General features: G+C 74.9%; 43 protein-coding genes (1 of these 43 running past the window's edge). 32 read left to right on the top strand and 11 right to left on the bottom strand.

Annotated features, from left to right (window positions below):
* Positions 1–960: the 5' portion of an ABC transporter substrate-binding protein gene (locus CKY47_RS34070; RefSeq protein ID WP_371320783.1), read on the bottom strand. The gene continues 813 nt to the left of window position 1, outside the view; only the first 960 of its 1,773 coding nucleotides appear in the window; the start codon lies at positions 958–960; its stop codon lies beyond the left edge, outside the window.
* 116 nt (positions 961–1,076) lie between these two features.
* Between CKY47_RS34070 and CKY47_RS34065 the strand changes: the two genes are divergently transcribed.
* The 3 genes from CKY47_RS34065 to CKY47_RS34055 all read left to right on the top strand — a co-directional run bounded on the left by CKY47_RS34065 (position 1,077) and on the right by CKY47_RS34055 (position 3,748).
* Positions 1,077–1,904 carry a M55 family metallopeptidase gene (locus tag CKY47_RS34065; RefSeq protein WP_306750483.1) on the top strand — a complete coding sequence of 276 codons (828 nt, stop codon included), beginning with the start codon at positions 1,077–1,079 and terminating at the stop codon, positions 1,902–1,904.
* The gene (locus CKY47_RS34060) at positions 1,897–3,183 is read left to right on the top strand and encodes a M20/M25/M40 family metallo-hydrolase (RefSeq protein WP_306750482.1); all 1,287 of its coding nucleotides are present in this window, start codon (positions 1,897–1,899) and stop codon (positions 3,181–3,183) included. The genes CKY47_RS34065 and CKY47_RS34060 overlap by 8 nt, the downstream gene beginning before the upstream one ends.
* Before the next feature lie 67 nt (positions 3,184–3,250).
* On the top strand, positions 3,251–3,748 hold the full coding sequence (locus CKY47_RS34055) for a hypothetical protein (protein ID WP_306750481.1): 498 nt from the start codon (positions 3,251–3,253) through the stop codon (positions 3,746–3,748).
* Here CKY47_RS34055 and CKY47_RS34050 read toward each other — a convergent pair.
* On the bottom strand, positions 3,745–4,068 hold the full coding sequence (locus CKY47_RS34050; RefSeq protein WP_306750480.1) for a nuclear transport factor 2 family protein: 324 nt from the start codon (positions 4,066–4,068) through the stop codon (positions 3,745–3,747). The two genes, CKY47_RS34055 and CKY47_RS34050, sit on opposite strands and share 4 nt — an antisense overlap.
* A gap of 37 nt (positions 4,069–4,105) precedes the next feature.
* Positions 4,106–4,864 carry an SDR family oxidoreductase gene (locus CKY47_RS34045; RefSeq protein ID WP_306750479.1) on the bottom strand — a complete coding sequence of 253 codons (759 nt, stop codon included), beginning with the start codon at positions 4,862–4,864 and terminating at the stop codon, positions 4,106–4,108.
* Positions 4,865–4,940: 76 nt separating this feature from the next.
* Here CKY47_RS34045 and CKY47_RS34040 point away from each other — a divergent pair, with 76 nt between their 5' ends.
* Positions 4,941–5,417, top strand: coding sequence for a winged helix-turn-helix transcriptional regulator (locus CKY47_RS34040; RefSeq protein ID WP_306750478.1), 477 nt, complete (start codon positions 4,941–4,943; stop codon positions 5,415–5,417).
* Here the strand turns inward: CKY47_RS34040 and CKY47_RS34035 are convergent.
* The gene (locus CKY47_RS34035; RefSeq protein WP_306750477.1) at positions 5,408–5,836 is read right to left on the bottom strand and encodes a MarR family winged helix-turn-helix transcriptional regulator; all 429 of its coding nucleotides are present in this window, start codon (positions 5,834–5,836) and stop codon (positions 5,408–5,410) included. The genes CKY47_RS34040 and CKY47_RS34035 overlap by 10 nt on opposite strands.
* A gap of 107 nt (positions 5,837–5,943) precedes the next feature.
* Positions 5,944–6,798 carry a helix-turn-helix domain-containing protein gene (locus CKY47_RS34030; RefSeq protein WP_306750476.1) on the bottom strand — a complete coding sequence of 285 codons (855 nt, stop codon included), beginning with the start codon at positions 6,796–6,798 and terminating at the stop codon, positions 5,944–5,946.
* A 74-nt stretch (positions 6,799–6,872) separates the two neighbouring features.
* Here CKY47_RS34030 and CKY47_RS34025 point away from each other — a divergent pair, with 74 nt between their 5' ends.
* The 3 genes from CKY47_RS34025 to CKY47_RS34015 all read left to right on the top strand — a co-directional run bounded on the left by CKY47_RS34025 (position 6,873) and on the right by CKY47_RS34015 (position 10,051).
* Positions 6,873–8,186, top strand: coding sequence for a serine hydroxymethyltransferase (locus tag CKY47_RS34025; protein WP_306750475.1), 1,314 nt, complete (start codon positions 6,873–6,875; stop codon positions 8,184–8,186).
* A 189-nt stretch (positions 8,187–8,375) separates the two neighbouring features.
* Positions 8,376–8,900 carry a TetR/AcrR family transcriptional regulator gene (locus tag CKY47_RS34020; RefSeq protein ID WP_306750474.1) on the top strand — a complete coding sequence of 175 codons (525 nt, stop codon included), beginning with the start codon at positions 8,376–8,378 and terminating at the stop codon, positions 8,898–8,900.
* A complete protein-coding gene (locus tag CKY47_RS34015) occupies positions 8,897–10,051 on the top strand; it encodes an FAD-dependent oxidoreductase (RefSeq protein ID WP_306750473.1) in 1,155 nt (384 codons plus the stop codon). The genes CKY47_RS34020 and CKY47_RS34015 overlap by 4 nt, the downstream gene beginning before the upstream one ends.
* Here the strand turns inward: CKY47_RS34015 and CKY47_RS34010 are convergent.
* The gene (locus CKY47_RS34010) at positions 10,030–10,407 is read right to left on the bottom strand and encodes a winged helix-turn-helix transcriptional regulator (RefSeq protein WP_306750472.1); all 378 of its coding nucleotides are present in this window, start codon (positions 10,405–10,407) and stop codon (positions 10,030–10,032) included. The genes CKY47_RS34015 and CKY47_RS34010 overlap by 22 nt on opposite strands.
* 130 nt (positions 10,408–10,537) lie before the next feature.
* On the opposite strand from CKY47_RS34010, the gene CKY47_RS34005 reads away from it, so the two are divergent.
* Positions 10,538–11,392, top strand: a complete 855-nt coding sequence (locus tag CKY47_RS34005) for an NAD(P)H-binding protein (protein ID WP_306750471.1) — start codon at positions 10,538–10,540, stop codon at positions 11,390–11,392.
* A 104-nt stretch (positions 11,393–11,496) separates the two neighbouring features.
* Here CKY47_RS34005 and CKY47_RS34000 read toward each other — a convergent pair whose 3' ends face one another.
* Entirely contained in the window at positions 11,497–11,760 is a 264-nt protein-coding gene (locus CKY47_RS34000) for a hypothetical protein (protein ID WP_306750470.1), read from the bottom strand.
* A 352-nt stretch (positions 11,761–12,112) separates the two neighbouring features.
* Here CKY47_RS34000 and CKY47_RS33995 point away from each other — a divergent pair, with 352 nt between their 5' ends.
* Entirely contained in the window at positions 12,113–13,240 is a 1,128-nt protein-coding gene (locus CKY47_RS33995; RefSeq protein ID WP_306750469.1) for a coiled-coil domain-containing protein, read from the top strand.
* A gap of 539 nt (positions 13,241–13,779) precedes the next feature.
* On the opposite strand, the gene CKY47_RS33990 is transcribed toward CKY47_RS33995, so the two are convergent.
* Positions 13,780–14,133, bottom strand: coding sequence for a hypothetical protein (locus tag CKY47_RS33990; protein WP_306750468.1), 354 nt, complete (start codon positions 14,131–14,133; stop codon positions 13,780–13,782).
* Positions 14,134–14,560: 427 nt separating this feature from the next.
* Here CKY47_RS33990 and CKY47_RS33985 point away from each other — a divergent pair, with 427 nt between their 5' ends.
* The 11 genes from CKY47_RS33985 to CKY47_RS33935 all read left to right on the top strand — a co-directional run bounded on the left by CKY47_RS33985 (position 14,561) and on the right by CKY47_RS33935 (position 38,764).
* Entirely contained in the window at positions 14,561–19,174 is a 4,614-nt protein-coding gene (locus CKY47_RS33985) for a hypothetical protein (RefSeq protein ID WP_306750467.1), read from the top strand.
* Positions 19,171–22,749, top strand: a complete 3,579-nt coding sequence (locus CKY47_RS33980; protein WP_306750466.1) for a DUF6603 domain-containing protein — start codon at positions 19,171–19,173, stop codon at positions 22,747–22,749. The genes CKY47_RS33985 and CKY47_RS33980 overlap by 4 nt, the downstream gene beginning before the upstream one ends.
* On the top strand, positions 22,746–26,615 hold the full coding sequence (locus CKY47_RS33975) for a hypothetical protein (RefSeq protein WP_306750464.1): 3,870 nt from the start codon (positions 22,746–22,748) through the stop codon (positions 26,613–26,615). The genes CKY47_RS33980 and CKY47_RS33975 overlap by 4 nt, the downstream gene beginning before the upstream one ends.
* On the top strand, positions 26,612–30,970 hold the full coding sequence (locus tag CKY47_RS33970; protein ID WP_306750463.1) for a hypothetical protein: 4,359 nt from the start codon (positions 26,612–26,614) through the stop codon (positions 30,968–30,970). The genes CKY47_RS33975 and CKY47_RS33970 overlap by 4 nt, the downstream gene beginning before the upstream one ends.
* Positions 30,967–32,613, top strand: coding sequence for a hypothetical protein (locus tag CKY47_RS33965; RefSeq protein WP_306750462.1), 1,647 nt, complete (start codon positions 30,967–30,969; stop codon positions 32,611–32,613). Before CKY47_RS33970 ends, CKY47_RS33965 begins: the two co-directional genes overlap by 4 nt.
* 63 nt (positions 32,614–32,676) lie before the next feature.
* Entirely contained in the window at positions 32,677–34,194 is a 1,518-nt protein-coding gene (locus CKY47_RS33960) for a tyrosine-type recombinase/integrase (RefSeq protein WP_306750461.1), read from the top strand.
* A 581-nt stretch (positions 34,195–34,775) separates the two neighbouring features.
* Positions 34,776–35,669 (top strand): IS982 family transposase, encoded by an 894-nt coding sequence (locus tag CKY47_RS33955; RefSeq protein WP_306750460.1) that lies wholly within the window; start codon positions 34,776–34,778, stop codon positions 35,667–35,669.
* 474 nt (positions 35,670–36,143) lie between these two features.
* Positions 36,144–36,593, top strand: coding sequence for a GNAT family N-acetyltransferase (locus CKY47_RS33950; protein ID WP_306750459.1), 450 nt, complete (start codon positions 36,144–36,146; stop codon positions 36,591–36,593).
* Positions 36,594–36,645: 52 nt separating this feature from the next.
* On the top strand, positions 36,646–37,143 hold the full coding sequence (locus CKY47_RS33945) for a MarR family winged helix-turn-helix transcriptional regulator (protein ID WP_306750458.1): 498 nt from the start codon (positions 36,646–36,648) through the stop codon (positions 37,141–37,143).
* 32 nt (positions 37,144–37,175) lie between these two features.
* Entirely contained in the window at positions 37,176–37,523 is a 348-nt protein-coding gene (locus CKY47_RS33940) for a YciI family protein (RefSeq protein WP_306750457.1), read from the top strand.
* Positions 37,524–37,525: 2 nt separating this feature from the next.
* Positions 37,526–38,764 carry an RNA polymerase sigma factor gene (locus tag CKY47_RS33935; protein ID WP_306750456.1) on the top strand — a complete coding sequence of 413 codons (1,239 nt, stop codon included), beginning with the start codon at positions 37,526–37,528 and terminating at the stop codon, positions 38,762–38,764.
* 19 nt (positions 38,765–38,783) lie between these two features.
* Here the strand turns inward: CKY47_RS33935 and CKY47_RS33930 are convergent, their stop codons facing one another.
* Positions 38,784–39,830, bottom strand: a complete 1,047-nt coding sequence (locus tag CKY47_RS33930) for a threonine aldolase family protein (protein ID WP_306750455.1) — start codon at positions 39,828–39,830, stop codon at positions 38,784–38,786.
* 225 nt (positions 39,831–40,055) lie between these two features.
* On the opposite strand from CKY47_RS33930, the gene CKY47_RS33925 reads away from it, so the two are divergent.
* From CKY47_RS33925 to CKY47_RS33915, 3 genes are all read left to right on the top strand, one after another.
* A complete protein-coding gene (locus CKY47_RS33925; protein ID WP_306750454.1) occupies positions 40,056–40,631 on the top strand; it encodes a pyridoxamine 5'-phosphate oxidase family protein in 576 nt (191 codons plus the stop codon).
* Positions 40,632–40,862: 231 nt separating this feature from the next.
* Positions 40,863–42,296 (top strand): rifampin monooxygenase, encoded by a 1,434-nt coding sequence (rox, locus tag CKY47_RS33920; protein WP_306750453.1) that lies wholly within the window; start codon positions 40,863–40,865, stop codon positions 42,294–42,296.
* Between the two features lie 61 nt (positions 42,297–42,357).
* A complete protein-coding gene (locus CKY47_RS33915) occupies positions 42,358–42,861 on the top strand; it encodes a riboflavin biosynthesis intermediates N-glycosidase (protein ID WP_306750452.1) in 504 nt (167 codons plus the stop codon).
* 44 nt (positions 42,862–42,905) lie between these two features.
* Here the strand turns inward: CKY47_RS33915 and CKY47_RS33910 are convergent, their stop codons facing one another.
* Complete coding sequence (locus CKY47_RS33910) at positions 42,906–43,841, bottom strand: NADP-dependent oxidoreductase (protein ID WP_306750451.1); 936 nt, start codon at positions 43,839–43,841, stop codon at positions 42,906–42,908.
* Positions 43,842–44,172: 331 nt separating this feature from the next.
* Between CKY47_RS33910 and CKY47_RS33905 the strand changes: the two genes are divergently transcribed.
* The 9 genes from CKY47_RS33905 (at position 44,173) to CKY47_RS33865 (ending at position 53,442) form a co-directional block, all read left to right on the top strand.
* Entirely contained in the window at positions 44,173–45,489 is a 1,317-nt protein-coding gene (locus tag CKY47_RS33905) for a GlnX family signal transduction membrane protein (RefSeq protein ID WP_306750450.1), read from the top strand.
* Positions 45,486–46,445, top strand: a complete 960-nt coding sequence (locus CKY47_RS33900) for a glutamate ABC transporter substrate-binding protein (protein ID WP_306750449.1) — start codon at positions 45,486–45,488, stop codon at positions 46,443–46,445. The genes CKY47_RS33905 and CKY47_RS33900 overlap by 4 nt, the downstream gene beginning before the upstream one ends.
* A 1-nt stretch (position 46,446) precedes the next feature.
* Positions 46,447–48,753, top strand: coding sequence for a tetratricopeptide repeat protein (locus CKY47_RS33895; protein ID WP_306750448.1), 2,307 nt, complete (start codon positions 46,447–46,449; stop codon positions 48,751–48,753).
* Positions 48,753–49,757, top strand: coding sequence for a protein phosphatase 2C domain-containing protein (locus CKY47_RS33890; protein WP_306750447.1), 1,005 nt, complete (start codon positions 48,753–48,755; stop codon positions 49,755–49,757). The genes CKY47_RS33895 and CKY47_RS33890 overlap by 1 nt, the downstream gene beginning before the upstream one ends.
* Positions 49,747–51,075 carry a vWA domain-containing protein gene (locus CKY47_RS33885; RefSeq protein ID WP_306750446.1) on the top strand — a complete coding sequence of 443 codons (1,329 nt, stop codon included), beginning with the start codon at positions 49,747–49,749 and terminating at the stop codon, positions 51,073–51,075. Before CKY47_RS33890 ends, CKY47_RS33885 begins: the two co-directional genes overlap by 11 nt.
* Positions 51,075–51,752 (top strand): FHA domain-containing protein, encoded by a 678-nt coding sequence (locus tag CKY47_RS33880; RefSeq protein ID WP_306750445.1) that lies wholly within the window; start codon positions 51,075–51,077, stop codon positions 51,750–51,752. The genes CKY47_RS33885 and CKY47_RS33880 overlap by 1 nt, the downstream gene beginning before the upstream one ends.
* Before the next feature lie 137 nt (positions 51,753–51,889).
* Entirely contained in the window at positions 51,890–52,708 is an 819-nt protein-coding gene (locus CKY47_RS33875) for a CPBP family intramembrane glutamic endopeptidase (RefSeq protein WP_306750444.1), read from the top strand.
* A 39-nt stretch (positions 52,709–52,747) separates the two neighbouring features.
* A complete protein-coding gene (locus CKY47_RS33870) occupies positions 52,748–52,939 on the top strand; it encodes a hypothetical protein (RefSeq protein WP_306750443.1) in 192 nt (63 codons plus the stop codon).
* Complete coding sequence (locus tag CKY47_RS33865; RefSeq protein WP_306750442.1) at positions 52,921–53,442, top strand: hypothetical protein; 522 nt, start codon at positions 52,921–52,923, stop codon at positions 53,440–53,442. Before CKY47_RS33870 ends, CKY47_RS33865 begins: the two co-directional genes overlap by 19 nt.
* Before the next feature lie 42 nt (positions 53,443–53,484).
* Here CKY47_RS33865 and hrpA read toward each other — a convergent pair whose 3' ends face one another.
* Positions 53,485–57,390: an ATP-dependent RNA helicase HrpA gene (gene hrpA, locus CKY47_RS33860; protein ID WP_306750441.1), complete on the bottom strand. Its 3,906-nt coding sequence runs from the start codon at positions 57,388–57,390 to the stop codon at positions 53,485–53,487.
* Positions 57,391–57,671 lie beyond the last annotated feature (281 nt).

Raw genomic sequence — 57,671 nt, 5'->3', positions numbered from 1 at the left:
CTGGGCGTAGCCGCCGTTGACGCGCTCGATGATCGAGTCGAGGTCGATGGCCTTGGCGATCGCGCGGCGCACCACGACGTCCTTGAGCGCGGGGTGCCCGTCGCCGATGGGGGTGCCGTCGCGGGTCGCGGCGCCGGAGTTGATCACGATCTCGTTGAAGCGGCGGCCCTGCGCCTTGTTGAGGGTGATGCCCTCCTTGCCCTCGAGGGAGTCGAACTGGGCCGGCCCCATCCGGTTGACCAGGTCGACCTCGCCCTTGGCCAGGGCCTGGGCGGCGGCGTCGACGGTCTTGTAGTAGCTGAACGTCAGCTCGTCGTACTTGGGCGCGCCGCGCCAGTAGTCCTTGTTCGCCGCGAACCGGATGAACTCGTTGGCCCGGTACTCGGTGAGGACGAACGGGCCGCTGCCCACCACCGGCGTCCGGTCGTTGCGGTACTCGCCGATGTCGGCGACCTGCGACCACACGTGCTCGGGCACGATCGGCACGTCCAGCGCGAGCATCGTGGCCTGCGGCTGCTTCGTCCTGATCACCAGGGTCTCGTCGTCGGTCGCGGTGACCGACTCGAAGTCGGCGGTGAAGCTGCCGTTGGCGGTGGCGGCGGCCTCGTCGTCCATCATCAGGTTGTAGGTGAACGCCGCGTCGCGGGCGGTGATGGGCTTGCCGTCGGACCACTTCTTGCCCGCGGGGATGGTGAAGGTCCAGGTCAGGCGGTCCTCGGAGGACGACCACTCCTTGGCCAGACCCTCCACGGGGTGCTGGTCGACGACGTCGTAGGCGGTCAGGTAGTCGTACATGAGCCGGCCGACCTCGGTGCCCGCCTGGAAGATCGACAGGAACGGGTTGAGGGAATCCACCTGCTGGGTGATGGCCACCCGCAGCGTCACGCCCTGCTGGGCTTGTGCCTGGTCGACGGGCACCGGTATGGGTGACAGGACCAGCACGCCCGCCATCGCCGCCATCGCCCCGAGCCGTCGCACGCGCACCGTGACCGCCTCCGCCCCTAGTGGAAGTCAAGAAGTAACCATTGGGACAAGGTCTGCGTCAAGAACCGACGACCACCGGTTACCGTGGTGACATGCGGATCATGATCTCGGCGGACATGGAGGGCGCGACGGGGGTCACCTGGACCGCCGACGTCGTCCCGCAGACCGAGCAGTGGCAGCGCTTCCGGCGCCTGTTCACCGGCGACGTCAACGCCTGCGTCGCCGGCGCGTTCACCGGCGGCGCGACCGACGTGCTGGTCAACGAGGCGCACTCGTCGCAACGCAACCTCCTGCTGGAGGACCTCGACCCCCGCGCCCGGATGCTCACCGGGCGCCACAAACCCCTGTCGATGATGCAGGGCGTCGACTCAGGGGTCGACGGGGTCGTCTTCCTGGGCTACCACGCGGGGGCGGGCCGGGAGGGCGTGCTGGCCCACACCTACCTGGAGAACTCGATCACCGGCGTGTGGCTCGACGGCGTCCCGGCGAGCGAAGGGCTGCTCAACGCCGCGCTCGCCGCCGAGCACGGCGTGCCCGTGCTGCTGGTCACCGGCGACGACCGGGCCTGCGAGGACGCCCGCGCCTACGCCCCCGACGCCGAACTGGTCGCGGTGAAGGAGTGCGTGAGCCGCTACGCCGCCGTGTGCCTGCCGCCCGCGGTGACCGCCGAGCGCATCGCCGCGGCCGCCGCGACCGCCCTGCGCCGCGCCGGCCGGACCGACCCCCGGCCCGGCCCGCACCGCGTCGAGGTGGAGTTCGACGCCACCCACCTGGCCGCCGCGGCGGCGGTGGTGCCTACGGTGGAGCTGATCGACGCCCGCCGGGTAGCGTTCGACGCCGCCTCCATGACCCTGGCGATGCAGGCGTTCAAGGTCGTCACGGCGATCGCTGCGGGGGCGGTGGAAGGGATATATGGCTGAGGACGTCGTGGACCTGTGCGCGGCCCTGCTGCGCATCGACACCACCAACCACGGCCGGGGCGAGTCGGCCGGCGAGCGCGAGGCCGCCGAGTTCGTCGCCGCGCACCTGGAGGCCGCGGGCGTGCCCGCGACCCTGCTCGAACCCGCCCCGCGCCGCACCAACGTGCTGGCCCGCGTGCCCGGCACCGAGCCCGACCTGCCCGCGGTGCTCGTGCAGGCCCACCTCGACGTGGTGCCCGCCGACCCCGCCGAGTGGAGCGTGCCGCCGTTCGCCGGGATCGAGCGCGACGGCTACCTGTGGGGGCGCGGCGCCGTCGACATGAAGGACATGGTCGCCATGGTCCTCTCGGTCGTCGGCACCTGGGCCCGCGAGGGCCGCGCGCCCCGCCGCGACGTCGTGCTGGCGTTCGTCGCCGACGAGGAGGACACCGGCGCGTGCGGCGCGCACTGGCTCGTCGACCACCACGCCGGGCACTTCGCCGGGTGCGCCGCCGCGATCAGCGAGTCCGGCGGCTTCTCGCACCGCACCTTCGACAAGCGCATCTACCCCATCGGCACCGCCGAGCGCGGCACCTCGCACCTCCGGCTGACCGCCACCGGCCGCGCCGGGCACGGCTCGCGCCGCAACGAGGACAACGCCGTGCTCAAGCTCGTCAACGCCCTGGGCCGCCTCGCCGCGCTGCGCCACCCCGTGCGGCTCACCCCGGCCGTGCGGGCGTTCATCGAGCAGGTCGGCGCCGCGCTCGGGGTGCCGGTGGACCTCGACGACGTCGACGCCACCATCGCCCGCTTCGGGCCCGCCGCGAAGCTGGTGGAGAACACCGTCCGCAACAGCACCACCCCGACCGTCCTCGACGCCGGCTACAAGGTCAACGTCATCCCCGGCAGCGCCTCCGCCGAGGTCGACGTGCGCACCCTGCCCGGCACCGTGGACGAGCTGCTCGCCGCCGTGGACGACGCGCTGGGGCCCGACGTGCGGCGCGAGTTCCTCCAGCACCAGCCGCCCGTGCAGGCCCCGATCGACTCGCCGTGGTTCGACGCGATGGCCGACGCGCTGCGCGCCGAGGACCCCGAGGCCGTCGTGGTGCCCTACTGCCTGGGCGGCGGCACCGACGCCAAGGCGTTCAGCAGGCTCGGCATCGACTGCTACGGGTTCGCGCCGCTCTACCTGCCCGAGGGCTTCGACTACCGGTCGCTGACCCACGGCGTGGACGAGCGCGTGCCCGTGGAGGGGCTGCGGTTCGGCGCGCGGGTGCTGGACCGGTTCCTGTCGTCGTGACCGTCCGGTCGCCGTCGGTGCCGTGTGATCCACTGTGCGCGGACCGACCGGACCCGGAGGAGACGCCGTGGGTGTGCCGACCGACTACTTCCACGCGCCCGACGCGGCGACGGTGGCGCGCGCCGTGGACGCCGCCGACGGTTATCCGGTCGTGGGCGGCGTGTGCCCCGCGTTCGTCGGGGTCGAGGCCAAGGGCGTCGACCCCGACGTCCTCCTCGGGCAGCTCGTCGCCGCGATCGCGGGCGGGCCGTGGCGGCCGGGGCTCGTCGCGCAGTCGATCGTGTGGCCGACCACCCGACCGCCCGGGCCGCAGGGCCCCGAGGACGACGACGACCCGTGGGCGACCGGGCCCTGGGTGGTGGAACTCGACACCGCCACGCGCGACGCCCTGGCCGGCGCGGACCCGGCCGACGCCCCCCGGCTCGCCGCCGAGTGGGCGTGCGCCGAGGAGTTCGGCGACGGCACGCGCGGCGAGGACCTGGCGCCGCTGGTCGCCGAACTGCTCGACCTGGCCCGGCGCGCCCGGGACCGGGGAGAACGGCTCTACTGCTGGTCGAGCCTCTAGGGCGCGATGCGCAGCCGGCGGATCGCGCCGTCGTCGAAGTCCTCGAACCGGAACCGCAGGCCCGCCACGGGGCTGCCCGGGAAGTCGCCGCTGATCGTGGCGGTGACGACCAGGCCCTCGGCGGTCCGCTCGACGCCGGTGACCTCGTAGCGCACCAGCGGCACCTCGTCGCGCCACGCGCGGATCGCGGCGGGCCCGCGGTGGACCCGACCCTCGTCGTGGACCTCGGCGTCGGGGGCGAACAGGGCGGAGTGCCCGTCGGGGTCGGGTCGGGCCGCCGGCTCGAAGTAGCGGCGGACGATGTCGGGGAGGGCGTGCACGTGGGTTCCTCTCGATGGTGCCGGCCGGGTGGTGCGGTCAGATGGTGCGGACGGTGCCGCCGTCGACGCGGTGCTCGGCGCCGGTGATGGCCGAGGCCCGGTCCGAGACGAGGAACGCCACGAGTTCGGCGACCTCCTCGGGCCGGGCCGGGCGGCCCATCGGGATGCCGCCCAGCGAGGCCATGACCTCGCCCAGCGCCTCGTCCTCGGTGATCCCGCGGCCGCGGGCGATGCGGGAGACCATCGCGTCGGCCGCCGTCGTGCGGATGAAGCCCGGCGCGACCGCGTTGACCCGCACGCCGTGCGGCGCGACCTGGGTGGCCAGGCCCTTGCTGTAGGTGGTCAGCGCCGCCTTGGCCGCGGCGTAGCCGAGCGTCGCCTCGGGCAGCGGCATCTGGCGCTGGATGGACGTCACGTGCACCACCGCGCCGCGGCCGCGGGCGACCATGCCCGGCACCAGGGCGCGGTCCAGGCGCACCGCGCCGAGCAGGTTGAGGTCCAGCTCGGCCGCCCAGTGCTCGTCGGTGAGCGCGGCGAACCCGCCCGACGGCGCGCCGGAGCCGCCCACGACGTGCACCAGGACGTCGACCTCGCCGACCGCCTCGGCGACCCGCGCCACGCCGTCGGCCGTGGCGGTGTCGGCTTGGACGAACCGCGTGCCCGACGCCGGCGCGGCGGGTGCGTGTCGGGCGGTGGCGGTCACCCGGGCGCCGAGTTCGACCAGACGTGCCGCGACCGCCGCGCCCGTACCCTTCGTGCCGCCCGTGACCAGGGCGTGCCTGCCTGCCAGTTCCACCGCGCTCCCCTGTTACTGCTAGAATAGAAGTAAGTAACTTCGACATTAGCACCCATTGGGGTGCGGAGGTGACGCGGTGGGGAGCAAGGTGCGCTTGGAGGACCGGGAGTGCCCGCTGTCGACGGCCCTGGGCTACGTCGGCGAGTGGTGGACCCTGCTGCTCCTGCACGACGCGTTCGACGGCTACACGCGCTTCGACCAGTTCCAGCACAACCTCGGCATCTCCACCAGCATGCTCACCGCCCGGCTGCGCGACCTGGTCGACAAGGGACTGCTGGAGAAGCGCCCCTACCAGCAGCGACCCGTGCGGCACGAGTACGTGCTCACCGAACTGGGCCGGTCGCTGCGGCCCGTCCTGGTCGCGCTGGCCGCCTGGGGCAACTCCCGGCTCGCGCCGGAGGAGCGCAGCATGGTGCTCGTCGACGCCGAGACCCGCCGCGAGGTCGAACCCGTGCTGGTCGACGAGGCCACCGGGCGGCGCGTGGACGGCGACGGGTTCGTCTTCACCGCGGGCCCCGCCGCCGGACCCGCGTTCCGCGAGCGCTACGCGTAGGGGTCGGTGATCTCGCGCAGCCGGGTCAGCGCGTCGTGCAGCGCCGCCATCCGCCGCTGCCCCAGGTGCGCGGTCCACTCGCGCTCGACCTGGGCGACCGCCGCCCGACCCACCGGCACCGCCCGCGCGCCGCGCTCGGCCACCCGGATCAACCGCGCCCGGGCGTCGGTCGGGTCGGGCGTGCGCTCCACGTAACCCGCCCGCTCCAGCTGGTCCACCAGGAACCCGGCCGTCTGCTTCGTGACGTGCGCGGCCACGGCCAGCTCGGTCAACCGCGACCCGTTGCGGCGGATCAGCTGGAACACCCGCGCCTGCGCGGGTGTCACGTCGTCGAACCCGGCCTCCGCCAACGCGGCGAACACCCGGTTCTCCAGCTCCCGGTGCGGTGAGTACAACAGGGAGACGAGGTCGTCGTGCACATCACTCCTCGCGTCGAAGTGATCACCGTATCGTGTGCGGGCGGCGCGGTCGGCCCCCGTCCGCCACCACCCCGTCCGCCACCACCCCGGCGCGATCCCGCGGCGCGTCACGCGCGGCGGGCCAGCCGCACCAGCTTCAACGCCAGGTGCAGCTCCAGCCGGACCCGCCCGTCGGCCAGGTCGCGGCCGGTCAGCTCGGCGATGCGGCCCAGCCGGTAGTACAGGCTCGTGCGGTGCAGGTGCAGCGCCGCCGCCGTGGCCCGCGCGTCGCACCCCGAGTCCAGGTACGCCTCCAGGGTGCGGGTGAACTCCTCCGACAGACCGGCCAGCGCGCCCTGCGGCGCGTCGCCCAGCAGCAGCCGGTAGGCGCCCAGGTCCGACCAGCGGGCACGCGTCGGCAGCGCCGGGTCCAGCCGCGCCAGCTCCGCCGCCGCCACCGCCTGCTGGTAGGCCGCCGCCGCCCGGTCGGGCGGGTGGGGGTCGCTCACCCCGACGTGACCGGGCAGCTCCGGCAGCGGGTCGGCGGCGGGCACCGTGCGCACCACCCGCGGGTCCAGGGCGACCACCACCCGCACCGGGGCGCGGTCGCCCGCCGGGACCTGCGCGGCCAACGCGGGCAGCCGCTCCGCCAAGTCCGCCGCCACGTCCGCGCCGGGCAGGTCGCCGAGCACCCACAGGTGGCCCACCAGCACCCCGCCGTGGCGCAGCGGGAACCCCACCCGCCGTGCGAAGCCCAACCCCGGGTTCTCCGGCACCACCACCGGGCCGGTCGCCGCCGCGACGCCGTGCCGCTCCTGCCACGCCACCACGTCCGCGGGCACCCGCCGCGCCAGGATCGCCCGCACCCGCGCCGGGTCCACGTCGTCGGTCTGCGCGCTGTGCGCCACCACGCGCCCGGTCACGTCGTCCACCGACACACCGCGACCCAGCTCGCGGGACAACTCGTCCAGCAGCTCCTGCATTCCGACAACTGTAGGAACAACTCCCGACCGCGGGTGGTCGCCCCGCGCCCCGCGCACGCCCTAGCGTTCCGGGCGTGACGAACAGCCGGATCGCCCCCTGGGCCTCCCCGCGGGCGCAGCGCAGGCTCGCCGAGGTCGAAGCCGCCGTGTCCGCCGACCTGAGCGCCGCCGGGGTCGCCGACACCGTGCGCAAGGCCCTCGACGCCCACACCGCCCAGGTCGACGACGACGGGATCGTCCTGTACGCGGGCACCAACGTGCTCAGCCCCACCGCCGCCCGGATGGGCGGCGCGACGGTCTCCGGCCGGCCCAGCATGGGGTGGCCCGGCGAGAAGTACCAGGTCGGCCTCGAGCACCTCGACACGCTCGAGGTGCTCGCCCCGATGCTCGTCGCCCGACTGATGGAGGGCGAGCACGCCGAGGTGCGGCTGCAGAGCGCCACCCTGGCCAACCTCGCCGTCTACACCGCGTTCGCCCGCGCCGGCGACAAGATCGCCGTGCTGCCCGAGGCCGCCGGCGGCCACGCCAGCCACCACGCCCAGGGCGTGCCCGCGATCCGCGGCCTCACCGTCGTGGACCTGCCCTACCTGCCCGACGAACTGGACATCGACTACGACAGGCTGCCGGGGTTCCTGCGCGTGCACCGGCCCCGGATCGTGGTGATCGGCGCGAGCCTCATGCTGTTCCCGCACGACGTGGCCGCCGTCCGCGCCGCCGCCGACGAGGTCGGCGCGATCCTCCTCTACGACGCCTCGCACGTGGCCGGCCTCGTCGCGGGCCGGGTGTTCCAGCGGCCCCTGCACGAGGGCGCGCACCTGATGACGTTCTCCACCTACAAGTCCTTCGGCGGCCCCTCCGGCGGCTGCGTCGTCACCCGCGACGCCGACCTGGCCGAACGCGTGTCGAACGTCGCCTACCCCGGCATGCTGGCCAACTACGACGCGGGCCGGCTGGGCGCGCTCGCGGTCACCGCCGCCGAACTGGCCGAGACCGGCCCCGACTACGCCCGTGCCTGCGTCGCCAACGCCCAGGCCCTCGGTGCGGCCCTGTCCGAGCGGGGCTTCGACGTCGCCCGCCACGACGGCGTGCACACCCGCTCCCACCACCTCGCGATCGACGCCCTGCCCCTGGGCGGCGGCGACGCGGCGGCGCAACTGCTGGGCGAGGCCGGCGTCTACCTGTCGGGCATCGGTCTGCCGTGGCAGCGCATCGACGAGGGACTGCGAGGGCTGCGCCTGGGCACCCAGGAGATCACCCGGCGCGGCTTCACCCCCGACGACCAGCCCGCCGTGGCCGACCTGATGCGCCGGGCGCTGGTCGACCGCGAAGCCCCCGACCGGGTCCGCGCCGACGCCGTGGCCCTGCGCCGCGCGGTCAACGCCCGGTAGAAGGCCCGAGCGCACGAATCGCGGACGGTTCCCGCGCCGCCGCTTCGCCTCCTCGTCGTTCGGGTCGGTGCTCGACGGCCTCGACGTGGACGCGTTCACCGCCGAGGTCGCCGCCCTGCCGGGGTCCGCGGGCGTGCGGGGACGAGGTGCGACTGCGGATTTGGACGATCGTCCAGTACGATCGTCCAAATGACGGTCAAGGAACGGCTGCTGCACGCGGCCCGGGAACTCATCGCCGAGAAGGGGTGGGGCGCGGTCAGCACCCGCGTGCTCGCCGAACGCGCCGGAGTCGGCCCCGGCGTCGTGCACTACCACTTCGACTCGCTGCACGACCTGCTCGTGCGGGCCTCCGTGCAGGCCCTGCGCACCGCCGTCGACGGGCTGACGCAGGTCCTGGACGAGGTCGACGACCCGCAGCAGGCCCTCGCCACGCTGCTGGCCGCCCTGGACGAGCACGACGAGCCGCAGGAGCTGTTCACCGAGACGCTGCTCGCCGCCACCCGCGACGACGGGCTGCGCCGGGCCGTCGCCGACGTGCTCGCGGACTTCCGGCGCACCCTCGCCGCGTGGCTGGCCGCGCACGACGTGCCCACCCCCGAGGCCACCGCCGCGGTGCTCGCCGCCGCCGTCGACGGCGTGCTGCTGCACCGCACCCTCACCCCCGACCTCACGCGCGGGACCGTCGTGCCCGTCCTGGCGCGGGTGCTGCGGTGAGGGTCGTCGTCGCCGGCGCGGGCATCGCCGGCCTCACCCTCGCGCACCGGCTCGCCACCGCGGGACACGACGTCGTCGTGCTCGAACGCGCCCCGGGACCCCGCACCACCGGCTACATGATCGACTTCTTCGGGCCCGGCTACGACGTCGCCGAGCACATGGGACTGCTGCCCCGCCTGCGCGGACTGGGCTACTCCATCACCGAGGCGAGCTACGTCGACCCGCACGGCCGGCGCGTCGCCGGCCTCGCGTTCGACCGCTTCGCCCGCTCCCTCGGCGGCCGGCTGGTCAGCATCATGCGCCCCGACCTCGAACGCGCCCTGCGCGAGGACCTGCCCGCCGGGGTCGAGCTGCGCTTCGGCGCGACCGTGACCGGCGTGCGGGACGACGCGGGCGGTGCCACCGCGACCCTGGCCGACGGGACCCGGGTGGCCGGCGACCTGCTCGTCGGCGCGGACGGCGTGCACTCCGCGGTGCGCCGGCTGGTGTTCGGCGAGGGGCACGTGCGCCACCTCGGCTTCCACACCGCCGCGTTCACCTTCACCGACCCCGAGGTGCACGCGCTGGTCGAGGGCCGGTTCTGCGTCACCGACACCACCGGCCGCCAGGTCGGCCTCTACGGGCTGCGCGACGGCCGCGTCGCCGCCTTCACCGTCCACCGCGACCCCTCGCCGCGGCTGCCGGACGACGCGCGCGCCGCCGTGCGCGAGGTCTACGGGTCACTGGGCTGGGTCGTGCCGCGGGCGCTGGAGCGCTGCCCGGTGGAGGTCTACTACGACCAGGTCGCGCAGGTGGAGCTGCCGCACTGGACGACCGGGCGGGTGGCGCTCGTCGGCGACGCGTGCGGCGCGGTGTCCCTGCTGGCCGGCCAGGGCGCGTCCCTGGGCATGGGCGGCGCGAACCTGCTGGCCTCCCGACCGGACGACCCCGCCGGCTACGAGCGCGAGTGGCGCCCGGTGGTGGCGGACAAGCAGCGCGTGGCCCGGTCCGCCGCCCGCTGGTTCCTGCCCGACTCCGTGCTGCGGCTGCGGGCGCGACGGGTGGTGATGCGACTGGCCGGCCTGCCCGGCGTGGACCGACTCGTGGCCGGCGGCCTGGTCGGCAAACCCGTCACGGCGCCGCGCACCGGTCAACGCGACGCGGCGTCGTAGGAGTCGCGGGCGCGCTCCACCTCGTCCAGGTGCGCCGACGCCCACTCGGCGAGGTGGGCGAACAGCGGCGCGAGGCTGCGCCCCAGCTCGCTGATCTCGTACTCCACCCGCGGCGGCACCTCCGGGTGGTAGGTGCGCACGACCAGCCCGTCGCGTTCCAGTTGACGCAGCCGCTGGGTCAACACCTTCGGCGTCACGGCGGGAATCCGGCGGTGCAGCTGCACGAAGCGCTGCCGCCCGTACTCGTGCAGCGCCCACAGCACCGGCGTGGTCCACCGGCTGAACACGATGTCCACGACGGGCGCGATCGGACACGCCAGGACCGGGTCGGTCGCGTCCGGCACCCTTGCGCTCATCGCTTCCCCCTGGATAGCCACTATCTCCTAGGTACCTACTATACCCGGGCTGTTAGCGTTCCGGTCACGCCCTCCTGCCGGCGAAACCGCTGGTGAGGGGATCGCAGGACCAACAACGAGGAGTGGGCTCGTGATCGTGGTGACCGGGGCTACCGGCAACGTGGGCCGTCCGCTGGTGCGGGCGCTGACCGAGACCGGGCAGCGGGTGACGGCCGTGTCGCGCGCCACGGCGGCCGTGCCGGAGGGTGTGCGGCACGTCGTGGCCGACCTGGAACGGCCGGAGACGCTGCGGGACGCGGTGGAGGGCGCGGACGCCCTGTTCCTGCTGGTGTCGGGAGCCGGGGCGCACCTGGACGTCGGGCGGGTCCTCGACGTCGCCCGGGCCGGCGGGGTCGGGAAGGTCGTCCTGCTGTCCTCGCAGGCCGCCGGCACGCGCCCCGACTCGGTCTCGCACGCGCCGCTTCGCGCGATCGAGGACACCGTGCGCGCCTCGGGCCTGGCGTGGACGGTGCTGCGGCCCGGCGGGTTCGCGTCCAACGCCGCCGCCTGGGCCGGGTCGATCCGCGCGGGGCGCACGGTCGCCGCGCCGTTCGGGGAGGTCGCCCTGCCGGTGGTCGACCCGGCGGACATCGCCGAGGTCGCCGCCGAGGCCCTGCGCCACGACCACCACGGCCGCGTCCACGAGCTGACCGGCCCGGAACCGGTCACGCCGAGGCAGCGCGCCGAGGCCATCGGCGACGCGCTGGGCGTGCCGGTCCGGTTCGTGGAGCAGACCCGCGAGCAGGCACGGCAGCAGATGCTGGCGTTCATGCCCGAACCGGTGGTCGAGGGCACCCTGGCCATCATCGGTGAACCGACGCCCGCCGAGCGGCGCGTGAGCCCGCACGTGCGGGAGGTCCTCGGCCGTGACCCGCGGTCCTTCGCCGACTGGGTCCGGCGCCACGTCGACCTGTTCCGCGAGGACACGATCCGCCCGTCCGGTTGATCGCGTCGGGCCCCGGCGTGTCCGTGTCCGCGGAGCCCGCCGGACCTTCCCGCCTACTGTCGGCAGCGTTCTCGAGCGAGCCCCCTTCCCATGCAGGTCTTTCGTCACGGTGACGAACTCCTGGTCGCCCTCAAAGTGCTCGATGGAAGTGGTCGCCCCTCTGAGTGCTCTGCGACACGGCTACCCCGCAGCGGCAGCTCGGCGGCCAGGTCGAACCCTGACCGCGTGCCCCGCAGGGTCGCGCCCAGCGCGTCCCGGTCCAGCTCGCTCCGCAACCGCAGTACGACCTGGACGTTGTGGATCGCCCCGGCGTCCTCGAACCGGTCGAGGAACCACAGCCGCTGCTGCGCGAGAGATGGTCGGAGCATGCGCGTTCCCTCCTGAGGTGCGTCGCATCCACCGGTCCGGTGAGCCATCCACTCGCACCGACTGCACGTGCGTGACCGTCGCCGTGCCGTCTGAACGCACCGTCAAGAACTTCCCCCGCCCGCAACGACCACGCAGGGACACCCCCCACCGCCATCGCCACCTTTCGTCACGGTGACGACCTCTCACTCCTCTGATGACACATCCGGAGCCGCAGTACCTCCCTTGCTTGCGTTAGCACATGTTACCGACATAATGTCACTTATCTCGGTAACCTTGTTGGCTGCGTTTCTGTTTCCAAAAACATGCGCGTGTTGTCGTTCTTGGAAATGGAAACGCGGCTAGCATGATCGGGTGACAGTTGCCGAGGAACCGCAGGTCGACGCCACTCCCGCCCCCCGGACCCGCCCGTGCGCGCACTGCGGACGGCCGGTGACCGCCCGCAAACCCACCGGACGCCCACCCCGCTACTGCCCGCCCGACCAGCGTGACTGCGCCGCCCGCGCCCGCGCCGAGCGGATCACCGCCCGGGCCGCCGGCACCACCGGCGGCACCGCCGCCGCACTACGCCAGAACGCGACGGAACTGGCCGGACACCTCGACGAGGTCTGGGACCCCCTCCAAGACCTCGTCGAATCCACACAGGCGTCCCGCGAACTGCTCGCGACGGTGCGGGACGACCTCATCGCCCGGGCCGAACAGGCCGACCACGCCGCCGAGCAGGCCACGAACGCACAACAGCAGGCCGAACAACGCGCCCAAGCCGCCGAAGCCGCCCGCGACGAAGCCCTCACCCAAGTCCGGGAAGCCCGCACCCAGCGCACCGAGGCCCTGCGCGCCCGCGACGCCGCCGAGCAGGCCAAGCACGACGCCCTGCGCGCCCAGGAACGCCTGCGCGCCGAACGCGACGCCGCCCGCGAGGCCGCCGAACACGCCGCCACCACCGCCGCGGCCACCGTCGACGCCGTCACCGCCACCGCCGACCAACGCGTCCGGGCCGCCACCGACGACGCGGCCGACGCCCGCGAACGAGCAGCCGGACTGCACGCCCAACTCGAAGGCCTGCGCGAACAACTCGCCGACCGGGACCGACGCCTGGCCGACGCCGAGCAGAGCACCCAGCGGCTGCGCGCCGATACCGAGCAGCGCCTAGCCCGGGCCGCCGACGACGCCGACCGCCGCCTCGAGCACACCCGCGCCCGGACCGCGGCGGAGATCGCGGCCCTGCGCGACCGGCACGAGCAGCGCGTCCTGGACCTCGGACGGCAACTGGGCGTCCAGACCGCGCGGGCCGACCGACTCCAACAGAGCCACGACCACCACCGCGCACTGCTCGACCGCATCGTCGCCACCGCCCGCACCGCCGCGGACGGCGTCGTCGGCGATGCGGATACCGAGTGCCGGGCGCACGACGCGCTGAACGCCGTCCTCGCCCTGGCCGACTCCGCGCCCGAGGAGCAGGGGGCGGCATCGGCACCGTGACCCCGTTGCTCCGTTCCGGCCTCGCGGTGGCGCACGCCGGGTGCCCTGTTGGATCTCGTGGCACCGCTGTGCGGTGGAGCCTGGCTCGGGTATCTCCGACCAGCCATGGGCCGGCTTGGTCCGGTAGTCGACCAGGGCGTCCCGCGCCGCGGGTCGTCATGGTCGGAGAGGGTGTCGGGGTGGAGTCCGGCACGAGGCCCACTGCGCCGTGGTCGGTGCCGTAGCCGTGGTTGCGCGGCTCGCCCAGGCCTCTCTGTGGTGACGGTGGCGATCGCGCCGAGGAAAGGGGCAGGCCGGCTTCGAAGGACCCGAGACCGCGACGGCGGACACGGCGAGCGCCGACGCGGCGGAACCAGCCGGCGCGGGGCGCGGAACGCGCTGGACGCCGTCATCGCCCAGCGGGAACCGGCACGGATCGCCCCCGACGTCCCGGCGACCACGTCGGAGCGCTCACCGTGATCGACCGCGCCGGGACGCGTCCCGACCAGGGGAACGGGGCTACTCGGCCGCGCCCCCCTGCTTGACGTGCACGTCGGCCTTCACGACGTTCTCCTGGACCGCCTCGGCCACCGCGCGCTCGATCTTCGCGGCGTCGGGTCCCGTTCCTGCGCGTACGCCTGGGCGAGCCGGTCGAACGCCGCGCGCAGCCCCACCAGCTCCACGGCGACGGCCTCGCGCGCCCGGTCCCGCAGCTCGTCGCGAGTCTGGATCACGCCGTCCAGCACGTCGAGGCCGTTGGTGAAGACGTCCCAGGAAACCCGTTCCCGACGTCCCGGCGGTCCCCCGCCTTGTAGGCGCGGTCGCCGGTCCGGTGGTCGCGGATCTTCGGCGGTGTGGCCGACGACGAGCCTGACCTCAGCGCCGTTGCGGCTGTTGCCGCCGTAGGTGACCACGGGTCACCGCCACCCGCCGGACCGCGTTGCCGAACCGTGCGGGACTTCGACCTGCATCGTGCGCTCCACGAGGGATCTCGGCTCCGCACCCGTCCGGGGCGGGGCACAGGGGAACCGATTGCCCCATGCCTGCCGGGCGCACCGGCACATGTCGAGCCCTTGGCGGAGCGTTACGCCCCACGGTCCCATCGGAACCCGATGGATGTGGATTTGCGCCGAATGGACGATCGTCTCCGAGGTTTCCGTTGTGGGACAAGGAAATTCACTTGACGACAGGTCAGTTGATCTTGCTGGAGCGCTCCGTGTCGACATGATCACCGCAAGTGAAAAACCTGTTCGAGGTGTAACGCGGGACCTTTTCACGGCGACCTTTGCGAGCGGGACTCATGATCAGTTGACTCCCGGGACCTAGCGACAGGCATGGTGGATGAACGATCCGGAGATCGTCTGCGGACCGGTGCTGCGGCGTGTGAGCCGCGACACCGTGACCGTGTTCGTGGCTCTGCGGAGCCCGCGCAAGGTCACGCTCCGCGTCTACTCGGGGGAGACCCCGGGAGGTGCGGGCACGGCGGCGGTGCAGTTGGGCACCGCCGAGACGACACGGCTGGGTGAGCGGCTGCACGTGGTCGCCGTCACCTCCACGGTCGTCGAAGGCGGCACCCCGGCGGACCCGGGCGCCGACCTGCGGTACCAGTTGTTCCTCGGCCCGCCCGACGGCACCGCCGCTCCGGTGCCGGACGGCGCGGCGGCCACGACGCTCTTCTCCCCCGGTGTGCTGCTGGCCGGCGGGGAGCTGAGCCCCGACCCGATGGGCGTGGTCGGGTACCCGGCGGCCGGCCGGCGGCTACCGGGATTCCAGGTGCCGCCGGACGACCCGGCCGGGCTGCGCGTGCTGCACGGCGGCGACCGCGGTCCCGACGCCGAGGGCACCGACGCCCTGGCCACCGCGGACCAGCTCGTCCGGGACGCGTTGACCGACCCCGCGACCGGCGCGCGCCCGCACCTGCTGGTGCTCACCGGCGACCAGGTGCGCACCGACGACGTCTCCGCGCTGCTGCTGGCCCTGGTGCGGGCGACCGCGGCCAAGTGGGGCCTCGCGCACGACCAGCTTCCCGGCCTCGCCGACGACGAGCAGCCGACGGTGCTCGGCACGCACCGCCGGGCCGCGCTCGCGCGCAGGATCGGGCTGCGCGCCACCGACAACCACCTGCTGTCCTTCGCCGAGCACGTCGCGCTGCACCTGCTGGTGCTGTCCGACGCCGCGTGGCCGACGATGCCGACGATCGAGCAGGTGCACCCCGACCTGGACTGGACGCGGCTGCCCGCCGAGCTGCGGGCGAAGATCGTCGCCGGCTCGCCGTACACCGCCCCCGCGGTGATCGAGGGCGAGGTCGAGCTGTTCACGGCGTACCTCCAGGCCAGGGAACGGCTGGTGGCGTTCCGCTCGTCGCTCCACCGGGCGCGTCGCGCGATGGCCAACGTGGCGGTGCTCAGCACGATGGGCGCGCACGACGCCGCACCCGGCTGGAACGCCTCGCGCGCCTCGGCGACGAAGCTGCTCGGCGATCCCGCGGGCAAGCGGGTGCTGGTCAACGCGCTGTCCGCGAACGCCGTGTTCCACGCCTGGGGCAACACCCCCGAGCAGTTCACCGGGACCGCCCCCGGAGCGCAGCTGCTCACCCGGTTGCAGACCTGGCTGACGCCCGCCGTACCCGCCGCGGCCGGCGCGGACGTGGACGGCCTGGTCGGTGCGCCGTCGGCCGCCCTGGCGCGCCCGGCGACCGCGCTGACCTACAGCTGGGCGCTCGCCCGCGACCGCTGGCAACTGCTGTTCCTGGACACCCAGACCAACCGGGGCTACCCCGTCGCCGCGGGCGACCCGCCCGCCCCGCTGCGCGACGAGGGCGTGGTGGCCGCGCTGCGGCTGCTGCCCGAACCGACCGCCACCACGGTGACGCTCGTGGTCTCGGCCGTGCCGCTGGTGCTGCCCCAGCGGCAGGAGCTGGCCCACCCGACCGCGCGACCGTACTCGTGGTCGTCCCACGCGGCCTCGCTGCACCGCACCATGACCAAGCTCACCACCGAGAAGGTCCCCGGCGGCACGGCGAAGAAGCGCACCCGCCGCGTGCTGGTGCTCACCGGTGGGCAGGGGCACGCGTCCGCCGTGCGGATGCGGTTCTCCGCCAAGGCCCCGGCCTACGACAGCGGCACCGACGCGGTCGAGGCCGTGGTCGGGCAGTTCACCGCCGCGCCGCTGCGCAACACGACCGCACTGGGCCGTCGGCTGCACGTGGCGGGCTACGACCAGCACGCCGTGCTCGCGCCCTGGCGCGACTTCGTGGGCTGGGACCAGGCCCACACCTCCGCCGCCACGACGCAGGAGCCGCTGCCGGTGGGTGTGCGGCTCACCGGCGCGGACCGCACCCCGGCGGTGTGGACGATCGCGAACAGGCCGCAGGTCGCCGAGGTCACCCCGGACCTCCGCGTCACGGTGAGCCCGCACTGGGCGTGGCGCGCCGACTACCTGCGCAGCTCCCTGCTCGCCACACCGCGGCCGGAGGACCTGCTGGAGGTGGCGGAGCAGGCCGGGCCGTGGGACGACCCCGACGAGCCGCCGCCCACCCCCGCCACCGCGCCGAAGGTGTGGAACCTCGCGCGCTACCGGTACGCCTCGCACAACCACGACCACCACCGCAACTGGTGGGCCGCCGGGTCCGAACTCGTCGGTGAGAGCGCTCTCGGCGACATCACCTTCACCGCGGTCCCGGCCCCCGCGCCCGACGCGCCGGCCACCACCCCACCGGTCGTGCCCGGCGCGGTCGCCACCGCGCACGCCGCCCAGTGGTGGTGGGCCGACGACGGTCGCGACACCGCGCGCCGCACCCGCTTCGACATCGGGTTCGAGCCCGGCTGGGGCTGGTACGACGACGACCGCTACGACGGCAGGGCGCTGCGGCGCGGCGACTTCGACGCCAGGACCGGCGTGCAGGCGTCGTACTGGGGCGTGCGGCAGAACGCCGGCACGCACGTGGCCGACCTGCGCGCGGACCTCGTCGAACTCGGCTTCCTGATCGCCGGTCGCGACCCCGCGGGCAAGTTCGACGAGCACACCCAGTGGGCCGTGCGCGAGTTCCAGATCTACGCCCGGCAGGGGAAGGGCGCGCGGGAGAAGGAGTACCCCGGCACCAAGCCGTCCCGCTACCTCGACCGCCTGGAGCCGGTGGACATCCCGACGGACTTCCGCTTCGACCGGCCGGAGGACAAGGTCACCGGCGTCGTGGACCGCAACACCCGCAGGCTGATCGGCTACTGGCTGGCCAACCGCCTGCGCTGCCCCGTGGTCATCGAGGCCATGGTGGTCAGCGCCGGCAAGCCCACCGGCGTCGCGCCGGGCGAGGGCAAGGGGAACCTGTGGCACCACACCGAACCGGGCTACGCCCCGAGCGGGGTCTGGCGCGAGTACGCCACGGACTTCACCGGCCGCTTCACCGTGCCGGAGGCCGACTCGGTGGCCCAGCCGCCATCGACGGACCCGGCGGCCGGTGAGGACAAGCGGCCCCGTCTGGTGATCCTCAGCGGCTGGTCCGACGACCTCAAGCCCCGGCCGCTGGCGCAGAGCGTCGTCCCGGAGGACCCCGACGCGGGGCCCATCACGGTGCCCGAGATCCGGGTGCAGGTCGACGGTGGGCAGTGGAGCCGCCCCGAGACCATGTGGAAGCGGCTGGAGATGAAGCCGGAGACCATGCTCACCGGCAACCCGACGGTGGCCGACCTCGTCTCGGCGATCGCCACCCCGACGGGCACGACACCCGAGGAACGGGAGGCCGCCCGCCTGGTGGGCCGCCGCAGGCTCTCGACCTACAAGGTGGTGCGCGCGGTCGCCGAGGTCGAGGCGATCGGGTTCTTCGACGGGATCAACGGCTACGACAACGCGTTCCTGTCGATGGGGCCGTGCCACTGGACGATGGGCAAGTTCAAACCGCAGCCCCCGACCCCGGCGCTGGGCGTCCCCGGTCCGCACGTCATCCGGGTCAACAAGAAGTGGGTGGTCGAGGCCGGTGAGTTCTGGGCGTTCCTGGCCCTGCTGGAGCACCTCTACCCCGAGACGTTCGAGTCGCACTTCGGCGCGGACGGGGTCCGCGCCTCCAAGAAGTGGGGGCAAAGGGGTGTCTGGGACGCCGGCGGCCGCAAGTACGTCGCCTACGCGATGCTGCCCGACGACCTGGCCCCGCGGCAGTTGGGCGCCGTCGTGCGGGAGTACGACTACTTCCACTCCTGGCACTCCTTCTACCGGATGCTCATGGCCGTGCGCACCAGCGACAACGTGCGCCGCGCGATGTACCGGTTGACGGCGCAGCGGATCTGCGACGGCTTGGCCGCCGAGTGGCCCGGCGCCCCGACGCACCTCCCGAGCAACCCCACCCCGCCACCGGTTCCCGTGCCGCCGGACACGGTCGGCGCCGACGGAGTGCCGCGCCGTCCCAAGGTCGGCGAGGTGATCACCTCCGAGTGGGGCGTCGCGCTGCTCCACCGGTGGCACGTCCTGAGCCCGTCCGGTCTGTTCAACTCGGCCTACGCCATCAACGAGCTGCGCTTCACGTACGAGTTCGCCCTGAACGGCCAGTGCCGCACCTGCGGCGAGGCCACGCGGCGGGGGCCGGTCGACCCCTGGTCGCCGAACGGGGGGCCCCGGGTCGGCCCGGACTTCACGATCGACCCGGCCGACTGGGGCGACGCGCACGAGCACGCGATGGTCGCCGGGGTGGTGCACCGCGCCAACTACCACGACAGCTCACACATGAAGAACACGATCAACGAGGTCCGGGAGTGGCCGCAGTGGTACACGGACTCCTCGATCAAGAAGGACTTCAAGCTGGAGGTCGACGACCTGCCCGTGCCCGGAGGCTCCGGCGTCGACCCCGCCGTGTTCCCGGTGAGCGAGCGGCAGCTCAAGCACGAGCGCGGGTCCTTCCTCCTCGACTCCGAGGGCCTGCCCTACCCGGAAAGCCACACCGTCCCCACCCCCGGAGGTGGCTCGTGAGCACCGACCAAGACCTGCTGACCCGCCTTTGGGCCGAGCTGCGGGAGTTCACCGAACCCCTGCTGGTGGCCGCGAACGGCCCCGAGCAGCGCGCCGAGCTGGCCCGTCGCCTCGGCTGGGACCTCGACGCCCTCGGCGACCGCCTCGGCGTCGAGGACATCGCCACCCTCGACACGCAGCTGACCACCTGGCTCGACGGCGTCCGATCCGCGCTGACCGCCGTCGAGGAGCTGCTCGACGGCGGCGTGCCGGACTCGCTGGCGGCCGCGGCGGAGCACGCCGCCGCCGTCGGCAAGGCCCTGGAGCAGCTCCGGGGCCTGCCGCAACCGTGGAAGGCCACCCTGCCGCCGTCGGTCCTCGCGCACATGGGCGAGGACCTGACCGTCCACCTCCTGGACGGCTACCTCGCCGAGCGGGCACCGCTGCTGCGCCGCGTGCTCGCGCTGCTCGGCGTGCTCGACCCCACCGGCGAGGGCCAGGCGGGCGGGCCCGACCCGGACGACGGCGGGCGACCCGTGCGGCTGCCCGAACGCCGGGCTGCGGTGCACCCGGAGCACCTGGTCGGCCTGTTCTCCGACCCACGCGCCGTGCTGACCGACGTGTACGGCTCGGGTGACGACCTCGCCGCGCTCGCCGACGCATTGTTCCCGCGGATCGCCGCCCTGCTCACCGAACTGGGCCTGACCGCCTCGTACGGCGTGAAGGCGGGCGCGGGTCCCGACATCGGCGGTGGCACCGCCGACGTCGCCGCGCACATGCTGACCGTGAGCGGCACGGCCGGGGCCGGCGACGCGAAGGCGTCCTGGGGCGTGAGCATCGCCCTGTCCCCCGACGAGTCCGGCGGTCTCGGCCTGGTCGTGGTGCCCCACGGCGAGATCGCGTTCGCCACGGCCGCCGGCGGGTGGAACCTCGGCGCGGCCGTCGGCGCAGGCGGGGCGGCGTTCGCCATCGGCTCGCACGGCCTGGTCGTGGAAACAGCGGGCACCGAGGTCGACGCGGAGCTGACCGCCGCCCGGCGCACGTCGCCCGACGGCCCGGCGCTGCGCATCGGTTCGGCGACCGGCACCCGGTTCGAGCTGGACGAATTCCTGGTGCGGTTGTTCGCGCACCTGACCGCGACCGGCTCGGACTACGGGGTGTCGGTCGGCGCGGGGAAGGCGGCGCTGGTCGTGCGGCCGGCCGCCGACGGCGACGGTTTCCTGGCCACCGCGCTCAAGGGCGTGGAGTTCCGGGTACCGATCACCGCGGCCCTGGCCTGGTCGCGCGCGGGCGGGCTGGTGCTGGGCGGCGGCGCGTCGCTGGACACCGGCGCGGTGCCGCTGCACCTCAGGCTCGGCCCGGTCACCGTCGAGGCCGTCCGCCTCGCGCTGGCCGCCTCGGTGGCCGAGCGGAGGATCGCCCTCAGCGCGTCCACCGACCTGCGGTTCGACCTCGGGCCGGTGCACGCCACCGTCGACGGCATCGGCGTGACGGGCGAGCTGACGTTCCCCGACGGTGGCGGCAACCTCGGCCCTGCACAACTCGGCGTGGACTTCAAGGCGCCGACGGGCGTGGCGCTGCGCATCGACGCCGGGGTGGTCACCGGAGCGGGTTTCCTCGCGTTCGACGAGGACGCGGGGCGCTACGCGGGCGGGGTGGACCTGGAGTTCGCCAAGGTCCGGCTCTCCGCCCTCGGGCTGCTCACCACCAAGCTGCCGGACGGCCGCTCCGGGTTCTCGCTGCTGCTCGTGGTCAACACCCGGTTCCCGCAACCCGTTCCCCTGGGCTTCGGCTTCAACCTGGCCGCGGTGGGCGGCCTGCTGGGCGTGAACCGCTCCTTCGACAAGGCGCACCTCCAGGCCGCGATCGGCGACGGCTCGCTGGCCGCGGTCCTCGCGCCCGGCGACGTCATCGGCCACGAGACCGACCTGCTCGCCCGCCTGGAGTCGATCTTCCCGGCCACGCCCGGCCGGGTCGTGTTCGGCCCCACCGCGCGGCTGACCTGGGGCACGCCCGCGATCATCACCGCCGACCTCGGCCTGGCCGTCGAGCTGCCCAAGCCCGTGCGGCTGGTGGCGGTGGGCCGGGTCAAGGTGCTGCTGCCGCACGAGAAGGCACCGGTCGTGGAGATCAACCTCGACGCGGTCGGCTTCCTGGACTTCGGCGAGGGCACGCTCGACATCGACGCCAGGCTCTACGACTCACGGGTGCTGGGGTGGACGCTCACCGGGGGCATGGCGCTGCGCGCGCGGTGGAGCGGCGACGGCGACTTCGTGCTCAGCGCGGGTGGTTTCCACCCGCGCTACGCGCCGCCGCCCGCGTTCCCGAAGCTCGCGCCGCTGGCGCTGGCAATCGGCAACCCCGGTTCGGCGGTCAGCGCCCGGTTCAGCTCCTACCTGGCGATCACCGCGAACACCCTGCAACTCGGCGGCAGGGTCGAGGTGCACGCCAAGGCCGGTTCGTTCACCGCGGACGGCGCGTTCGGCCTCGACGTGCTGGTGCAGCTGGACCCGTTCGGGTTCGAGGTGGACCTGAACGCGCTCGTCGCGGTGCGTTGGCAGGGTCACCTGCTGCTCGGTGTGGCGGCGTCGCTGTACCTGCGTGGTCCGGGTGAGTGGCACGTGCGCGGGCACGCGCGGGTGGACGTGCTGTTCCTGTCCGCCGAGGTGGCCTTCGAGAGCCGCTTCGGCCGCGCCCCCACCCCGATCGCCCCCGCCGCGCAGCCGGTGCTGTCGCTGGTCCGCGCCGCCCTGGCCTCACCCGGGGCCTGGCAGGTGGACGACACGGCCGCGCTGCCCGCGATCACCGTCCGGCCGGGCGCCGCGAGCCGCGGGCTCCTGGTGGCGCCGTCGTCGCGGATCACCGCGCGGCAGCGCGTGGCGCCGCTGGGCGGCCTGCGCCTGGACCACTTCGGCACGGCCCCGATCACCGGCGACGCGCGGATCTCCGTGACCGGGGCCGACCTGGGCGGACGCCCCGCCGAGGTGACCGAGGTGCGCGATCCGTTCGCGCGGTCCCAGTTCTTCCGGCTCGGCGACGACGAGCGGCTCGCCGCGCCGTCGTTCGAGGCGATGCCGTCCGGCGTCGCGTTCACCGCCGCCGGTGGCACCGGCGGCGCCGACACGGCGGGGACCTTCGTCGAACTGGGTTACCGCACCTCCGTCGTCGACGCCCCCGGCGCGGCACCGCGGCCGTCGGCGACCACCCGGCTCGCCGCGGCGGAACCCGACCACGTGCTGTCCGGCGACGAGCTGCTGGTGCTCGCCGGCGGCGGCGCGGCCGGCCGGGCCGCCACCCGGGACAGCGGGACGGCGCGGTTCTCCGACCCGCGGCTCGGGCTGCCGCTGACCGTGCGGGACAACGCCTACGCGGTGGTGGACGCGCGCACGCTGAGCGGTGTCGTGCGCCTGACCGCCCCCGACCACCCGGCCGCGGCGACGCGGCTGACCAGGACCGAGGCACTGGACCGGCTGCGGCACACGCCCACCGGACCGGAGCCGCTGGTCGTCGTCCCGGTGAGCGAGACCGCCGACGCGGTCGCCGCCACCGCAGAACGCCGGGCGGCACGCCCGGAGAAGGAGACGGTGTCGGCATGACGGCGCCCAGTGAGCGGCCCACCCGGTCCTCCGCACCACGACCGGCCGGCCGCCACCTGCTGTCCTGGGTGCGCGACCCGCTGGCCGCGCAGCTCAGCGAGACCGACGACGGTGCCCGTCCCGTCCCCGCTCGGGGCAGGCTGGGAACCGGCCTGATCGTCAACGGCGTCCGCGTCGCCGGCCCCGACCTGGAGCTGCACGGCCCCGGCGACGTGGTGGGACTGGACGAGCGGCAGGTCGTGCGCACCGAGCCCACCCCCGGTGCCACCGCGGCCGAGCCGGAGTACCTGGCCGCGATCGACTTCGACGACCCGGCGCTGCCGTGGCGGCTGACCCCGCTGGCCCCGCGCCCGTCGGACGGCCTGCTGAGGCCGTGGCTGGTGCTGGTCGTCGTGGACACCGGGGAGCCCGGTGTGGCGTTCGCGCCGCGCCGGGCCGACCGGCTCCCCGTGCTCACCGCCCCCGGCCGGTTGCTCCCGCCCTTGGCCGACAGCCCGGCGTGGGCGCACGCCGACGTGATCACCGCGGGTGACGAGACGGTCGAGGACGTGCTCGCCGGGCACCCCGAGCGGGCGGTGTCGCGACTGGTGTGCCCGACGCCGCTGGTGTCCGGGCGGCAGTACCTGGCGTGCCTGGTGCCGGCGTTCGCGCACGGCGTCGCGGCGGGGCTCGGCGACGAGCCCACCGGGGACACCACCGGTCCGGCGTGGCTGCCGGGCGCGGCCGAGGTGCGCCTACCGGTGTACCACTCGTGGCGGTTCACCACCGGTCCCGGCGGCGACTTCCTCTCCCTGGCCGCGAAGCTGCGCGCGACGACCCCCGGCGACGGCCGGCGACGGCTCGCCTACTGCGGCGCCGACCCCGAGCTGGACGCCGCGCTGGGCGCCGACCCGGGCATCGCACCGGTGCTGCCCGCGCTGCACCCCGCCGGGGCGACCCCCGACCGGCCGGTGCCCGCGGCGTGGCCGTTGGCCATGCGGGTGCTGCTCCAGCGCGGGGAGACCGAACTGGCCCCGCCCGTGTACCTCGGCGCGCACGCCGGGACGCCGCGCGGCCTGCCCGCCGACACCCCGCCGTGGCTGCTCACCCTCAACACCGACCCCCGGCTGCGCGCCGCGGCGGGCATCGGCGCGCAGGTCGTGCGCGAGGAGCAGGAGGCCCTGATGTCGGCCGCCTGGGCGCAGGCCGCCGCCCTCGGCCGGGCGAACGCCGAGCTGAGCCGGGGCAGCACCGCCCGCGCGGTCGGCGACAACCTGCACCGGCGCCACCTCGCGCCCACCGACCCCGTCGGGTTCGCCCGCCGGCTGGACGCCGGTGGGGCCGGGGCCGACGACGAGGCGGACGTGGTGCTGCAACGCACGGCACCGGTGCTCGACCGGCTGCCGGCGGCCACCGGGACCGTGGCCGGGGAGCTGGCCACGCAGGGCGCGGCGGCGGGCGCGGTGACGGCCGCCGCGACACGCGCCCTGCGGCCGACCACGGTGGTCGCCAGGCGGGCCGGGGCCACCCCCGCGGCACCGCTGGTGGCGCCGGTGAGCAGGTTGGCCCGGGCCGAACTGCCGCTGTTCGTACCCCCGGCCGGCGACATCGCGTACCCGACGTTCGACTGGGTGAACTTCCGCAACTTCCCGCGGCTGAGCGGTGACGCCGTCGCCGGCGCGTGGCTGTGGTGGCGGGCCTGGGCGCGGCCGGAGGCCCGGCGGCCCCTGGTCACCCCGGGCCGGCACGGCCTGATGGCCGACGTGGTGACCGCGGAGCCGAATCCCCGGGTGCCCGGTGGCCTGCTGATCACCGTGGACCGGGACCTGGCGCCGGACGGCACGTGCCGCGTGCCGGGCCCGTCCGCCTTCGAGGTGCCGCCGCCCGACGGGTTCCCCGCCGGCGCGGTGCTCGCCGCGGGCGCGCTGATCCGCGGCCGGGACAGCGAGCCGGCGCTGGCCCTGCTGTACCGGCGCGACGAGTACGTGGACGGCACGTACCCCCAGTACCGCACCCACCACCTGGTGCGGTGGATCACCAAGCTCACCCCCGCCGGGTACGGCGCCGCCTCGGGCCTCACCGAGATCGGCGCCGCGCGCTGGCAGAACACCCACCCGTACTGGTACGACGGGTCGCTGAGCCTGAGCGCCCGGCGCGTCGCGTCCGGCCCCGACGAGCTGGTCGTGTTCGTCGCCGACGAGCGCGGCGTCACCGGTATCGCGTCCCGCCCGGACGGGACGATCACGAGGGGGTTCAGCTACTTCGACGAGAGGTACCACGGTCGCCTGGCGGCCACCACCGTCGCGTGGGTGCCCCCGGCGTCCCGCGAGGAGCAATCGGAACCGACCGACGTCGTGGTGGCGTGGCTGCGCGAGGCGACCGACGGTTGGGGCGGTCCGGTGTGGGAGCTGCGCTACACCGGCATCCGGTCCTTCTTCGGCTCGCCCCGCCCCGGACAGGCGGTGACCGCTGCCACGATCGGTCCGCGGCTGGAGGGCGAGGAGAACTTCCCGTCCTTGGACCTGGTCGTCACCGAGGTCGGCGGCGGGCTCGACGCGCAGCTGCTGGCCCACGTCACCTACCCGTGCACCTCACCGCACGACGGCGGGGTGCAGTGGCGGACCGTGCAGGTGCGCGAGGTGGTCAGCGACACCGCGTTCGAGCCGCTGCCGCCGCCGGACGTGGAGCCGTGGCCCGAGGTGGCCCGGCCGGGCGACCCCGCCCCGCCGCCGCCCGGCCCGTTCCCGGGACCGCCGCCTGAGGCCCTGCCGGTGGAGCAGCTGCCCGAACCCCGGCCGGTACCGGAGAACCTGCCCGCGCCGGCGGTGATCGGCCTGCCCGCGGCCGGGCCGCGGACGCGCCGGATCGTCGGGGACGTCGACGAGACGCGACGGGCCAGGGTCGCCGCGTTCGCCGACCGGTTCGTCGTGGCGGCGGAGGCGCACCAGCGGCGGACCGTCACCGAGGTGACGGCCACCCCGGGTGACGTGTGGCACGAGGCCGACTACGAGGTGTCCTCGCTGGCCGGCGAGGTGTCGGCGGCGCTCTCACCGGGCGCGACCATCACCCGCCGGGTGCTGGACCGCATCGTGCTGGACGGGGCGACGCTGCCCGAGGCCCCGCGCGGCCTCACCGCCGACGGCGCGGAACCCGACCCGCTGCGGCCGCGGTTCTACGAGCCGGTGTTCACGCAGCCGATGTCCGGCCCTCTGCTGGAGCGGTTCGCCGAACTGGTGGCCCCCGGCGCGGACGCGCTGCCGCCCGACGGCTTGGCGCTGATGACCGGCAACGCCGAGCTCGTCGCCGCCTACCTGGCCGGCGTCAACACCGAGTTCGGCCGCGAACTGGTGTGGCGGGGCTACCCGTCCACCGGCCGGGCCACCTGGTTCCGGCGGTTCTTCGACACCCGCGGCACGACCGCGGGCGACGACGGCGACGTGCTGCCGATCGACCGGTGGGGCGACCGGGAGCTGCGCGAGGTGGCCACCGGCGCGGCGTCCGGGGACGGTGTCACCCTGCTGGTGCGCGCCGAGCTGCTGCGACGCTTCCCCAACACCGTCGTCCAGGCCGTGCCCGCCGTCCGCACCGCCGCCGGGCGCGAACCCGGCGGCCCGGCGGTCAACCCGACGGCCACCGGCGTCCTCGGCGACGACCTGGCCGTGTTCACCTTCCCGCTGGACCCGGCGGACCTGTCCGGCCACCCCGACCAGGGGGCCGCCGGCTGGTTCTTCGTGTTCGCCGAACCGCCCACCCAACCGCGGTTCGGTCCGCAGGGCGCCGCCCCGGACTGGTCCCGCCCCGGCGGTCCCACCGCCGGCGGGCTGCTGCGCCTACCGCACCGCGTGGCGATCCACGCCTCCGACCTACTCGACGGAGCCATCGCATGACCACCCCGACCTACGACTGGCGCACGGCCGTCGACACCCCCATCGCGCTGCTGCCGGTCCGCCTGGAGACGCGGTTCGTCGACACGTCGCTGCTCGTGCGCATCTACCCGGACACCCTCCACGTCGACACCCACGAGCCGCTGCTGACGGCCGACGAGGTGGCTGCCGGGCTGGCGTTCTGGCAGACCACGCGGGCGAACGACCCGCCGGAAACCGCCGACCAGGCCACCCGCGAGCGGATGGCCGGCGAAGCCGACCGGGCCTGGCACGAGCTGGCCGGCCGGTTCGGCGCGGCCCGCGCCGCCTGGGTCGCCCGCGGCACCCGCGACGGCGCACCCGCCGGCGAGCGCCGCGCCGGCACCTGGACCCGGCCACCCCTCGCCCGGCTGCTGCCCACCCGCTGGGAAATCCGCGGCCACCGGGAGGCCCGGCCCGACGACTCGGTCGCCGCGGTCTCCTGGGCGGTGACCACCTCCCCGGTCCGCCGCGACCTCGCCGTCGGCCCCGACCCGAGGGCGACCCTGACCGGGGTGCCCGCCGACGACCGGGCGCTGGTCGACCCCGGGATGCTCTGGATGGTCGACTTCGAGGAGGCCGAACGCGCGGGGATGGCCGTGCGCGTCACCACCGACGTCGACCCCGACCTGCACCGACTGGGCCTGGACCGCCTCGTGGTGGTCGGCGTCGACGAGCAGCGCGACCCCTGGCGCTCCGCCACGGCGCTGGCCGACCTGTTCGAGGCCCACCACTACACCGACGGGTTCTGCGTGCTGGAGCCCGGCACGCCCACCAATGACCCCGACGGCGCGGTGTCGGCCTCGGACCCGCGCGGCTCCGCCCGTGCCGACCACCACCGGCGGCTGGACGCCTCGAAGTACCAACCGGCGCCGCACCCGCGCGGCACCGTCGGCGGCGACCTGCTCGGCGCGCTGGGCGTGCCGTCCGGCTACGGCGGCGCGGCGGCCAGGGTGGCCGGCGGCGACCGGGTGGACCACCAGCGCGACGCCGCCGCCGCGCTGTGGTCGGCGACCTGGGGCTACTTCCTCGTCCACGTGCTCGACGGTGTTCAGGTGGACGCCGTCCGGCAGGCCCGGCGGCACTTCGTCGACCACGTCCGGCCGCGCGGGCACCTGCCGGTGGTGCGCGTCGGGGCGCAGCCCTACGGCGTGCTGCCGGTGATGGGCCGCGACGCCGCGCCCCGGCCCGGCGACACCGGTGTGCCGCGCGTGATCCGCGACGTGCTGACCAGCGTCGCCCGCCACCGGGTGCGCCGGGTGAGCGACCGCTACCACTGGCCGACGATCGGCGGCGAGGACGTCCGCGACCCGGCGACCCGCCTGGTGCAGGCGCTGGCCGTGCAGCCGATCTCGCACACCGTGCTGGGCCAGCCGGTCGTGGGGCCCGAGTACCTGGACGCGCTGAACAGGTTCGTCGTGGCGTGGCGCGAGCTGTTCGCCCGCTGGCAGCCGGTCGTCGCCGAGCAGCTGAAGGCGTTGATCCGGGGCCTGGGGCTGCCGGAGGGGCAGCCCCACCTGCGGGGTGGGATCGGACGGACCTTCCCGCTGCCGGTCGACCTCCTGCCCGCCTCGCCCGCCGCGGCGCTGCGCGAGCTGCTGGCGCTGGACCTGGGGCAGCTGCGGGACTTCGAGCCGACAGCGGGCACCTCGCTGCTGGTGCTTCTGCTGCGCCAGGCCGCGCTGGAGGAGGTCCGCACCGCGCTCATCCGCGTCGACGACGGCGATCTCCGCCACCGCGAGGCCGAGTTGCTCGACGTGGATCCGAGCCGACCGCGGCCCACGTTCTGGCAGGAGTTGGAACGGCCCGCGCCGAGTGACGTCGGTTCGGCGCGGACGCTCGGTGAGTGGCTGGTCGAGCCCTGGCCCGGCAACCCGTTCAACGAGGACTGGAAGGAGTTCCGGGCGGCGGTCGACCGGCTGGCCGGCCTCGACCGCGCCGAGTTGGGACCACTGGTCCGCGCCACCCTCGACACCGCGGCGTACCGGACCGACGCGTGGGAGACCTCGCTCGCCGCGCGGCGCCTGGCCGAGGCCCGCGCGGGCGCCGCGTCCACCGGCGCGCTGGTCGGCGGGTTCGGCTGGCTCGCCGACGTGCGGCCCGCGCGGCGCGAGGTCGCGCCCGCGCCGCAGGGCGAGCAAGCGCCGGTGTGGCGGGACCGGGCCAACGCCGGGTACGTGCTCGCGCCGTCGCTGCACCACGCGACGACGGCCGCGGTGTTGCGCGCCGGGTACGCCGCGCGCGGCGGCGGCGTCGGCGAACCCGGCGGCGGCACCCGCCCGGTCGCGGTGGACCTGTCCGCCGACCGCGTCCGGCTGGTGCGCCACCTCGTCGAGGGCGTGCAGGCGGGACAACCGCTGGCGGCTCTGCTGGGCTACCGCTTCGAGCGGGCGCTCACCACGTCCGGCGGCGGCGTCGCGGTGCGGGCCTTCCGCGCGCTCGCCCCGTTCGCCGCGCAGACCCTGGGCGGCGACGGCTCGGTGACCGAGGTGCGCGAGCCGGGCACCGTCGCCGACGGCGTCGCGCTGGAGAAGCTGTACCGGGAGAACGCCGTGCCGTGGGGGCGCGGCGTGGACCCCGCCCGCCCGGACGACCCGTCGCTGCGCCTGCCGGAGGTCGGCACGCCCGCGCACGAGGCATGCGTCGCCGCGCTCGACGAGGTGGTGGCCGCGCTGGACGCGCTCGCCGACGCCACCCTCGCCGAGGGCGTGCACCAGTTGATCGGGGGCAACGCCGTCCGCGCCGGCGCGGCACTCGACGCACTGACCAAGGGCGACATGCCGCCGCCGGACCTCGACGTGGTCCGCACGCCGCGGTCCGCCGCGGTGCAGGACCACCGCCTGCTGTTCCTCGGCAGCGCGTCCGCCGCGCACGCCGCGGCGGACGCCGCGGCGTGGACCACCGACGTCGTCCCGGCCCCCGCCCGGCCGCGCGCGCTGGCGTCCCCGACGCTCAACGGATGGGCGGCGGCGCTGCTGCCCGACCCGGCGGAGGTCGTGGTGCGCGGCCGGTGGCTGTCTCCGGAGGGCGCCGTGGTCGCCACCACCGACCTCGACCTGCGCGGGCTCGCGCTCGCGCCGCTGGACGTGGTGCTGATGACCGACGAGGAGCTGACGCGGCGCGTCCTGGAGATGTTCCGGCCCAGGAGACCGGCGGTCGAGGGGGTGTCGGAGCTGCCCGTGCTGTCGACCGGGCGCGTGCCCGGCTTCGGGCCGCCCACCCACGCCTCCGTGGACGACCTGCGTCACGCTGCGCGGGGCGTTCGGGCGCTGCTGCGCCGGGCCCGCCCGGTCCGGGGCACCGACCTGGCGCGGGACGGCGGCCTCGCGATCACCGCGGACGCCGACGAACTCGGGCGCAGGGCGACCGCCGCGCGCACCTCGCTGGCCGCCGGGCTGTCCGCGCTCCGCGCGCAGCTCGAGGCGCCGACCGGGGCCGGGCTGGCGGCGTGCCTGGACGGGCTCGCCCGCCACGGCGTGCCCGACGCCCACGCCGAGGCCGGCAGTCGGGACGCCGACTGGCTCGCGCGCACCACCGCGCGCGCCGAGGTCGCCGCCGCCGAGGCGCAGCGCAGGCTCGACGACGAAGCCGCCCTGGTCGCCCCGCCGGCTGCGGACGGTCCCGACGCGGCCGTCCGTCACCACACCGCCCGGTTGAGGGCGCTGCTGGGCGACGACTTCCCGATCGTGCCGACGTGGACCGTCGTCGCCGCCGGGCGCGCCACCCTGACCGACCTGCTCGGGCACAGCGCCGAACTGGTCGGCCCGGACCCGCTCGCCGTCGACACCTGGCTCACCCGGCTGTCCAGGGTCCGTCCTGGCGCGAAGGCGCTGCACACCGCGCTCGCGCACGCCGACGCCCTCGGCACCGGCGCCGCGTCACGACCGCTGGTCGTCGGCCAGGCACCCCGCGCGGCAGGCGACCGGTGGGCGGCCCTGCCCGGCCCCTCCGCCGGCGTCGACCGGCTGGCCGTCGCCGTGCACGCCGTGCGCGACGTCGACGCGGCGGCCCCGCTGGTCGGGCTCGTGCTCGACGAGTGGACGGAGCGGGTGCCCGCCGCCTCGGAGGTCACCGGCCTGGCCTTCAACCACGACGCTCCCGGCGCGCGGGCGCCGCAGTCGCTGTTGCTGGCCATGCCGACCGCGGCCGACGGCAGGTGGACGACCGACCAGGTATTCGCCGCCGTCGACCAGGCCTTCCACGTGGCCACCACGCGCACCGTGCCGTGGGGCGAGCTGCGCGACGGCCACTTCCTGCCCGCCACCTACGTCCCGTTCAACTCGGCCGGTGCCACCGTGAGCACCGACCTCACCTCGCCCACCCCGGGAGCGACCCAGTGACCCCATCGGTGACGACCTGGACCAGGCTCGCGCCGCGCGTGACCTCACCCGACCTGCGGGAGAGCGTCGCCGCCCGCGTCGAGGACGCCGCGTGGCTGCTGTGCCGCCAGTGGCAGCTCGGCGAGTTCGACGCCAGTGACGGCGGCTCCCCGGTCAGCGCCCGGCTGCGCGTGCAGGCCGGCGCCATCGGCGGGTTCCGCGGGCTGGGCGACGGCGCCCCGCTCGACGACTTCGAGTACCTCGACACCACGGCCATGCCGCTGGAGACGGTGGTCGAGCGCACCGTCCCCGACCCGGACGACCTGGCGCTGCGGGCCGAGGGCGGGCAGCGGTTCCTGCGCCTGCTCGGACCGCTGCGCGCCCGCTACGGCCAGCCCTTCACCGACGCGTTCCCGCTGCCCGAGATCGCGCCCGGCCCCACCGCCGACGCCGACGCGGTGGCGGAGGTGGCGTTCCTGCGCGGCCGGGTACCCGACGCCGCCGCGCTCGCCGCCGCTCTGGGTGGCACGCCGACGCTGCCCGCCGAACCGGAGGTGGCCGCCGCCGACCGGGCGGCGGTGCTGGCCGCGGCGGGCTCGTTCACCGCGTGGTGGCGAGAGCTGGTGAGCCGGCCCGGGACGAACGCGGCGAGCTGGTCGTCCCGGCGCCTGGAGCACTCCTTCGTCCTGGGCACCAGGCTCGGTGACGACGAGGTGGTCCTCGACGCACCGGAGTACCCCGGCGGCACGCTCGACTGGTACGACCTGCGCCTGTCCACGGGCGGTGAGTCGGTCCCGGCGGACACCCCGTCCCGGGATCTGGTGCGCACCGGCATGCCCAGCCCGGTCCGCTACCCGGGCATGCCCACCGACCGGTGGTGGGAGTTCGAGGACGCCCCGGTGTCCTTCGCCGGCGCCGAGACCGGCCCGAGCGACCTCGGGCGGCTGCTGGTGCTGGAGTTCGCCACCCTCTACGCCAACGACTGGTTCGTCGTGCCCGTCGAACTGCCCGTCGGCACGGTCGCGCGCGTCCGCTCCCTCGTGGTCACCGACACCTTCGGCGTCCGTACCCTGGTCGACCCGGCCGCCCGGCCGGGCTGGGACCTGTACCGCCTGCCGGGTTCCACGCCGTCGCAGTCGCTGTTCGTGCTGCCCCCGGCGCTGCCCGAGTCGCTGGAGGGCGACCCCGTCGAGGACGTGGTGTTCCTGCGCGACGAGGCGGCCAACGCGGTGTGGGCCGTCGAGCGGACCGTCGAGGGCGTGGCCGGTGTCGGCGTGGACCGGCAGGGCCGCTACGCCCCGGTGCCCGAGCCGCAGGCCGTGCCGGGGGCCGATCTGGCCTACGCGCTGCGCTCGGCCCTGCCACCGGACCACTGGGCACCCCTGCTGCCCGAGTTCCACCCGGAGGGGGCACGGCTGCGCCGGGTGCTGCTCCCCGTCCCCGGTGGTGCGCCCGCGCAGCCCGCCGGCCGCACCCTGGAGGGCACCGACTGGGTGGCCGCCGAAGAGGTCCCCCGCGACGGCGTCCGGGTGGTGCGCAGGTGGCAGTTGGCCCGTTGGACCGACGGAAGCACCCACCTGTGGCTCTCCCGCCGCAGGTCGACCGGGCGAGGCGAGGCGGACAGCGACCTGCGGCACGACATCGTCACCCGCACCGCGGACTGAGCGATCCGGTGCCGCACCCGGACCTCCCGGGTGCGGCACCGGATCGGCGATACCCTGGCGGTCGTGATCGCCGAGCCGCCACCGCCACCCGCTCCGCGACCGTTCGCACCGGCACTGGTCGAGGCCCCGGCCCGCGAACCCGACCACCGGACCGACAGCCGGTCCGTTTCCGATTCGGAGCTGCGCGAGCTGGAACGCCTGCTGCGCGACTGGCTGTCCGGGTACGCCTCCGCGGCGACGCGACGCTCCTACGGCGACGCGTTGGGGTTGGACAGGCGGTGGGTCTCGGCCATCGGCAGCCTCGACGAGCGCGCGTCGTGGGGCCCGTCGGTCGGCGAGGACGTGAGCGGGACACCGACCGGGAACACACCTCCGACCAGACAGGGCCGTTACCGCGACTGGGCGTGGTTGCGCTGGTGCGACCGCAACCGGGTGCACCCGCTGCGCGTCGACAGCGCCGCGGTCAAGCGCTGGCAGCTGGAACTGGACGCGGCCGGCATGCCCAAGTCCACCCGTGCCCACCGCCTGGCCGCAGTCGGCGCGATGTACGCCTACCTGGCCGAACACGGCGCCGTCACGGTCGACCCGACCCGCTTCGACCGCTCCCGCCTCGGCCTGCGCGCCCACCGCGACACCTCCCCCACCGTGGTGCTCACAGTCGACCAGGTCGACCTGCTGCTGCGCACCGCCGCCACCCCGCGACGGGGCGTGCACCCGGTGATGCGGCACCGGGCGGTGGCCATCGTGGCCCTGCTGACCCTCGGGGTGCGCATCGGCGAGCTGACCGGCCTGCGCCGCGCGGACGTGCACACCACCCGCGGCCGGCGGGCGCTGCGGGTGACCGGCAAGGGCGACAAGATCCGCGTTGTCTACCTGTCCGCGCTGGCGGCGACCGCCCTGGACGACTACCTCGCCGAACGTGACCGGTGGAGCGCCGCCGCGACCCCCGCCCTGCCCGGCCGGGTGCGCGGGCAGCGCTCCCCGCTGATCGCGACCCGCGACGGCGGCCCGGTCGACCCGCGCGACGTGTGGTCGCTGCTGCGCCGCCTGGCGACCAGCGCCGGCCCCGGCCTGGCCGACGTCGCCGATCGGCTGGGCCCGCACGTGCTGCGCCACTTCTACGTCACCACCGCCGCGGAAGCCGGCGTGGACATGACCCACATCCAGGCAGACGTCGGCCACTCCTCCGTCGAGACCACCCACCGCGTCTACAACCAGGCCGCCCGCTCCCCCGACCGCTCCGCCGTGGACGTCGTGGAACAAGTCCTGCTCGCCGCCCGCACCCGTCACACCCCCCGGGACACCACCGCAGCCGCCGCGACGCCGGGCGAGGCGGACGAACAAGCGGCCCTGCAGGTGCTGTGGGACGGGCTGCGCACCGGGGACCCGGTCGAACAGCTGCACGGTCTGCAACTGCTGCGACAGGCCCTTGGCATCGACACACCGTCCCCGGCGGCCGACCGGGCCCTCGCGGCGTTGACCACGCAGTCGAACCCGCACCCGCGCGTGCTCGCCGAAATCGCGGCGCTGCGTCACCGCGCGCCCGTACCGGCACGACCCGGCACACCGACCCGCGGCTGACGGACGCGATCCGAGCCGACCACGGCAGGCTTCACAGCCGGTACGCCGAAGAGGGCGTCCGATCGGAGTACCGGCCGGCGCTCGGGCGGGGAGAACGCAGCCGAACGCCAACCCACACGCGCCCGAAGCCGGCTGAGGCACGAGCCTGCTGCCGGTGACCGACCCGGACGACGTACGCGGTTGCCAGTCCTTCCCACGCACCCGGGATGCCGGAACGCAATTTGCGACGGGGGTGACGCCGGCCCCGGACAGGGCACGCGCACGCCGGGCGACCGGGTGTCGGACACATGGTCTGACTCGCCGTGGTCACGATCTGGCCGAATGCGGAACGTGCCCCTCGGCCCTCCGTACGACAAGTCGACGCAGATGGACCGGCGTCAAGGCCCCGTGAACGGGTAGGTCACCCTCGATCGGTTGATCCAGGCGGACCGCCGGGCCGTTCGAGGGCTGGGTTGAACGTGTGAGTCGACCGGGAGTCACCTCGAAACCATCACGAAACGTTTGTCCTGACACTGCTAGACGAGTAATGCGTAAGTCGAGGCGGTGGCCGGAGACGGACGAAGGGTGTTCAAGATCTGTTTGTGACGACAGACCTGAACACCCTTCTCACCGCACTCTACGTCAAGATCGACGACCACCTCGCGGGCAGGCCCCGCATCGGCAGACCGCCGAAGCTCACCGACGCCGAGCTGGTCACCCTGGCCGTGGCCCAGGCGCTGCTCGGGTTCACCTCCGAGGCGAGGTGGCTGCGGTTCCTGCCCGTCCGGATGCCCGGCGCGTTCCGCTACCTGCCCGGCCAGTCCGGCTACAACCGCCGCCTGCGCGCGGCGTTACCGCTGGTCAAGCAGGTGACGCGCTGGTCGGCGGCCGACACCGACCTGTGGACCGACACCACCTGGATCGTCGACTCCACCCCGGTCGAGTGCGGACGTTCCCTCCCGACGGTCAAGCGCTCGGAGTTGGCCGGCTGGGCGAAATACGGCTTCTGCCGCTCACACTCGCGCTGGTTCCGGGGCTTGCGGCTGCATCTGGTCTGCACCCCGGCCGGGCTGCCGATCACCCGGGCGTTGGCCGATCCGGAGATCGACGAGCGGCAGGTGCTCATGGCGATCCGCGACCACGAACCCCGCCTGCTCGACGACCGCCCCGGCCTGCTGATCATCGCCGACAAGGGCTACGTCTCCCGCGAACTCGACCGCTTCCTGGCCGAACGCGGCGTCCGGCTGATCCGGCCCTCCTACCGCAACCGCAAGCCCCATCCCGGCGAGCCGCTGCTCAAGTCCATCCGGCAGCTCATCGAGTCGGTCAACGACACCCTCGAAGGCCAGCTGAACCTCGAACAGCACGGCGGACGCACCATCGAGGGCGTCGGAGTCCGCATCGCCCAACGCCTCCTCGCCCTCACCGCAGCCATCTGGCACAACCGCGCCACCGGCCAACCCGTCACCCGGTCCCTGACCGCCTACGACCACTGACCGACTTACGCATTACTCGTCGTGGGCGGGCGCGGTGTCGAAGGTGAAGGCGGTGACCGGGACACGACCCGGCGGGCGGCAGCCGGCCGGCGTCGAGCGCGGCGAGGTCGACGACGAGGCTGTCTCGAGGGGTGGAGCAGCCGCCGTAGCTGTGCCCGCCGCTGCGTGCGGCCACGGGGCACGTCGTGGCGGGCGGCGCCCCGGGCACCGGGCGACGTCGGATTCGTCGGCGCACAGGGCGACGGCGGCCGGTCAGCGCGCGGCGCGGCCGGTGCCAGTCGTGCTGCCACCCCCGGTGCCGCGAGACCTGTGGCCTGCATGAACGCCCTGCGACCGAAGTCCACGTCCCCCTGGTCCGTGGTCGCGCCGTCGTCCGGAGACCTGATCGGGCGAACGGCGCAATGGTGGTTGAAGGGTTCCGCGAGTGGTTACCTTCGGCTCACTCCCCCACGTACCCGGCAAGGCGGTGGCCGCATGATCGTCCCCCTCGACATGACCGACGACGCGACGGCGGAGGCGGTGCACCGGCTCGCCAAGCACTCGTACGCGGTGGAGGCCGAGCTGATCGGGTACGCCGCGATCCCGGGGTTGACCGAGACCCTGGAGGAGATGCGGGCGTTGCCGCTGCGCTGGCTCGGCGGGTTCGTCGACAACGAGCTGGTGGCGTTCGTGGGGTTCTCGAAGGTCGACGACGTGCTGGACATCGACCGGTTGTGCGTGGCGCCGAGCCACTTCCGGCTGGGGTTCGCGCGGCGGCTGGTGGAGCAGGTGCTGGCCGAGGGCGGTCCGGCGATCGTGTCGACGGGCGCGGACAACGCGCCGGCGATCGAGCTGTACGAGTCGATGGGTTTCCGGGTGGTGGACACGGTGGTGGTCGAGGGAGGGCTGCGGGTCGCGCAGTTCGGGCACCCGGGCATCGTCTGACGGCACCGATCGGCACCGTTGGCGCCGCCAACGAGTGGGCAGGCTGCGGGCCGTGGGGAGCAGGGGTGCGCCCGACCGGTTGCGCGGTGCGCCGAGCCGGCTGCTGAACCGGACCGCGACGCTGGCCTCGCGGCTGGTCGCGGACGGTTTCGGTGCGGTCGGCGCGCGCCGCTACCACTACTGGCTGCTGGCCGCGCTGGAGCAGTTCGGCCCGGCGACCCAGGCCGAGCTGGGGCGGCGCGCCGGGCTGGACCGCAGCGACGTGGTGGCCACCGTGAACGAGCTGGCCGGCAAGGGGTGCGTCGAGCGCGCGCCGGACCCGGACGACCGGCGGCGCAACGTCGTCAGCCTCACGCGGGTCGGGCTGGCGCACCTGCGGGAGCTGGACGGGGTGCAGGCCGCGGCGCAGGACGCGCTGCTCGCGCCGCTGTCGGCCGCCGAGCGCGCGGAGCCGGTGCGGGTGCTCGGCGTCGTGCTGGAGCACCGGGGCCGAATCCGCCGGAAAGTTCTCCTCGTCGGGTGTCGATCCGGCCGGGTGCCGTTCGTGTAGGGGGTGGAACCGACCCCTTAGAGGAGGACGACATGGCGAAGTACCTGCTCAGCGTGGTGCAGCCGACCGGCGGCGTGCCCGAGCCCGAGGCGCTGGACCGGATCATGGTCGACGTGCGGGCGGTGGACGACGCGATGCGGGAGGCGGGCGTGTGGGTGTTCGCCGCGGGTCTGCACTCCCCCGACACCGCGACCACGCTGCGGCCCACGGCCACCGGTGACGTGCTGGTCACCGACGGCCCGTACGTGGAGACCAAGGAGCACCTGGGCGGTTTCACGGTCATCGAGGTGCCGGACCTGGACGCGGCGCTGGAGTGGGGGCGGCGGCTCGGCGTGGCCATCACGTTGCCGATCGAGGTCCGGCCGCTACGGGAGGGCTAGGCGTGCGAGGGGAGGAGCCGGTCGAGCGCGTCTTCCGGGCGGAGCACGGGCGGGCGGTGGCCGTCCTGGCCCGTGTCTTCGGCGACCTCGACATCGCCGAGGAGGCGGTCCAGGACGCGTTCGTGGAGGCGGTGCGCCGGTGGCCCGCGGACGGCGTGCCGCCCAGCCCGGCGGGGTGGATCATCACGACCGCGCGCAACCGCGCGGTGGACCGGCTGCGCCGGGAGTCCTCGCGCGGATCGCGGCACGAGCAGGCCGCGCGGTTGACCGGGCGGGGCGAACCGGCGGAGGAGGGCCCGGTGGAGGAGGACGTGGTGGTCGACGAGCGGCTCCGGTTGATCTTCACGTGCTGTCACCCGGCGTTGAACCCGGCGGCTCGGGTGGCGTTGACGCTGCGGTTGCTGGGCGGGTTGTCCACGGCGGAGATCGCGCGGGCGTTCCTGGTGCCCGAGGCGACGATGGCGCAGCGGCTGGTGCGGGCCAAGGCGAAGATCCGCGACGCCCGCATCCCCTATCGGGTGCCGGGCGGGGCGGAGTTGCCGGATCGGGTGGGCGCGGTGCTGGCGGTGGTGTACCTGGTGTTCGGCGAGGGCTACTCGGCGGCCTCGGGTGACGTCCTGGTGCGCGACGGGTTGTGCGTGGAGGCGGTGCGGTTGGGCCGGCTGCTGGCGGAGCTGATGCCCGACGAGCCGGAGGTGATCGGCCTGCTGGCGCTGATGCTGCTGCTGCACGCGCGCCGCGCGGCGCGCACGGGCCCGGACGGCGGGTTGGTGCGGCTGGCCGAGCAGGACCGGTCGCGGTGGGACCGGGACCTGCTCGTCGAGGGGCGGGAGCTGGTGCGCCGGTGCCTGCGGCGTGGCCGGCCGGGCCCTTACCAGGTGCAGGCGGCGATCAACGCGGTGCACAGCGACCCGCCGCCGACGGACTGGTCGCAGGTCGTGGCGCTCTACGACCACCTGCTGGTGCTGTCGCCGTCGCCGGTGGTGGCGTTGAACCGGGCGGTGGCGGTCGCCGAGCTGGACGGGCCGGGGGTGGCGTTGGCGCTGGTGGAGGATCTGCCGTTGACCGGTTACCACCTGTTCCACGCGGTGCGCGGCGACCTGTTGCGCCGTCTGGGCCGGGCGGGGGAAGCGGCGGGCGCCTTCGGGCGGGCGTTGGCGCTGGCGGGCAACGACGTCGAGCGCGACCTGCTGCGCCGGAACCTCGACGCGCTCCGCGCGGGGGGCTCCGGCGGGGGCTGACCGGGGGCGGGATCGGGGTTCAGCGCAGTCGGCGGAGCAGTTCCGCGACCTCCTGGGGTTCGAACTCCAGCGTGACGATGCCGACGGTGATCTCGATGCTGCACCGGGAGGGGTCGGCCGCGGCCCTGGCGTGGGTCGGCAGCTCGACGCCGGTCTCGGCGAGGACGCGCTCGGCGGCGGCGGTCACGGTTTCCTTCGGCGCGGGCAGGTGGACGTGGAACATCGGCGTCTGCGGCACCTCGGGGTGGGTGCGGGCGTAGCCGTCGGCGTTGATGGCGGCGGCGATGGCGCGGGCGTGGTCGCGGAACTCGGTCATCCTGGGCAGCAGCTCGTCCAGGCCGATCAGGGCGGTGGCGGTCAGCGGCCACGCGTCGGGGATGGCCCCGCCGAGGCGCTTGCGCCACACCGAGGCGGTGTCGATGGTGTCCCGGTCGCCCGCCAGGACGGCGCCGCGCACCCCTTCCAGTCCCTTGTAGAGGGAGACGTAGACGGTGTCGAACAGGGCGGCGATCTCGGCGTGCGGGCGTTCGTAGTAGGTCTGCGCCTCCCACAGGCGGGCGCCGTCCATGTGCGCGGCGGCGCCGCGTTCGCGGGCCCAGCGGGTCTGCGACACCAGGTCGTCCCACTCGGGCAGCACGCCGCCGATCTCGCGCTGCGGCAGTTCCAGCAGCAGTGCGGCGACCGGTTCGCGGACCTCGTCGAGTTCGGCGGTGGTGAGCAGCCGCTGCGGGTCGCCGACGGCCTTGTGCCGCAGCCCGTGCACGGCGTTGTAGCCGCTCTCCTCCCACAGCGCGAGGTGGCACTGGGGGTGGGCGACGAAGGTGCGCCGGTGGGTGCGGTCGGCGTGCACCCGCAGCGCGGTCTGCTGCGCCATGGTGCCGCTGGGGAAGAACAGGGCGGCGGGTTTGCCGAGCAGGGCGGCGACGCGCTCCTCCAGGTCCGCCGTCACCGCGTCCGGGTCGGTGCCGGGCGGCAGGCGGTCCAGCAGTGCGCCCAGCACGGCGTGCGGGTCGCGTCGCAGCCGGCGGGAGTGGACGACCAGGGAGCGTCGGATCTCGGGGGCCATCACCGGAGTCTGTTGCCGGCGCTCCCCGCCGGCAACGGGTTTCGGGGTCGGCCGGCCGCGTGGCCCCGGATCGGTGGGCCCGGATCGCGATGACGCCGATGTCGTGCTGCCGCATCGCGGACGGATGCCGTTCGCCGGCGTGGCGTGGCGGTGTGCGGTCGTTCACCGGTCCCACGGGGCGCGAGGTCCGTCGTCGCCGCGTGCTGACGCGGCGATACTGGCCGCATGGGAAAGACCTATGACCGGATCGAAGGACGGCTCAAGGAGTTCATCGAGGCGCAGCCCGTGTTCTTCACGGCCACCGCCCCGCTGGCGGCGGACGGGCACGTGAACGTCTCCCCCAAGGGGCGCAGCGGTACGTGGCGGGTGCTCGACGAGCGGCGCGTGGCGTACCTGGACTTCGGCGGCAGCCACGCCGAGACGATCTCCCACCTGCGGGAGAACGGCCGTATCACGCTGATGTGGTGCGCGTTCGAGGGGCCGCCGAACATCGTGCGGGTGCACGGGACGGGCGAGCCGGTGTTCCGCGACGACCCGCGGTTCGCGGAGCTGGTGGCGGGGTTCGGCGAGGCGGACGGCCCGGGGCTGCGCGCGGTCGTGGTGGTGACGGCGGAGCTGATCAGCGACACGTGCGGGTTCGCCGTGCCGCTCATGGACTACCGGGGCGACCGGACGCTGCACGTGGAGCACTTCGGCCGCAGGTCCGACGAGGAGTTCGCCGCCTACTGCGCGGGCAAGCGGTACAACGCGGTCAGCATCGACGGGCTGCCCGCGCTGCCCCTGCCGCTGCCGCCGCGCTAGTGGCGGGTGGCGGGTGCGGCGGGCACCGATCCGGACGAGGCGATGGCGGGGAGCGTCATCCGCTTCCCGCCATGTCCAACTTATAGCGCACCGGTGGTCTTGCGGCAAGACCCGGGTGGTACCGCAGAATTTCCGCCCGAAGCCGGTACCTGCGGAAACACGGTGACCGCGCCGCGTGCGCGTGGTGGTCCGCGGGCCGGAACGCGCTGTCGCGGAACAGGGGAACACTTCGTGATCGACGTGATCGTGGCCGGTGGCGGGCCGACCGGTCTGATGTTGGCCGCCGAACTGCGGCTGCACGACGTGCGCGTGCTCGTGCTGGAGCGGGAGGCGGAGCCCACCCGGGTCGTGCGCGCGCTCGGCCTGCACGCGCGCAGCGTCGAGGTGATGGACCAGCGCGGCCTGCTGGACCGCTTCCTGGCCCACGGGCAGCGGTACCCGGTCGGTGGTTTCTTCGCCGGCATCGCCAAGCCGTCGCCGGAGTTGGACACCACGCACCCGTACGTCCTGGGCATCCCCCAGACGGTGACGGAGCGCCTGCTGGCCGAGCGCGCCGCGGAGGTCGGCGTCGAGGTCCGGCGCGGTGTCGGGGTGGTGGGGTTGGAGCAGGACGACGAGGGCGTGGACGTCGTGCTGGCCGACGGCACGCGGTTGCGCTCGCGCTACCTCGTGGGCTGCGACGGCGGCCGGAGCACGGTGCGCAAGCTGCTCGGCGTCGCCTTTCCCGGCGAGCCCGCCCGGGTCGAGACGCTGTTGGGCGAGATGGAGCTGGCCGCGTCGCCGGAGACGGTGGCGGCCGTGGTGGCCGAGGTCCGCACGACCCAGCTCCGGTTCGGCGTCACGCCCTTCGGCGGCGGGGTGCACCGCGTGGTGGTGCCCGCCGAGGGCGTGGCCCAGGACCGCGCGGTCCCGCCGACCTTCGAGGAGTTCACGCGGCGGCTGCGGCTGGTCGCGGGCACCGACTTCGGCGCGCACTCGCCGCGCTGGCTGTCGCGCTTCGGCGACGCCACCCGGCAGGCCGAGCGGTACCGCGTCGGTCGGGTGCTGCTGGCCGGCGACGCGGCGCACGTCCACCCCCCGACGGGCGGGCAGGGGCTCAACCTGGGTGTGCAGGACGCGTTCAACCTGGGCTGGAAGCTGGCCGCGGAGGTCGGCGGGTGGGCGCCGAGGGGACTGCTGGACAGCTACCACGCCGAACGGCACCCGGTGGCGGCCGCCGTGCTGGACGACACCCGCGCGCAGATGCACCTGATGTCGCCGGACCCGGGTGCCCGGGCGGTGCGCCGGCTGGTGTCGGAGCTGATGGACTTCGACGAGGTGAACCGGCACCTGGTCGAGAAGGTCACCGCGACCGCCGTCCGCTACGACTTCGGCGGGGGGCACGAGCTGCTCGGCCGGCGGCTGCGCGACGTGGCGTTGACGGGAGGGCGCCTCTACGGGCTGATGCACGGCGGTCGCGGGCTGCTGCTCGACCGGACCGGCCGGCTGTCGGTGGCGGGCTGGGAGGACCGGGTCGACCACGTCGTCGACGTGAGCGGGGAGTCGGACGCGCCCGCGGTGCTGCTGCGGCCGGACGGGCACGTGGCGTGGGTCGGCGAGCGGCAGCGGGACCTGCTGGACCGGTTGCCGACGTGGTTCGGCGCGCCCGTCGGGCGGGGTCGGTAGCGCACCGCGGCGGGGCCGCGGGTCGACCCGGCGGGCGGGGGGTGTGGCAGGGTTCGCGTCCGTGGAGGAATACCTGTTCTTCTGGGGGCACCGGACGCGGCCCGGTGCGCCGGTCGGCAAGCAGTGCCTGAGCCAGTGGTTCGAGGCGCCGTTCACCGAGGACGGCCGCACCTACCCGACCGCCGAGCACCACATGATGGTCGGCAAGGCGCTGCTGTTCGGCGACGGGGACACCGCCGGGCGCGTGCTGCGGGCCCGCACGCCCGGCGAGGCGAAGGCGCTGGGTCGGCAGGTGCGGGGCTTCGACGAGGACACGTGGGTCGCGCACCGGGTGGACCTCGTCGTGCGCGCCAACCTGGGCAAGTTCGGCGCGCACGACGACCTGCGGGCGTTCCTGCTGGGCACCGGCGACCGGGTGCTGGTGGAGGCCAGTCCGGTGGACCGGGTGTGGGGCATCGGGCTGGCCGAGGACGACGAGCGGGCGGCCGACCCGGCGGCCTGGCGGGGCCTGAACCTGCTGGGTCAGGCGTTGATGACGGTGCGGGAACGGCTGCGCGCGGCCTGAACGGCGTCCTGCCCGCACGGTGACGCGGCCGGGGTGGGTGGTGCTCAGGGCAGGAGCACGATCTTGCCCCGGGTGCGGCCGGACTCGATCAGCTCGTGCGCCCTGGCCGCCTGGTCCAGCGGCAGCACGGTGTCCAGTTCGGTGCGCAGCAGGCCCCGTTCGACGAGGTCGGCCAGGGCGAGCATGCCGACCCGGTCCGGTTCGCACAGCACGGCGGCGGTGCGCACCCGACCGGCCGCGGCGTCGGCGGCGGCCGGCAGGGCGGGGGCGAGGATGGTGACGACGATGCCGCCGTCGCGCACGACGGGCACCGAGCGGGCCGCGACGTCGCCGCCCACGGTGTCGAAGGCGACGTCCACGTCGCGCACGACGTCGGCGAAGTCGACGGCGGTGTAGTCCACGACCTCGTCGGCGCCCAGGCCGCGGACGAAGTCGTGCTTGGCGGCACTGGCGGTGCCGGTGACGTGCGCGCCGAGCGCCTTGGCGATCTGCACGGCGACGTGGCCGACCCCGCCGGCGGCGGCGTGCACGAGGACCCGTTGCCCGGCGCGCAGCCCGGCGGTGTCCACGAGGCTCTGCCACGCGGTGAGGCCGACCAGGGGCAGGGCGGCGGCGTGCGGGTGGTCGAGGGCGTCGGGTTTGCGCACGAACTGGCGGGCGGGCGCGACGACGTGCTCGGCGTGGGCGCCGGCCTCGCGCGGGAACAGCGGCATCCCGAAGACCTCGTCACCGGGCCGGTGCACGGTGACGCCCTCCCCCACGGCCTCGACCACGCCGGAGACGTCCCAGCCGAGCACGAACGGCGGCTCGCCGAGCCTGCCGCCGGTGCGCCGGGTCTTGGCGTCGACCGGGTTGACGCCCGCGGCGCGCACCCGGACGAGGACCTCGGTGGGGCCGGGCGCGGGGGTGGGGCGGGTGATCGCGGTCAGCACCTCGGGGCCGCCCAGGGTGGTCTGGCTGATGGCGCGCGTTCGGCTCATAACTCTGATGGTGGTCGACGTCCCGGCCGGCGGCCAGTGGTCCGGAGGTCAGGACCCGGAAGGATCGGGCCACCACCCGGTGGTGGCTGGTCGGGTGGTGGTCGTCGAGCACGTGGAGGGCGGCGGGGCGGTCGGTGCCGAACCTCCGGATGAGGTCGGGGTGGGGGCCCGGGCGGGGGTGTGGCGCGTCCGGTCGCCCGCTCTCCGCCGTCCGGGCGCAGGTCGCCCACGTGCGCCGCGACGATCACGGCGACCACCGCGGACGCCGCGCCGTGGTGGGCCGATCGCGTCCCGGTCGGGTCGGGTCCGATCTACCCTGTGGGTGTGGCGAGTGGCGCCGATCACTTCCGGGAAGGGGGCGGTCGTGCTGGTCGAGGTCCCGCGGAGCCGGGGCGGGTTGAACCGGGTGACCGGTCTGGCACGGAGCACACCGGGGCGGCTGAGCCTGCTCGCGCTGCTGCTGATCGTGGTGAGCCTGCTGGTGGGCGCGGTGACGGCGCTGTCGGTGCAGCGGCGCTCGGCGGCGTTGGAGGCGCTGGCCGACCGCAGCGAGCCGCTCGCGTTCGCCGCGCAGGAGGTGTACCGGGCGATGGCCGACGCGGACGCGACCGCCGCCAGCGCGTTCCTGTCGGGCGGGGTGGAGTCCGCGGCGCTGCGCGGCCGCTACGAGGACGACGTGGCGAAGGCGGCGGCCGCGCTGTCGGCGGCGACCAGCGGGACGGCCCGGTCGGAGCGGGTCGGGGGGGCGCTGGCGACGCTGTCGGGGCAGCTGCCCGTCTACACGGGGCTGGTGGAGACCGCGCGCACGCACAACCGGCAGGGCAACCCGGTCGGCGCGGCCTACCTGCGGGAGGCGTCCACGCTGATGCGCACGCGGCTGCTGCCGGCGGCGCAGGAGCTGTACCGGGTGGAGAACGCGAACGTGGTGCGCGACCTGGAGGGCGCGGGGTCGCCGCCGTGGGCGGAGCTGCTGCTGGGCGCGGCGGCGCTGGCGGCGCTGGTGCTGGCGCAGCGCTTCCTGACCCGCCGCACCAACCGGGTGCTCAACCCGGGTCTGGTGGTGGCGACCGCGGTGACCGCGGTGTCGCTGCTGTGGGCGCTGGGGGCCAGCCTGCTGGTGGTGTCGCACGTCTCGGCCGCCAAGGACGGGGCGACGCTGGTGGACGTGCTGGCGCGGGCGCGGATCGCGACGCTGACCGCGCGCGGCGACGAGACGCTGACGCTGGTGGCGCGCGGCAACGGCGGGGACTACGAGAACGCCTACGCCGAGGCCGACCGGGTGCTGGCCGAGCAGCTGGCCAGGGCCCGCGGGCTGGTGGCGTCGGCGCACCTGGACGGGGCGGTCGAGCACCACGGCCGGTGGCGGGAGGCGCACCGGCAGGTGCGGGAGGCCGACGTGCGGGGCGACCACACGGTGGCGGTGGCGGTGGCGCTGGGCCAGGACGCGGCGGGCGCGGCCACCGCGTTCGACGCGCTGGACTCGGAGCTGCTGGCGGCGATCGGGGCGGCCCGGGCGGAGCTGACGCTCGCCATCGGCGAGGCGCGCGGTGCGCTGCGGGGCGTGGTGGTCGCGGTGGCGGCGCTGGCGCTGCTGGCCGCGGCGGCCTCGACGTCCGGGGTGTGGCAGCGGTTGAAGGAGTACCGGTGACACGGCCGCGCGCGGCCCCGCCCGCGCTGCTCGCGGTCGCGCTGCTCCTGCTCGCGGGGTGCGCGCCGGTGCCCAGCTCGGCGCCGCCCATCGGGGGCGCGTCGGCGGAGGTGCCGCGCCCGGCGGACGCGGTGGAGCTGACCGCGCCGCCCAGCGCGGCCGAGGCGGCGCCCGAGTCGTGCGACCCGACGGCGAGCCTGCGCCCGACCGCGCAGGCCGGCGGTCCGACCCTGGACCGGATCAGGGCGCGCGGGCGGCTGGTGGCGGGCGTGGACCAGAACACCTACCTGATGGGGTTCCGCAACCCGTCCTCGGGCGAGCTGGAGGGCTTCGACGTGGACATGGCCCGCGAGGTGGCGCGGGCGGTGCTGGGCGACCCGGCCGCGATCCGGTTCAGGGTGCTCACCTCCGACGAGCGCATCCCGGCCCTGGAGCGGGGCGAGGTGGACGTGGTGGTGCGCACGATGACGGTGACCTGCGAGCGGTGGCGGAGGGTGGACTTCTCCACGGTCTACCACCAGGCCGGACAGCGGGTGCTCGTGCCGGCGAACTCGACGGCCATCGGCCTGGAGTCGCTGGGCGGGCGGAAGGTGTGCGCCACCAAGGGGTCCAGCTCGCTGGCCTTCGTGGCGCGCGCGCGGCCGCGACCGGTGGCGGTGTCGGTGCCGAACTGGACGGACTGCCTGGTGATGCTCCAGCAGGGCCAGGTGGACGCGATCTCCACCGACGACACGATCCTGGCCGGGTTCGCCGCCCAGGACCCCTACACGAAGGTGGTGGGCCCGCGGTTGACCGCCGAGCCGTACGGCATGGCGTTCCCGAAGGGCGCGGAGGACTTCGTGCGGTTCACCAACGCGCTGCTGGAACGGCTGCGCGCGGACGGCACGTGGGCCGCGGTCCACGGCCGCTGGCTGGGTCCGCCGCCCGCTCCGCCGGCCGCGGTCTACCGGGACTGACGTGCGCGGGCGGGGCGGGGCGGGGACGTGCCCGAGGCCGGGGTGCGGCGGGGACGTCGAGGACGACGGGTTCTGCGAGGTGTGCGGGTTGGAGGCGCCGCCCGTCGTCACGCCCCCGCCCGGGCCGGTGCCCACGGGGTCGGTGCCCACGGGCGCCTGCCCGGGGCCGGACGACGGGCCGGACACCGGGCCGGGGACGGCGCGGTGGTCGGGTGGCGCGTCCGGGCCGTCGGGCGGCCGGTCGTGGCGCTCCTCGACCCGTTCCCCGTCGCGCGGCCGGTTGGGCGCGGGCCTGGTGGAGGTGCCGCCGGTGCCCTACCGGGACCCGACGACGGCGGTGCTGACCGACCCGGAGGTGCCCGAGGCGAAGCGGTTCTGCTCGGCGTGCGGCACGCCGGTGGGCCGCGGTCGCGACGGGCGGCCCGGCCGGGTGGAGGGGTTCTGCGCGCACTGCGGGCACCACTACTCGTTCACGCCGAAGCTCGCGCCCGGCGAGGTGCTGCACGACCAGTACGAGGTGCTGGGCTGCCTGGCGCACGGCGGCCTGGGGTGGGTCTACCTGGCCGCCGACCACGCGGTGAGCGACCGGTGGGTGGTGCTCAAGGGCCTGCTGGACTCCGGTGACGCCGACGCGATGGCCGCGGCGATGGCCGAGCGGCGGTTCCTGGCCGAGGTGGAGCACCCCACCATCGTCAAGATCCACAACTTCGTGCGGCACGCCGACCGGGTCAGCGGCGAACTGGTGGACTACATCGTGATGGAGTACGTCGGCGGGACCTCCGTCAAGGACATGATCAACAATAGGCGGGCGGCCGGCGCGGGCACCGAGGCGCTGCCCGTGGCGCAGGCCATCGCCTACGCCCTGGAGGTGCTGCCCGCCCTGGGCTACCTGCACGGGCTGGGTCTGCTGTACTGCGACTTCAAACCCGACAACGTGATCCAGACCGAGGAGCAGTTGAAGCTGATCGACCTGGGCGCGGTGCGCCGCGCCGACGACCGCCACTCCCCCATCTACGGCACCATCGGCTACCAGGCCCCCGAGATCGGCTCGGTGGGCCCCTCGGTGGCCTCCGACCTCTACACGGTGGGCCGCGCGCTGGCGGTGACGAGTTTCGCGTTCGACTTCCGCGGCGCGTTCACGGAGTCGCTGCCCACGCCGGCGCAGCAGCCGCTGCTGCGCCGCCACGACTCGTTCCACCGGTTCCTGCTGCGCGCGACGCACCGCGACCCGGAGCAGCGGTTCGCCTCGGCCGAGGAGATGGCCGAGCAGCTGACCGGCGTGCTGCGGGAGGTGCTGGCGGAGCAGGACGGCGTGCCCCGACCGGGGCTGTCGCTGCAGTTCACGCCGGAGCGGCGGGCGTTCGGCGTGGAGGGGCCGGTGGTGGCGCGGGCGGCGGCGTCGGGGTTGCCGGTGCCGCAGGTGGACACCTCCGACGAGGCGGCGGGGTTCCTGGCCACGGCCGCCTCGGGCGACCCCGGGCAGCTGGTGACCTCGCTGCGGGCGGCGCCGGTGCGCACGGTGGAGGTGCGGTTGCAGGTGGTGCGGGCGCTGCTGGAGGCCGACCGGGTCGACGAGGCGGTGGCCGAGCTGGACGGGCTGGTGGCGGCGGCCGCGCTGGACCCGCACGACCCGTGCGGCCCGGCGGAGGACGACTGGCGGCCCGGCTGGTACCGGGGTGTGGCGGCGCTGCTGCGGCGACGGCCCGCCGAGGCGCGGGCGGCGTTCGGGAGGGTGCGCGACGTGCTGCCCGGCGAGGCCGCGCCCAAGCTGGCGGTCGCGGTGGCCGCCGAGCTGGCGGGCGACGCGGACGCGGCGCGCGCCGGCTACGAGGTGGTGTGGCGGACCGGCCGGGCCCACGTGTCGGCGGCGTTCGGGCTGGCCCGGGTGCTGCTGGCCGGCGGTGACCGCGACGGTGCGGTGCGGGTGCTGCACTCGGTGCCGGAGACGTCGAGCCACCACGTGGCCGCGCAGGTCGCGGCGGTGCGGGCGCAGGCGGGCGGTGAGCGGCTGTCGGACGTGCTGGCGGCCGGGACGAGGTTGTCGGGTTTGGAGTTGGACGTGGCGAGGCGGGTCGGGTTGACGGCGGAGCTGCTGCGCGCGGCGCTGGCGCTGGTGTCGGGGGCGTCGCCGCCCGACGGCGGGCCGGCGCCCGCGGCGCGGCTGCTGGGGTGCGAGCCGACCCCGACAGGGCTGCGGCTGGGGCTGGAGCGCTGCTACCGGCAGCTGGCCCGGCTGGCCGACACCCCGGAGGAGCGCATCGCGCTCGTCGACCGCGCGAACGCGGTCCGGCCCAGGACGCTGTTCTGATGGGCGGGGAGACGTGCCCGGAGTGCTCGGCGCCGGTGTCGCCGAAGGACCGCTTCTGCGAGGCGTGCGGGCGCAACCTGCGGGTGCGGCGCACCCCCGTGGGCGGGCCGGGGTCGCAGTGGCCGCCGCTGTGCGCGTGCGGCGGGGCCGAGTTCGACGAGGACGGGTCCTGCGAGGCGTGCGGGCGGGAGCGGCCCTCGGCTCGCGACCGGGTGGAGTTCGCGCTGCCCGGCGTGGCGGGGATCAGCGACCGGGGCCGGCGGCGGCGGCGCAACGAGGACTCGATGGCGTTCGGCCGGGTGCGGGGGCGCGGCACGGCGGTGGTGGTGTGCGACGGGGTGGCGTCCTCCGAACGCGCCGAGCAGGCCTCGCAGGTCGCGGTGGACACGGCGGCGGACGTGCTGCTGACCGGGTTGCAGTCGGGCACCCTGCAGTCGGCGCGCGACGCGGAGCGGGCCACGGCGGAGGCGGTGGTCGCGGCCAACGCGGCGGTGGCCCGGCTGGCCCGGCCGGAAGCGGCGGAGGTGGCGCCGTCCTGCACGTTCGTCTCGGCGGTGGTGACCGACGGATCGGCGACGGTGGGCTGGGTCGGCGACAGCCGCGCCTACCTGGTGGCCGAGGCCGGTGCGGCCCGGTTGACCTCGGACGACACGTGGGCGGCGCAGCTGGTCGCGCAGGGCGTGCTCACCGAGGAGGAGGCGCTGACCGACCGGCGGGCGCACGTGCTGTCGCGCTGGCTGGGCGCGGACTCGGGGGTGACCGGGCCGCAGACGGTGACGTTCATGGTGGAGACGCCGGGGCTGCTGGTGCTGTGCAGCGACGGCCTGTGGAACTACGTGCCGGAACCGGAGGACCTGCTGGCGGCGCTGCCGCCGGAGGCGATCGCGCGCCGGGTGGCGCCGCTGGAGGTCGCGCGGGCGCTGGTTCAGGTGGCGTTGGCCGCCGGGGGGCACGACAACATCACGGTGGTCGTCGTCCAACTGCGGGGTGGCGGTGGCTCCTGAGTTCGCGGTCGAGGTCCGCCAGAACGAGCACCTGCCCGCCGGCGCCGGGCGGGTCGAGGCGGTCGTGACGGTGACGGCGACCGGCGGGGCCCGGGCGGGACCGGCGGCGGACGCGGCCGAGGTGCTCGTCCTCGACACGTCGGGGTCGATGCGCTCCCCTCCGGAGAAGCTGGCCGAGGCGGTGCGGGCCGCGGAGGCGGCGCTCGGCGTGCTGCGCGACGGGGTGCGGTTCGCGGTGGTCGCGGGCACGGACACCGCGCGCGTGGTGTACCCGCCCGGCCCGGGCCTGGCGGTGGCCGGGCCGCGCACGCGGGCGGCGGCGACGCGGGCGGTGCGGCGGCTGCGCGCCGCCGGCGGCACGGCGATGGGCCGGTGGCTGCTGCTGGCCGACGCCCTGCTCTCCGGGCCGGACGCGGGTGGGCCGGACGCGGCCGGTCCGGGCGGCAGGGTGTCGGGTGCGGGGCCGCGGCACGCGATCCTGCTGACCGACGGGGAGAACCGGCACGAGTCGCCCCAGGAGCTGGTGGCGGTGCTGGAGCGGGTGGCCGGGCGCTTCACGTGCGACTGCCGGGGCGTGGGCACCGACTGGCGGGTCGCCGAGCTGCGGGGCATCGCCGAGGCGATGCTCGGCACGGTGGACATCGTGGCCGACCCGGCGGGGTTGGCGCGCGACTTCGAGTCGATGACCCTCGCCGCGATGGGCAAGGCGGTGGCGGACGTGTCGCTGCGGCTGTGGACGCCCGGGCACGCCGAGGTGGTGTTCCTCCGGCAGGTGGCGCCGGCGCTGCTGGACCTGACCGGGCGGCGCAGGCGCACCGGCCCGCGCACGGGCGAGTACCCGACCGGGGCGTGGGCGGCCGGGGAGAGCCGCGACTACCACCTGTCGGTCCGGGTGCGGCCCGCGGCGGTGGGCGAGCGGATGCTGGCCGCGCGGATCGCCCTGGTGGGGCCCGGCGGGGTGGTGTCGGGGCGCGGGCGGGTGCTGGCGGTGTGGACCGACGACGCGGCGCTGTCCACGCGCATCCCCCCGGAGGTGGCCCACTACACGGGGCAGGCGGAACTGGCGGAGGCGATCCGGGAGGGCCTGCGGGCGCGCCGCGCGGGTGACGCGGCCCGGGCGACGGCGCGACTGGGCCGCGCGGTGCGGCTGGCGCACGAGTCCGGCAACACGGGAACGGCGAAGCTGCTGGCCGCGGTGGTGGAGGTGCGCGACGCCGCCTCGGGCACGGTGCGGCTGCGCGCGGACGTGGCGGAGGTCGACGAGATGACCCTGGACACCCGGTCGACGGTGACCAAGCGGGTCGGGAGGGAGCAGTGATGGCGACGTGCCCGGCGGGCCACGGTTCGACGACCGACGACTCCTGCGAGGTGTGCGGCGCGCCGATCGCCGACGCGGACGCCCCCGCGGTGCCGGCGACGGCGTCGGCCGTCACGGTCGGCGTGCCGCCGGTGGTGCGCGACGGGGTGTGCGCGGTGTGCGGCGCGCCGCGCGTGGGCAGGTTCTGCGAGGCGTGCGGGCACGACGCGCTCGCCGCGGTGCCCGCCGTGCCGGTGTCGTCGCCCGCGGTGGCGCGGGCGGCCTGGCACGTGACGGTGGAAGCCGACCGGGAGTACTTCGACCGGGTGGTGGCGGCCGGCGGGCCGGACGCGGAGTCGATGCGGTTCCCCGGGTTCTGCCCGCCGCGCCGGTTCGACCTGGCGGGCGACCAGGTGACGATCGGGCGGCGCAGCCGGTCGCGCGGCATCTTCCCGGGCGTCGACCTGGTGGGGCCGCCGGAGGACCCGGGCGTGTCGCACCACCACGCGCTGCTGGTGGACTCCGGCGACGGGTGGGCGGTGGTGGACCTCGCCTCGACCAACGGCACGACGTTGAACGGCTCGACCGAGCCGCTGCCGCCCCACGTGCCGGAGCCGCTGCGACCGGGCGACCGGGTCCACGTGGGCGCCTGGACCACGATCACGCTGCACCGGTCGGGCGGCGACCAGGTCCGCTGACCCCACCGGGGCCCGACCCCCATGCCTGGTGGCGCGCCGGGCGGCGCTGGTCCGAACGGTCGAGGCCGGTCGGCCCGATCGCGGTCTTTCCGCCCGGACGCGGGCCGCCGAGTCGATCACCGGCCTACGGTGGTGGGGTGCGGATCACAGGGGGAGCCGCCGTCCTGGGGGCGGGACTGGCGGTGTTCGCCGGCTCGGCGCTGCTGCTGGTGCTGACCGGTCACACGGGCGTGCGGTACTCGGCCGACCACGACGGCACGGTGCCGCTGTGGTCCCGGTCGGTGCCCGCGCTGGTGGGCGTCGCCCTGGTGCTGCTGACACCCGCGGCACGCCCGGAACCGGCCCGCCCCGGACCGGCGGGCGTGCGGGGGCAGGCGTGGCTGCTCGCGGGCGCGGCGCTGGCGTTCGCGGTGGTGCTGCACCTGGTGCCGGGCGAGACCGCGTACCTGGTGGCGAAGCTCGCGCTGCTGGCCGCGCTGCCGGCGGTGCTGCTGCGGCGGTCCCGGTGGTCGCCGACGCCGCCCGACGCGCGGTGGGCCCCGGTGGCGCCGGTGGCCGGGTGGCTGCTGGTGTCCTACGCGACCCCCCTGGCGCCGCCCGCGGTCGACGACCCGGCCGCCGACGGCGTCCTGGTGCTGCTCGCGGCACTGGTCGTGGGGTTCCTGGCGAACGCGCTGCTGGAGGAGCTGTTCTACCGGCGCTGGTTGCAGGCCCGCTGGGAGGTCCTGGTGGGTCCGTGGGCGGCGATCGTGCTGTCCTCGCTGCTGTGGGCGGTGTGGCACACCGCGATCCAGGGGCGCGGCGACCTGCTCGTCGACCTGGCCTCGGCGGTGCTCAACCAGGGCGTGACCGGGGTGTTCCTGGGCCTGCTGTGGGCCCGCTACCGGCGACTGTGGCCGCTGCTGGTGGTGCACGGGGCGGTCAACGCGCTGCCGCTGCTGCCGGGGCTGCTCTGACGGGGTCTTGTCGGCGGGTGGGGATCTCGGGAGGAGCGGATGTCCGACGCGGTGGACGCGGTGCCGGCTCAGTGGGCGCGGGAGCGCCCCGACGTCGACCTGGTGGACGGGATGCTCGCCGAGCACGTACGGCTGCTGGAACCGCTCGACGCGCGCACCCGGACCGCGGTCGCCGACGCGCTGCGGTCGCTGCCGGAGGGGTGCGGGCAGCCGTGCGCGCACTGCTGCTGATCGGCGGTGGCGCGGGCGTGGGCAAGTCGTCCGCCGGCTGGGAGGTCTCGGCGCTGTGGCAGGCGCGGGGCACCGCGCACTGCCACGCGGAGGGCGACTTCCTCGACCAGATCCACCCCGCCCCCGCCGACGACCCGCACCGCACCGCGATCACCGAGCGCAACCTGGCTGCGATCTGGGCGAACTACGCCGCACTCGGCCAGACCCGGCTGATCTACACGAACACGGTCAGCGTGCTGGAAGAGCCGATGATCGTGCGCGCCCTCGGACCGGGTGACCCCGTGCGGGTGACGTCCGTGCTGCTCACCGCCACCGAGGACACCGTGCGCGCACGACTGGCGGGCCGGGAGGTCGGCTCCCTGTTCGACGCCCACGTGCGGCGCAGCCTCGCGGCCGCGCGCACGCTCGACCGCGACGCCCCACCGCACACCGCGCGCATCGCCACCGACGGCCTCCCGGTCGTCGCCGTCGCCGCGCGCATCGCCGACCTCGCCGGCTGGTGACCCCCACCGGTGCCGCCGGACCGGGTCAGCCGCCGGACGGGGTCAGCGCGGCACCGCGTCGAGCGCCTTGAAGATCCGCTTGTCCGACACCGTGTAACGGGTGCCGATGGTCTGCGCGAAGTAGCTCAACCGCAGCTCCTCGATCATCCACCGCACCTCGTCCAACTCCGGGTGCGGCTCGTCGGCGGGCAGGCTCGCCCGCAACTCCCGGTACTCCGCGTGGACCCCGTGCACCCGGTCCATCCACTCCTGGTCGCGGCGCACGTTCTCCGGCAGCTTCTCCAACCGCCGCGCGATGCCCAGCAGGTAGCGGTGCACGTCCCCCAACCGGGCCGCACCCGCCTCCGTGACGAAACCCTTGTGCACCAGCCCGTTCAACTGGGCCCGGACATCGGTCAGGGACTCCTCGAACACCGCCCCGCGCACCCCGCCGATCCGCAGCTCCACCTCCTGCGCGGCCTCCAGCACCGCGCGCACCCCGCCCACCACCTCGAACACCGCCGCACCCAACCCCTTGCGGACGCGCTCGGTCAGCGCGGCGAACGACGCCCCGTCCCACACCGGCCCACCCGCCTCGCGCAGCAGCTCGTCCACCGCCGCCGAGATGCAGTCCGCCAGCAGCGGCGCCACACCACCGTGCGGGTTGCGCGTCAACGCCAGCTTCTCCGCGTTCGACAGGCCCCGTTGCAGCATCTTCACCGGCGAGGGCACGTTGAGCAGCAACAACCGCCGGGTACCGCGCCACATCGCCTGCCGCTGCCGCCCCGGCGTGTCCAGGATTTCCACCGCGACGCTGTCACCCTTGTCCACCAGCGCCGGGTAGGCCGTCACCACGATCCCCGACTGGCGACGCTGCACCGTGCGCGGCAACTCCCCCACGTCGCCCCACGTGGTCAGGCCCGTGCGGGCCAGGTTGCTCGCCGACGCGGCCAACGACTCACGCAACCGCCCCCGCAGCTTCGCCTTCAACGCGGCCAGGTCCTTGCCCTGGGCCAACTCCCGGTCGTTCTCGTCCACGATCCGAAACGTGAGCTTCAAGTGCTCGGGCACCTGGTCGAGCTGCCACTCCCCACGCGGCACCACCACCCCCGTCAGGGCCCGCAGCTGCCGCTCCAACGCCGGCAGCAGCGGCTCGTCCTCCCCGATACCCGCCAACACCGCCGCCGCCACGTCCGGCACCGGCACGAAGTTGCGGCGCACCGGCTTGGGCAACGACCGGATCAACGCCACCACCAACTCCGTGCGCAACCCCGGCACCTGCCAGGACAGCGAATCGTCCGGCACCGCCGTCAACGCCGGCAGCGGCAGGTCCACCGTCACCCCGTCCACCGCCGCACCCGGCTCGAACCGGTACGTCAACGGCAGGTCCAACCCGCCCCGCGTCAACCGGTCCGGGTACGCCTCGGGCGTCACCGCCGACGTCGAGTTGACCAACATCGCCCTGTCGAAGGTCAACAAATCCGGCGTGGCGCGCCGCGCCTTCTTCCACCACGCGTCGAAGTGCCGCACCGACACCACGTCCGCCGGCACCCGCCGGTCGTAGAAGTCGAACAGCGTCTCGTCGTCCACCACGATGTCACGACGCCGCGCCCGCTCCTCCAACTCGCCCACCTCGGCCAACAGCCGCTTGTTCCGCTCGTAGAACTCGTGGTGCGTCGTCCACTCCCCCTGCACCAACGCGTGCCGCAGGAACAACTCCCGCGACACCTCCGGGTCGATCCGCCCGTAGTCGACCTTCCGCGACGCCACCAGCGGCACCCCGTACAGCGTCACCTTCTCCAACGCCACCGCCGACCCGCGCCGCGCCTCCCAGTGCGGCTCGCTGTACGTGCGCTTCACCAGGTGCGCGCCGAGCTTCTCCGCCCACTCCGGCTCGATCCTCGCCACCATCCGGCCCCACAGGCGCGACGTCTCCACCAGCTCCGCCGCCATCACCCACTGCGGCGGCTTGCGGAACAACGACGACCCCGGGAAGATCGCGAACTTCGCGTTGCGCGCACCCAGGTACTCCGTCGCCGCCCGCTTGCCCGCCTCCCGCTTCGGCACGTCCTTCACACCGATGTGCGACAACAGACCCGACAGCAACGACAGGTGCACGGTGCGCGGGTCCGCCGGCTGCTCGTTGACGTGCACCCCCAACGTCTTCACGACCTGCCGCAACTGCTGGTACACGTCCTGCCACTCGCGCACCCGCAGGTAGTTGAGGAACTCCGCCCGGCACAGCCTGCGGAACTGGTTCGACGACAGCTCCTTCTGCTTCTCCCGCACGTACCCCCACAGGTTCAGGTACGCCACGAAATCCGAATCAGGGTCCCTGAACCGCGCGTGCTGCTCGTCCGCCGCCTGCTGCTTGTCACTCGGCCGCTCACGCGGGTCCTGGATCGACAACGCCGCCGCGATCACCATCACCTCGCGCACGCACCCGTTCGCGTCCGCCTCCAGCACCATCCGCGCCAACCGCGGGTCCACCGGCAACTGCGCCAGCTTCCGCCCCAACGGCGTCAACCTCTGCTCCGCCGGGACGATCGCGCCCAACTCCTGCAACAGCTGCACGCCGTCGTTGATGTTGCGCGCCTCCGGCGGGTCGATGAACGGGAACGCCGCGATGTCGCCCAACCCGATCGACGTCATCTGCAGGATCACCGACGCCAGGTTCGTGCGCAGGATCTCCGGATCGGTGAACTCCGGCCGCGCCTCGAAGTCCTCCTCGCTGTACAACCGGATGCAGACGCCCTCCGACACACGCCCGCAACGCCCCTTGCGCTGGTTCGCCGACGCCTGCGAGATCGGCTCGATCGGCAACCGCTGCACCTTCAACCGGTGGCTGTAACGCGAGATCCGCGCCGTCCCCGGATCCACCACGTACTTGATGCCCGGCACCGTCAACGACGTCTCCGCCACGTTCGTCGCCAACACCACCCGCCGCCCCGAGTGCGGCTGGAAAACCCGGTGCTGCTCCCCGAACGACAACCGCGCGTACAACGGCAACACCTCGGTGCCCCGCAACTCCAACGCCGCCAACGCCTCCGCCGTGTCCCGGATCTCCCGCTCACCCGACAGGAACACCAGCACGTCACCAGGCCCCTCGGCCTGCAACTCCCGCACCGCGTCGCAGATCGCCTGCGTCTGGTCCCGATCAGGGTCCGCGTCCGGGTCGTCCGGGTCCACCACCGGCCGGTACCGCACCTCCACCGGGTACGTCCGACCCGACACCTCGATGATCGGCGCGTCCCCGAAATGCCGCGAGAACCGCTCCGGGTCGATCGTCGCGGACGTGATCACCACCTTCAGGTCCGGACGCCGCGGCAACAACTGCGCCAGGTACCCCAGCAGGAAGTCCACGTTCAGACTGCGCTCGTGCGCCTCGTCGATGATGATCGTGTCGTAGCGCGACAGCGTCCGGTCGGTCTGCAACTCCGCCAGCAGGATGCCGTCCGTCATCAACTTGACCAGCGTCTCGTCCCCCGACTGGTCCGAGAACCGCACCTTGTACCCCACCGCGCCGCCCAACGGCGTGCCCAACTCCTGCGCGACCCGCTCCGCCACCGTCCGCGCCGCCAACCGCCGCGGCTGCGTGTGCCCGATCTGACCCAGCACCCCCCGCCCCAGCTCCAGGCAGATCTTCGGCAACTGCGTCGTCTTCCCCGACCCCGTCTCACCCGCCACGATCACCACCTGGTGATCACGGATCAACGCGGCGATGTCGTCCTTGCGCGCACTCACCGGCAACTCCGCCGGATACGTGACCTTCGGCACGGCCTCACGGCGCAACGCCACGCGCAGCTCGGCGGCCTCGATCTCCGCCTCGATCTCCGCCCGCACCGCGGCACGGGCCTTCTCATCGCGCACCTTGCGCGCACCGTCAAGCCTGCGCCCCAGCCGCCGCTGGTCCCGCGACATGAGAACGGACAGACGTTGACGCAGGTCAGCGTGGGAGGTGGTACTCATTTGGACCAAGGATATCCGGGCCCGCGAAACCCGGCCGCCCATTATCCGGCGAACCTCCCCACACCCCCACGCCCCGACCACCACCCACGACCCGCCACACCCCCCGCGCTAGGGTCCACCCGTGCCACAACCCTGGGCCAACTCGGGCGTTGACCTGCACCTCGACCTCGACCCCGCCGACGGACGCCGCACCGGACTCGAACGCGCCCTCCGCGACGCCATCCGCACCGGACGCCTCACCCCCGGCGCACGCCTGCCCGCCACCCGCGCACTCGCCCTCG

It is taken from the genome of Saccharothrix longispora (assembly GCF_030852425.1).
Classification (GTDB): Bacteria; Actinomycetota; Actinomycetes; order Mycobacteriales; family Pseudonocardiaceae; genus Actinosynnema; species Actinosynnema longispora.
Note: the sequence above shows the minus strand (reverse complement) of the source record. Positions and strands in the feature narration are given on the sequence as shown.

What these genes read in the sequence shown, in the direction of transcription:
- CKY47_RS33940 (WP_306750457.1), top strand. Translation starts at nt 37,176, where the DNA reads ATGGCGAAGTACCTGCTCAGCGTGGTGCAGCCGACCGGCGGCGTGCCC.
- CKY47_RS33880 (WP_306750445.1), top strand. Translation starts at nt 51,075, where the DNA reads ATGGCGACGTGCCCGGCGGGCCACGGTTCGACGACCGACGACTCCTGC.
- CKY47_RS33985 (WP_306750467.1), top strand. Translation starts at nt 14,561, where the DNA reads ATGAACGATCCGGAGATCGTCTGCGGACCGGTGCTGCGGCGTGTGAGC.
- CKY47_RS33930 (WP_306750455.1), bottom strand. Translation starts at nt 39,830, where the DNA reads ATGGCCCCCGAGATCCGACGCTCCCTGGTCGTCCACTCCCGCCGGCTG.
- CKY47_RS33970 (WP_306750463.1), top strand. Translation starts at nt 26,612, where the DNA reads ATGACCACCCCGACCTACGACTGGCGCACGGCCGTCGACACCCCCATC.
- CKY47_RS33870 (WP_306750443.1), top strand. Translation starts at nt 52,748, where the DNA reads ATGTCCGACGCGGTGGACGCGGTGCCGGCTCAGTGGGCGCGGGAGCGC.
- CKY47_RS33910 (WP_306750451.1), bottom strand. Translation starts at nt 43,841, where the DNA reads ATGAGCCGAACGCGCGCCATCAGCCAGACCACCCTGGGCGGCCCCGAG.
- CKY47_RS34030 (WP_306750476.1), bottom strand. Translation starts at nt 6,798, where the DNA reads ATGCAGGAGCTGCTGGACGAGTTGTCCCGCGAGCTGGGTCGCGGTGTG.
- CKY47_RS34060 (WP_306750482.1), top strand. Translation starts at nt 1,897, where the DNA reads ATGGCTGAGGACGTCGTGGACCTGTGCGCGGCCCTGCTGCGCATCGAC.
- CKY47_RS34000 (WP_306750470.1), bottom strand. Translation starts at nt 11,760, where the DNA reads ATGCTCCGACCATCTCTCGCGCAGCAGCGGCTGTGGTTCCTCGACCGG.
- CKY47_RS34020 (WP_306750474.1), top strand. Translation starts at nt 8,376, where the DNA reads ATGACGGTCAAGGAACGGCTGCTGCACGCGGCCCGGGAACTCATCGCC.
- hrpA (WP_306750441.1), bottom strand. Translation starts at nt 57,390, where the DNA reads ATGAGTACCACCTCCCACGCTGACCTGCGTCAACGTCTGTCCGTTCTC.
- CKY47_RS33925 (WP_306750454.1), top strand. Translation starts at nt 40,056, where the DNA reads ATGGGAAAGACCTATGACCGGATCGAAGGACGGCTCAAGGAGTTCATC.
- CKY47_RS33890 (WP_306750447.1), top strand. Translation starts at nt 48,753, where the DNA reads ATGGGCGGGGAGACGTGCCCGGAGTGCTCGGCGCCGGTGTCGCCGAAG.
- CKY47_RS34010 (WP_306750472.1), bottom strand. Translation starts at nt 10,407, where the DNA reads ATGAGCGCAAGGGTGCCGGACGCGACCGACCCGGTCCTGGCGTGTCCG.
- CKY47_RS34065 (WP_306750483.1), top strand. Translation starts at nt 1,077, where the DNA reads ATGCGGATCATGATCTCGGCGGACATGGAGGGCGCGACGGGGGTCACC.
- CKY47_RS33975 (WP_306750464.1), top strand. Translation starts at nt 22,746, where the DNA reads ATGACGGCGCCCAGTGAGCGGCCCACCCGGTCCTCCGCACCACGACCG.
- CKY47_RS33950 (WP_306750459.1), top strand. Translation starts at nt 36,144, where the DNA reads ATGATCGTCCCCCTCGACATGACCGACGACGCGACGGCGGAGGCGGTG.